Source organism: Pseudoxanthomonas sp. CF385, assembly GCF_900104255.1.
GTDB lineage: Bacteria > Pseudomonadota > Gammaproteobacteria > Xanthomonadales > Xanthomonadaceae > Pseudoxanthomonas_A.
Window position 1 is genome coordinate 451,383 of record NZ_FNKZ01000002.1, and the last position, 56,480, is coordinate 507,862.

Here is a 56,480-nt window from a genome sequence, read left to right on the forward strand (position 1 = left end):
GCATCGCCGTGGTCGTGTTCGGCTTCCTGTCGGGCAACCTGGTGGAATCGCTGGCCCGGCTGGTCGATAGCTGGTTCTGACGTCAGGATCGTATGGTGTGGGAGCGACGTCAGTCGCGATGACGTCCCACCCTCCAGAAAAGCGCGCGACTCACGTCGCTCCCACAAAGAACCTCGGGGTACGTGGGTCAGGCGATCAGCTGCGTGAATTCCGCCGCCGTGACCGGATAGCCCAGCCAGTAGCCTTGCGCCAGGTCGCAACCGCGCTCGCGCAGCAGGTTGAACTGGCCCTCCTTCTCGACCCCTTCCGCCACCACCGTGATCCCGAGCGAATGGGCCATCGCGATGATCGCGGTGGTGAGCGCCAGATCGTCGGGGTCACGCAGCATGTCGGCGATGAAGCTGCGATCGATCTTCACGCCATCCACCGGTACGCGGCGCAGATGGCTCAGGCCCGAAAAGCCGGTACCGAAGTCGTCCAGCCACACTTTCACGCCGGTGCGGTGCAGGGTGGCGAGCAACGCACTGGCGTGCGCCTCGTCGGCGATCACGGCGGTCTCGGTCAACTCCAGGTGCAGGCGCGAGGGCGGCAAGCCGGTGTCGCGCAGGCAGTCGGCGACCACGTCGGGCAGATCGCCGCTGCGCAGCTGCCGTGGCGACACATTGACTGAAACGAACAGCGGATCCAGGGCGTCGCGGTCGGTACCCCAGCGCGCGGCGGCGGCGCAGGCCGCCCGCAACACGCGCGGACCGATGCTTTCGATCAGTCCGCTCTGTTCGGCCACGTCGATGAAGACCGACGGCGCCACCATGCCCAGTTCCGGATGCTGCCAGCGCAGCAGCGCCTCCGCACCGATGATGCGGCTGTCGGACAGGCGGAAGACCGGCTGGTACATCAGGCTCAGTTCGCCGCGCTCCCAGGCGCCGCGCAGTTCCTGCTCCATCCGCACGCGCCGCTCCACCGCCTGGTCCATCGCGCGGCTGTAGAACCGGTAGCAGTTCTTGCCGGCCACTTTCGCCTGGTACATGGCGATGTCGCCGTTCTTCATTAGCGCGGTGGCGCCCGAGGCGTCCTCGGGGAACAGGGTGATGCCGATAGACGTGCCCAGGAACACCTGGCGTTCCTGCACGACGATCGGGCGGCCCAGTTCGGCGACCAGCTTCTCGGCCAGACGGGTGGCGCTGCCGCGCACATCGCCGTCCTGGATCAGGATGACGAACTCATCGCCGCCGAAACGCGCGAGCAATGCATCGTCGCCACCCAGCAGCTCCACCGCGTCGCGGATGCGGTGCGCGAACTGCTGCAGCACTTCGTCGCCCGCCTCGTGGCCCAGGGTGTCGTTGACGCGCTTGAAGTCGTCGATGTCCGCGAACAGCAGCGCCAACTGGCGACCCGCACCGCGCAGCATCATCAGCCGATGGTCAAGGCTCTCGCGGAAGGCCAGCCGGTTGGTCAGGCCGGTCAGCGAATCGGTGTAGGCCATGCGGCGCACATCACGATCGTGCCGGGCGATGCTGTCGCTCATGGTGCCGAAGGCGCGCACCAGTTCGCCCACTTCGTCCTGGCGGGCGCTGGCCATCCGCTCGCCGTTGTAGTTGCCCACCTCGATATCGTGCGCCGCGCGCGCCAGCTGCCGGATCGGCCTCACCAGCGTGCGCTGCACGTACAGCATGATCGCCACGCTGACGCCGGCCAATGCCGCCAGCAGCAGCGCGATCCAGCCGAGATGGCGTGCACCGAGTTCGTTCAGGCGCGCGCGCGCGGCGGCGATCGCCTTCTCTTCGTAGGCGCGCACCGAGGCCACGGAATAGCCGACACGCACCCCGCCGATGCGCTCGCTGCCGATCATGATCGGTTCGGAGACATCGACGATCTGCGTCGACCACTGGGTATGCATGGCCCGGGCGTTGATCGCCTCGTAGGCCAGCGGATCGGTCATGGTCTGGCCGTACACGGCGATGTCGGCCGTGCCGTCGTGGATGATGCGGCCCTGGTTGTCGTAGACGAGCACGTAGCTGACGTCGGGCTCCTTCTGGGCCGAACGCACCAGCGCACCGACCCCGTCCAGATCGAAGTAGTACAGGGGGTTCGCCAGCGCATCCGCGAGCTGGTCGACCGTGGCCTCGCCGTGGCGGCGCAGGCTGTCCTCCACCATGCCGTGCATCGCATCGCGGCCGAGGTCCGCGACTTCCTTCTGCATCACCTTCTGCCGGTGCAGCAGCGTCGCCACCAGCGCGATGACCACCAGCAGCATGACCGCCATGGCGGCCAGGAAACGCGCCTGCAGGCCGAAGCGCAGCGCCTTCATTCCACCTGCTCCCTGACGCGGGCCACGCCGCGGCGCAGGCTGTCGAGCGCCTGCTGCGAAGCGGGGTCGACGGGCATGAAGCGGGTCGTGCGGAAGAACACGTTGAGCGCATCGCGCGCGGCGGGATCGTTGGCGGCCTCGAGCAGCACTTCGCGCAGGCGCGCTTCCACCCTCGGGTCGAGGTCGCCGCGAACCATCTCCAGCGCGCGCGGGAAATCCTGCGTTTCATGGATCACGCGGAAGTCGCGGCGGAACGCCGGCGGCATGCGGCGCACGTCGTCCCAGTCCAGGTTGCTCACCACCCCGGCGTCGACCAGGCGTTTGTGCACCCAGGCCGCGATGTTGAGCTCGGAACGCGCGAACACGTAGCCGACCGAATCGGCCGAGGGCCGGTCCATCGGCGAAAGCAGGATCTCAAGGCGCTGGCCGGCATCGAGCAGGGCCGTCGCCGGTGCGAAGTAGGCGCTGGTGGAAGCCGTGTTCTGGAAAGCGACCGTGCGCCCTTCCAGGTCTTCCAGCCGCTCCAGCCCGCTGTCGCGCCGGACGAAGAACACGCCGTGGTAGCGGCTTACGCCGCCGCGCTCGGTGAGCAGCAGCGGGCGGGCGCCGGCGCGTTCCTGCAGGCGCATGCCCGTGCCGGCGGTTTCGGTGACCCAGTCCACGCGCCCGCGGCGCAGGTAGCTGGTCATCTGCTGGGTGTCGCGGGCCATCAGGATGCGGCCCTCGGTGATGCCCACGTCCCGCATGCGCGGAATCACGTAGTCGAGCAGCGGCTTGAGCTGCTCGTAATGCGCCTTGGGATCGTCGCTGATGCGCCCCAGGACCAGGACGCGGTCGTCGCCGGCCGCACTGGCGGGCGCGATGATGGCGGGAATCAGCGCTGCGCCGATCGCGGCCAGCGCCAGGCTGAACCAGGTTGTACGCAACGATAGGAGCCCGCCGAAACGATGGCGGCAGCCTATCGGAAATCGTGTGAGTTAGACAGCCGTCAACCGCCCGCGCCGCCCGCCAGGCGGGCCATCCGCTGGGCGTCGGCCAGGATGCCCCGCAGCAACCGGACCTCCTGCTCGTTGAGCGCCGCCTTGTGGAACAGCCGCCGCAGTTTGCGCATGGCCGAATCGGGGGTCCGGCCCTTGTGGAAGTCGATCGCGTCCAGGGTGTCGCCCAACTGGGCGTAAAAGCCCTCCAGATGGGCGTGGCTGGCCGGTGCCTCATCGGGCGCCGCGTCGGCGGCCGGTACGGCGAGCGCCCGTTCCAGCAGGGCCATCCGCAGTTCGTAGGTCAGCACCTGGACGGCGGCCGCCAGGTTCAGCGAGCTGTAGTCGGGATTGGCCGGGATGTGGACCGCGGCCTGGCAGAGCTGCAACTCCTCGTTGGTCAGGCCGGTGCGTTCCCGACCGAACACCAGGGCGACCTCGCCGCCCCCTTCCGCGCGCCCGACCGCCTGCGCCGCCGCCTGCCGGGGCGCATGTTCTTCCAACTGGACGCGGCGGCTCCGGGCCGTGCAGCCCATCACCAGATGGCAGTCCGCGACCGCTTCGGCCAGCGTGGCCACGACGGGCGCGGCCGCGAGCACATCGTCCGCGCCCGCTGCACGCCGGAACGCCTCGTCCGCCGGGTACTCCTCCGGCGCCACCAGCACCAAGCGCCCGAGTCCCATGGTCTTGAGCGCGCGGGCCGCTGCGCCGATGTTGCCGGGATGCTGCGTGCCCACGAGCACGACGCGGAGACGGGCGGCAAGCGCCGCGGGAACGGGATCGGTGACGGCGGTGCCGATGGCAGGAGGGGGCGTGTTCATGGGGTCAGATGGTAAACTGCGCGGGCCGGCCGCTGCGCCGTGCTGCTCTTTTCCACTTGTTCGCCCGCCCCACGCCTGTCCGAGGTCCGTTCGCATGCAGAAGCCCGTCGTCACCGTCATGGTCAAGGCCGCCCGCCTTGCAGGCAACGTGCTGTTGCGGAGCATCAACAAACTGGACGCCCTGAACGTGGTGCAGAAGGAGCGGATGGACTACGCGAGCGAAGTGGATTCGGACGCCGAGAAGGTCATCATCAAGGAGCTGCGCCGGGCTTACCCGGACTATGGCTTCGTGGGCGAGGAAAGCGGCGCGCAGATCAATGGCCGCTACACCTTCGTGATCGACCCGCTGGACGGCACCAGCAACTACCTGCGTGGCTTCCCGCACTACTGCGTGTCGATCGCGCTGGTGGACAACGGCGAACCCACCGACGCGGTGATCTTCGACCCGCTGCGCAACGACCTGTTCACCGCCAGCCGCGGCGCCGGCGCGCAGCTCAACGAGCGGCGCATCCGCGTGGCCGACCGCAAGGAACTGGCCGGCGCCATGATCACCACCGGGTTCCCCCCGCGCGAGCGCGCCCGTGCCGGCGCGCAGCTGGAATGCGTGCGCGAGCTGCTGGTGCATGCCGAGGACATCCGCCGCACCGGTTCGGCCGCGCTGGACCTGGCCTACGTCGCCTGCGGACGCTCGGATGCCTATTTCGAAGCCGGCGTGAAGGACTGGGACATCGCTGCCGGCGTGCTGCTGGTGCGCGAGGCGGGCGGCAAGGTCTGCGACTTCCGCGGCGCCGCACTGGGCAAGATCGACGGCCGCACCGCCCTGCCCCGCCAGATCGTCGCCGGCAACCTCAAGGTGGCCGAAGCGCTGCAGAAGACCATCGTCTCGTCGGGATACGCGGCGGCGTTCAACGCCTGAGAGCCGACACCGCTCGGCTTGATGTAGGAGCGACGTGAGTCGCGACCGGAAACCGGGCCACTCCTCAGACATTAGGTAATGCAGTCGCTTGGTCATGTCGACTGTCGTCGAACCGGTTGAACGTGCCGATCTGGCCGTGCGGTCGCGACTCACGTCGCTCCTGCAGAAACGACAGCAACAAAAAAAGGCCACGCATTGCGTGGCCTTTTTCGTACCTGATGGACGGCGCTTACGGACGACGCGCCAGCGCCACTTCGTCCTTCGCCTTCGGCATCAGGTCCTGCTTGGTGACCTTCAGGAAGCCGATGGTCAGCAGCGGGCAGGCCACGAAGATCGAGGAGATCGTACCGATCACGATGCCGATCATCTGCGAGATCGCCATGCCTTCCAGCGAACCGCCGCCGTACAGGTACAGCGCCAGCACGGTCAGGAAGGCCACGAACGAGGTGATGATCGTGCGCGACAGGGTCTGGTTGACCGAACGGTTCAGCACTTCCACCGGATCCACGCGCAGGCTGCGGAAATTCTCGCGCACGCGGTCGAACACCACGATGGTGTCGTTGATCGAGAAGCCCATCACCGACAGCAGACCGGCCAGGATGGTCAGGTCGAACTCGCGGCCGGTCAGCGCGAAGAACCCCGCGCAGATCAGCACGTCGTGCAGGGTGGTGACGATCGCCGCCACGGCGAACTTCCACTCGAAACGGAAGCCGATGTAGATCAGGAAGCCGGCAACCACGAACAACAGGGTGTACAGGCCGTTGAGGGCCAGTTCCTTGCCGATCTGCGGGCCGACGAACTCGCTGCGCATGATGGTGGCGGCGTTGCCGTCGTGGGAGGCCAGGCGGACCACGTCCTGCGCGGTGCGGTTGGTCGCATCGGCCGCGTCGGCCGCGGCGGCGCTTTCCTCGCGCGGCTGCAGGCGGACCAGCAGGTCGCTGCCGGTGCCGAAGGTCTGCACCTGCGCGCTGCCGTAGCCGGCGGACTCCAGGCGCGAGCGCACCTGGTCCACGTCCGGCGGGTTCTGGAAGCGGAGTTCCACGACCGTGCCGCCGGTGAAGTCCAGCGCGAAGTTGAAGCCCTTGAAGGCGATGGCGCCGATCGCGACGGCCGCCAGGATCACGGCGACGGTGATGGACACCCACCGCATGCGCATGAAATCGATGCGGGTGTCGTTCGGGACGAGATGCAGGGGAAAGAGTTTCATGGTTCGTGTGCTCTCGTCAGATGGCCAGCGACTTCAGCTTGCGGCGGCGACCGTAGATCAGCGTGGCCAGGCCGCGCGACACGGTGACCGCGGTGAACACCGAGGTCAGGATGCCGATCACCATGGTGATGGCGAAGCCCTTCAGCGGGCCGGTGCCGAACGCGTACAGCGCCACGCCGGCCAGCAGTGCGGTCATGTTGGAGTCGAAGATGGTGCCGGAGGCCTTCTCGTAACCGGTGGCGATCGACGCCAGCGGCGGGACGCCCGCCCTGAGCTCTTCGCGTATGCGCTCGTTGATCAGCACGTTCGCGTCCACCGACATGCCGATGGTCAGCGCCAGGCCGGCGAAGCCGGGCAACGTCATGGTGGCGCCGAACAGCGACATTACGGCGACCACCATCACCAGGTTCAGCAGCAGCGCCACGCAGGTGATCAGGCCGAACATCCGGTAATAGACCAGGAAGAACGCCAACGCGAAGATGAAGGAATAGACCACCGCCTTGGTACCGCGGGCGACGTTCTCGGCGCCCAGGCTCGGGCCGACGACGCGCTCTTCGATGAAGTCCATCGGCGCGGCCAGCGAACCGGCGCGCAACAGCTTGGCCAGATTCTCCGCTTCGGTCTTCTCCAGGCCGGTGGTCTGGAAGTTCTTGCCGAACACACCGGCGATGCGGGTCGGCGCGAGCGCTTCCTCGCGCACGCGCACGCTGCGTACTTCCTTGCCATCGACGATGGCCACCGTCGGCACGCGCTCGATGTAGACGACCGACATCAGCTTGCCGACGTTGGCGCTGGTGTAGTCGAACATGCGCTGGCCGGCGATGTTGTTGAGGGTCACGTCGACCGCGGGCAGGCCGTTGTTGTCCACGCCGACGCGGGCGTTGACCATCTCGTCGCCCGAAGCCAGCACGCGCTTGTTCAACAGCACCGGCCCGGCGTTGTCGCGGAGCTGGAAGACCTTGGCTTCCGGCGGGATGCGACCGCTGGCGACCGCGTCGGCGGCGTTGCCCTCGACCACGGCGCGGAACTCGAGCGTCGCGGTCGCGCCGATCAGGCGCTTGGCCTCGGCGGTGTCCTGCACGCCCGGCAGCTGCACGACCACGCGGTCGTTGCCCTGGCGCTGGATGATGGGCTCGGACACGCCGATCTCGTTGACGCGGTTGCGCAGCGTGGTCAGGTTCTGCTCGATCGCCTCACCGGCGATCTGGTCCAGTTCCGCCTGCGGCAGGCCGATGATGATCTGGTTGCCGCTGGTCTGGTACGACAAACCGGTGCCGGGCAGCGCGTTGGCGCTGCCGCGCGCGCTCAGCGTTGCCGCCAGCACCTTCTGCGCCGCCGCAGTGTCCTGGCCGTCGGCCAGTGTCACCACGATGCTGTTGTCGGCGCGGCGCTCGACCGCGGTGTAGCGCACGCTCTTGTCGCGCAGGGTGACGCGGGTGTCTTCCAGATAGCCGTCGATGCGCTTGTCCAGCGCGGCCTTCTGGTCCACCTGCAGCACGAAATGCACGCCGCCCTGCAGGTCTAGGCCCTGCACCATCGGACGCGCACCGAAGTTGGCCATCCAGTCCGGCACGGTCGACGCCAGGTTCAGCGCGACCAGGTAGTCCTCGCCCAGCGCCTTGCGCAGGGCGTCGTTGGCCTTGGTCTGCGCATCCAGGCCCGGCAGGCGCACCAGCATGCCGGCGGTCTCGGACTCGATCGCCTTGGGCTGGACGCCCGCAGCCTTCAGCGCGGTATCCACGCGGCCGCGCAGTGCGGCGTCGATGGCGAAGCCGCGGTTGGCGGTGATCTGCACGGAGGGATCCTGCGGGTACAGGTTGGGCAGCGCATACAGCGCGCTCGCCAACACGACGATCAGGATCAGGACGTATTTCCAGCGTGGGAATTCAAGCATCGGGGCGACCCGCACAGGCCCTTCCCGGGCATGCGCTCAGCAGTGGTTCGGAATGGAACGGGGAACCGTCCCGCCGCGCGGGCGACGGAACGGGATGGATCAGGCGGACTTCAGCGTGCCCTTCGGCAGCACGTTGCCCACGGCGGCCTTCTGCACGCGCACGCGCACGTTGTCGGCCACTTCGATGGTCACGAAGTTGTCGCCGATGTCGGTGACGGTGCCCGCGATGCCGCCGGAGGTGATGACTTCGTCGCCCTTGGACAGCTTGTCCAGCATGGAGCGGTGCTCCTTGGCGCGCTTCATCTGCGGGCGGATCATCAGGAAGTACATGACGGCGATCAGCGCGATCGGCATCAGCAGGCCGAAGCCGCCCATGCCCTGCTGGGCCGGAGCGGCCTGGGCGAACGCGGGGGCAACGAAGAAATCAAGCAGATTCATGGACTTGTCCAGTCGGTATCGTAAGCAGCCGGGGATTATGCCACGCGCCGGTGGGGCCCGTCCGGGCATCCCCCTGGCCCGGACTGGAAAAGACCGCCCCGGCGCCGGATGGTTCCCCGGCGGGCGGCAGGTCCCGGGTCAGAGGGCCGGTGCCGCGACCCCGCGGGCGGCATAGAACCCCTCCCGGAACGCCCGGAACCGGCCTTCCGCGATCGCCGCCCGCATCTGCGCCATCACCTGCTGGTAGTACCAGAGGTTGTGCAGGGTGCCGAGCATCGGGGCCAGCATCTCGTTGCAGCGGTCCAGGTGGCGCAGGTAGCTGCGGGTGAAGCCGTTGCGGCAGGCATAGCAGCCGCAACCCGGCTCGATCGGCTGCAGGTCGTGCTCGTACTTCGCGTTGCGGATGCGCACCGTGCCGAACGAGGTGAAGTAGTGCCCGTTGCGCGCATTGCGGGTCGGCATGACGCAGTCGAACATGTCCACGCCCCGCGCCACCGCTTCCACCAGATCCTCCGGCCGGCCGACGCCCATCAGGTAGCGCGGCTGGTCCGACGGCAGCTGCGGGCAGGTGTGTTCGAGCATCGCGTTGCGCTCGTCCTCGGTCTCGCCGACAGCCAGGCCGCCGATCGCGTAACCGTCGAAACCGATCGCCTTCAACCCATCCGCCGAACGCGAACGCAGGTCGTGGTGCACGCCGCCCTGGACGATGCCGAACAGCGCGGCGTCGTTGCCTTCGTGGGCGCGCTTCGAACGCTCGGCCCAGCGCAGCGACAGCTCCATCGACCGCTCGATCACGCGCTTGTCCACCGGCTTGCCGTTGACGTTCACCGGCGGGCATTCGTCGAAGATCATCACGATGTCGCTGTCCAGCACCTTCTGGATGCGCATGCTTTCTTCGGGGCCGAGGAAAACTTTCGCCCCGTCCACCGGCGACGCGAACGTCACGCCCTGCTCGGTGATCTTGCGGCGATGGGCCAGCGAGAACACCTGGAAGCCGCCGGAGTCGGTCAGGATCGGCTTGTTCCAGCGCGCGAAGCCGTGCAGGCCGCCGTGATCGCCGATGACCTCCAGCCCCGGCCGCAAGTACAGGTGGAAGGTGTTGCCCAGGATGATCTCGGCGCCCAGGTCCTCGACGTGTTCGGGCAGGATCCCCTTCACCGACCCGTAGGTACCCACCGGCATGAAGGCCGGCGTCTCCACGGTGCCGCGCGGGAAGGTCAGCCGGCCGCGGCGGGCCGCGCCGTCGGTCGTCAGCAGGTCGAAGGAAAGCCGGCTCACGCGGCCACGTCCGGGAACAGGAGCATCGCGTCTCCGTAGGAGAAGAACCGGTACTGCTCGCGTACGGCATGGGCGTAGGCGGCCATGATCCTGTCCTTGCCGGCGAACGCGCTGACCAGCATCAGCAGCGTGCTTTCCGGCAGGTGGAAGTTGGTGACCATCGCATCGACGCTGCGGATGCGGTAGCCGGGGAAGATGAAGATCTGCGTCTCGCCGGCGAACGGCTGCAGTTCGCCGGCGCCGGCTTCCGTGCGGCGTGTCGCGGACTCCAGGGCACGCACGACCGTGGTGCCCACCGCGATGACGCGGCCGCCGCGGGCACGCGTCGCACGCACCTGTTCGACCAGCGCGGCGCCGACGTTGAGCCACTCGCTGTGCATGTGGTGCTCGTGGATGTTGTCCACGCGCATCGGCTGGAAGGTGCCGGCGCCGACGTGCAGCGTCACGTGGCCGAACTCCACGCCGCGCTCGCGCAACGTGGCCAGCAGCGCATCGTCGAAGTGCAGGCCGGCGGTGGGTGCGGCCACCGCGCCCAGCTCGCGTGCGAACACGGTCTGGTAGCGTTCGTCGTCGTCCTGCCCCGGCGCACGCTGGATGTAGGGCGGCAACGGCAGGCGTCCGGCCTTCTGCAGCCAGCTCTCCAGCGCGCCCGGCACATGGAAGCGCAGCTGGTAGAACTCGCCGTCGCGGCCGACCACTTCCGCCTCGCCGCCGGCATCCAGTTGGATGCGGCTGCCGGGCTTGGGCGACTTGCTGGCACCGACCTGCGCGCGCGCGGCGTTGTCCGGCAGCAGGCGCTCGATCAGGATCTCCACGCGCCCGCCGCTTTCCTTCTGGCCGAACAGGCGGGCCGGGATCACCCGCGTGTCGTTGAAGATCAACAGGTCGCCGGACTGCAGCCATTCGGGCAGGTCGCGCACGTGGCGGTCCACGAACGGCGCGTCGCCCGGCGGCACGACCAGCAGCCGGCTGGCGGAACGCTCCGGCAGCGGCGCCTGGGCGATCAGCGCCTCGGGCAGCTCGAAATGGAAATCGGACTTCTTCACGGTCGGGGCCTTGCGGGGGGCGTCATTGTACGTGACCCGCCCGCAGGCCTTGCCCGGGCTCAGCGCTCGAACTTGGTCGACAGCACGATGGACGAGGTCGTGCGCTCCACGCCGTCGAGGGCGCCGATGCGGTCGGTCAGCACGTCCATGTCCCCCACGCTGGGCACTGCGCCGACCGCGATCAGGTCGTGGCTGCCGCTGATCGAGTGCAGCACCCGCAGCTCCGGCATGGCGCGCAGGGCGGCGACGACCGAGGTCATCTGCTTCGGGTGCACGGCGATCATGATGTGGGCGCGCAGGTGGCTGCGGTCGTACTCGTCGTGGACGCGCACCGTGTAGCCGCTGATGACGCCCTCGCGCTCCAGGCGCTCGATCCGGCTCTGCACCGTGGTCCGCGACAGGTTCAGGCGACGGGCGATCTGGGCCGTGGAAGCGCGCGCGTTCTCACGGAGCACTGAGAGCAGTTGCTGGTCGGCATCGGTGAGCTTCATGCAGGCGGCTGGTTTCGTCGAATCGACGAAATATCCATGAATTTCGCGCAGATCACAACTGTCAAGCGACGAGTTTATCCAGATAATAGGGGTTTGCCCTTTCTGCCGGAGCTGTCCCATGGCCCTGACCGACGCCCTCGCCCCCCTGCGTGCCCACACCGGCCAGCGCCTGACCCACGGTCTGGACGATGCCGCCGTTGAACGCTTGGCCAAGGGCCACCCGGACCTGGTGGCTGTCATCGAGGCGGCCGCCGCCGAACACGCCCGCCTGAAGGACGAGTTCGCCGAACTGTTCGACCTGGACGAAGCCGAGCAGCTGCGGGCCGTGCAGGCGGGCTACGTCAACTTCTACGCCGACGACGCGATCAACCCCTACATCGCGCTGGCCGCGCGGGGCCCGTGGGTGGTCAGCCTCAACGGCGCGGTGCTGTACGACGCCGGCGGCTACGGGATGCTGGGCTTCGGCCACACGCCGGCCGCCGTGCTGGACGCGATGGCGCGCCCACAGGCGATGGCGAACATCATGACCCCCAGCCTGTCGCAGCTGCGCTTCGACCGCGCCCTGCGCAAGGAAATCGGCCACACCCGCGGCGGCTGTCCGTTCGCGAAGTTCCTGTGCCTGAACTCCGGCTCCGAATCCGTCGGCCTGGCCGCGCGCATCGCCGACATCAACAGCAAGCTGATGACCGACCCGGACGGCCGCCACGCCGGCCGCACCATCAAGCGCATCGTGGTGAAGGGCAGCTTCCACGGCCGCACCGAGCGCCCGGCGCTGTATTCGGATTCCTCGCGCAAGTCCTACCAGCAGCACCTGGCCAGCTACCGCGGCGAGGATTCGGTCATCGCCATCCCGCCCTACGACGTGGACGCGCTGAAGCAGGCGTTCGCCGATGCCGAAGCCAAGGGTTGGTTCGTCGAAGCGGTGTTCCTGGAGCCGGTGATGGGCGAAGGCGACCCGGGCCGTTCGGTGCCGCCGGCGTTCTACGCCGCCGCGCGCGAACTGACCCGCAGCCACGGCAGCCTGTTCCTGGTCGACTCGATCCAGGCCGGCCTGCGCGCGCACGGCGTGCTGTCCATCGTCGACTACCCCGGTTTCGAAGGCCTGGACGCGCCGGACATGGAGACCTACTCCAAGGCGTTGAACGCCGCGCAGTACCCGCTGTCGGTGCTCGCCGTGAACGAGCGCGCCGCGGGCCTGTACCGCAAGGGCGTTTACGGCAACACGATGACCACCAATCCGCGTGCGCTGGACGTGGCCTGCGCCACCCTGGCCCAGCTGACCCCGCAGGTGCGCGAGAACATCCGCAAGCGCGGCGTCGAAGCCGTGCAGAAGCTGCAGCAGCTGCAGGCGGAACTCGGCGGCCTGATCACCAACGTGCAGGGCACCGGCCTGCTGTTCTCCTGCGAACTGTCGCCGGCCTTCAAGTGCTACGGCGCCGGCTCGACCGAGGAATGGCTGCGCCAGCAGGGCCTGAACGTCATCCATGGCGGCGCCAACTCGCTGCGCTTCACCCCGCATTTCGCCATCGACGGCGAAGAACTCGACCTGCTGGTCGGCATGGTGGGCAAGGCGCTGCGCGAAGGCCCGCGCATCAGCCAGGCCGCGGCGGCCTGACGATCGCCAGCGTTTCATGAAAAAGGCGAGCTTCGGCTCGCCTTTTTCTTTTCTGCAACCGACCTTCTTGGATCACGGCTTCTGGGTGGCGAAGCGATCCAGCGAGACCTGGATCAACTCCTTCGCTTCCTTCGCATCGCCGTAGCCGTTGAGCTGCACCGGATTACGGCCCTTCGGCAGGTCCTTGTAGACGCGGAAGAAGGCCTCGATGCGCTGGCGTTCGATCTCCGGCAGGTCGGCCAGGTCGCGGATGCCCGCGTAGGTCGGGTCGATCTTGTCGGTCGGCACGCCGATGATCTTCTCGTCATGCTTGCCATCGTCGAGCATGCGCAGCACGCCGATCGGCCGGAACTTCACCAGCACGCCCGGATGCAGCGGCTCGCGCGTCAGCACCAGCGCGTCCAGCGGATCGCCGTCGCCGGCGAGCGTGCGCGGCATCGAACCGTAGTTGGCGGGATACGCCACCGGCATCGACTGGAACCGATCAACGAAGACCAGCCCTTCGTCGTTGATCTCGTACTTGGTGAAGCTGCCGGCGGGGATCTCCACCGCCAGCAGCACCTCTTCCGGCGCCGCCTTCGGCTGCTGGGCGAGGAACGGGTGGCGGATGTGCGCTTCACGGGCGGAGGCGCTCGCGCAGAGAAGAAGCAAGGCGACAGCGGCAACGTGCTTCATGGTCGACTCCTGGTAGAGGGAAACCGTAGAGCGGAGCTTGCTCCGCTGCTTTTTGCGATTGGTCGGTGACACGTGAGAACAGCAGCCGAGCGAGCTCGGCTCTACAGCGTCGGGTTTACTCCCAGCACCGGTCGGCGCGGCCCTTCGGGGTCTCGGCGCGGGTGCAGGTACGCTCTTCGATACGGCCTTCTGCGTGCTCGACAAGCTGCTTGCCCGCCGCGCCACCATCGACAAGATCGAAGGCGTCGTAGAGGCGGCCCGTCGCCGTGCGTGCTTCGTAACGCAGACGCGGCCCGTCGAAGCGCAGCACCTGGAAGAGCTGGGTGTCCTCGGCGACCGGCCGCATCGTCTTGCGCGCCTGGTCGGAGAGCCGGTACTGCTTGGCGCCGGCGACGGACACGACGAACACCGGTGTCGGCGCTTCGTTCTTGAGACGGCCGTAGACGTGGTCATGACCCTGCAGTACGAGGTCGACCTTGCGCTTGCGGATCACCGGCAACAAATTCTGGCGCAGCAGCACGTTGTCGCGCCCTTCGCGCGGGGAGAAGAACGGCTGGTGCGTCATCACGATGCTCCAGCGGTGCGGATTCGAGGCCAGCGCCTGGTCCAGCCACGCCGCCTGTGCCTTCGCCGTGCCCAGGTCGAGCGCGGACGTGCCGTCGATCACCACCACGCGCACATCCTGGTAGTCGAACCAGTACGTGGTGCGCTTCGCTTGCGCCACGCCGTTGCCCGGCAATGCGAACGTCACCGGCCAATGCGCACCGAGCACGCGGCGTTCCTGCGGCGTGTCCTCGAACTCCTCGAAGTATTCGTGGTTGCCTATTGCCGGCGCGACGACCAGCGAGGTCGGCAGCACTTCGTTCGCTTCGAACCACTCGCCCCACTCGGTGTCGTCCTCGCCGTCGCCGCCGCTGACCAGGTCGCCGGCGAACAGCGCCAGGCGCGCATCGGGCGCGGCCCGCATCGCCTCGCGCACGACCCGCGTGGTCAGGCTGACGTTCTTGTTCTGGGTGTCGCCGAAGTACAGCAGCGTCAGCGGCGCGTTGGCGGCGGCGGCCGTGCGGGTGTGGTGCCACGCGCTCCAGGTACGGTCGCCCTGCACGCGCCAGGCGTACAGCGTGTCCGGCTGCAAGCCATCGACGTCCACGCGATGGTGGTGGGCTTCACCGTTCTCGGTCTTCAGCGGCGTGCTGGTCGCGTGGATGCGGCGCGGCTCGCCCATGTCGGGCGAGTCCCCGGCGACGACGATCTCGAGCAGGGGTGCGTCGACTTTGGCATCCGTGCGCCACGCGACGGAGAGACCCTTGGCGGCTTCCTGCGCGGGCGAAGCCACGATCCGGTCCGGAAAGCCGCTCGGCGCGTAACGCATGACGCCCTTCGGCACGCGCGTGTTCGGCTCGGGCTGGCGCACCGTCGCTTCCTGCGCGAACGTCGTCGCGCAGGTCCCCAGCAACAGCACGGCCAGCGCCCACTTCAAGCCCACATCCCCTGCACGCTTCATTCGACGCGGCACTCCGGCAGCGACAAGGCCTTGGCGATGTCGCGCCAGTCGAACGCCGCCACCGCCTGGTCGTCGTCGACGGCGTAGAACGCACCCTGCGGGAAGCGCGCATCGGCGCTCTGGTCCAGCCACACGCCATCGGTGTTCGCGGTCTTGTTGCCGGCGAACGCGCCCTTGTAGGCCAGCGTCGCGCGATCGAACACATGGAACACGCTGCGGTCCTTGAACTGGTCGGTCGCGATCCAGTAACCGGTGCCGCCCGCGCATTGGGCCAGCGCCATGCCCTCGGCCTGCGCCTTGAACAGGTCCGCGCCGATGTCGCGACCGCGATACGTGCCGTCCAGGCCGTATTCGCGCAGGCGCGTGCCGACGGCGACGTCCTCCTCGGCCAGCAGCAGGCGATCGTTCGCCGCATCGCCGAACACGGATTCCGCGATGCGGATCGCACCCGCTTCGCCGGTGTCGCCGAACGTGCCGGCCAGCGTGGCCCTCCAGCCGCCTTCGGCGCGCTGCAGGTGGTAACGCTTGAAGCGCTGGCCCAGCTCGGCCAGCGGCGGCGGTGCGTCCTCGTTCTGCGGCGACATGTAGTTGTCGCTGACGATGACCTCGTACGCGTCCTTCTGCGGGCGCACCCACAGGCCGTACGGCTGCTTCAGCTCGTCCGCGCCGAACACGAGCAGCGGTTTGAAGTCGGGCAACTGGAACACCTGCACCCGCCGGTTGTCGCGCTCGACCACCAGCACCAGGTCGTCGATCACCGCGATGCCGTTCGGCCGCTGCATCTGGCCGAGTTCGGTGCCTGGGCCGGATACCGTGCGCAGCGGCTTGCCGGTGCTGCCGTCGAACACGACCAGGCGGTGCGTGTCCTTGGCGGTGGCGATCAGCCAGCGCGTGCCGTCGGCCGCGCGCCAGCTGGCCGGCGAATCGACATTCTCGGCCGGGGTCGCCGGCGTGATGAAGGCTTCGGGCACGACGACATGCGCGATCTTCGCCTCGCTCAGCAGCGGATCCTTCTCGACGTTCTCGTCCGGCTCTTTCTCGCGTGCCGGCGTCTCGGTCGCCGCGGCGGTCGCGGCGGGCGCTTCGGGTTTTCCGCCGCATGCGGCGAGCAGGAAGGGAATCGCAAGCAAGGCAAGGCGTGGTTTCACCGGTGTTCCCATGACATGAAGGCGTCAACAAACTGCCATGTTCTACGCAGGCGCCATGACATTTTCGTGTCAGCGCACTGCACGCGGATACCTGTCACCGCACGGGAACCTGCCTGTCATGTTTCCGCCACGTGACGTGCTTACAAAGTGCCGTTTACTTTCGTCACGGGGACGACACACGATGAAACGCAATGCCTTGGCCGCCTCGCTCGCGCAGGCGCTGTTCTGCGCTGCCCTGCTTCCGGCCAGCTTCGCCGCCACCGCCCAGAACCAGGCGCCGGACGCCGGCACCGCCGGCGATCCCAAGCAGCTGGACACAGTGGTGGTGCAGCCGGAGATCACCTACCGCGACCGCACCGACGACATCGCGCCCACCCTGGTCTACGACCTGGAGTACTTCCAGCGCTTCGAGCCGAACACCGTGGGCGACATGCTGAAGCGCGTGCCCGGTGCCGGCTTCGTCGGTTCGGACATCATGGAGTACGACGGCGTGCAGCTGCGCGGCCTGGGCGGCGGTTACACGCAGGTGCTGATCAACGGCAAGAAGGTACCGGGCGCCGGCGACGACCGTTCGTTCTACGTGGACCGCATCCCGGCGGAGATGGTCGACCACATCGAGATCAAGCGCAGCGCCAGCGCCAACCGCAGCGGCGACGCGATGGCCGGCGCGATCAACATCGTGTTGCGCGATGCCTATGAATTCACCGGCAGCTACATCCGCGTCGGCGTGAACCGCTGGGACGATGGCGAGGTCAACCCGACCTTCGGCGCCGTCACCTCGTTCGAGGCCCTTGGCGGGCGCCTGCTGGCCGGCGTCAACGTGCAGGACCGCTACCGCGCCAAGACCAAGCGTTCGGACCGCTTCACCGACAACACGCGCGAAGAGAAGGTCAGCTGGGAAGACCAGACCGAGGTGAAGGACGGCCGCGATTACTCGGCCAACCTGTCCTACACCGCCGACGTCGGCGAGAACGGCCGCTTCAGCATCGACGGCTTCTACGTCAAGACCGATCGCGACGTCACCGAGGTGTCGTTCGAAGAGGAACTGGACGACGACGAGACCATCAACATCCGCGTGCCGGGCCTGGATCCGTACGACCAGAAGAACTACGGCGTGGGCGCCGAGTACAAGTTCGACATGGCCGGCGGCACCACCGCCGTGAGCCTCGACTACGCGCGCTTCGAGAATTCGCAGGCCACCACCGAAGGCGAGCACGTCTACGTCAGCGGCGCCGAGAACTGGGACGACACCTGGAGCATCCCGGCCGACGCCGAGTGGGACGAGACCGCCTACGGCGCCGAGTCGGTCTTCGCCAAGGACGCCGAAACCGGCTTCACCGTCAGCCACGTCCGCCCGGTGGGCGGCGCCGAGCTGGAGTTCGGCGTGGACTACCGCAGGAAGAAGCGCGAAGGCCTGGTCGTCAGCTACGAGTGGGAAGCCGACGACGAAGACCAGACCCCGGCCTCCCTGGCGGACTACGACCTGGACGGCAGCGTCGCCTCGGTGATCGAAGAGAAGCGCCTCGACCCGTACATCATGCTCAGCGGCAAGGGCGAGGCGTTCTCGTGGGAAGCCGGCCTGCGCTACGAGACCACCAAGTCCGATGTCGAGTACCTGGAAGACGAAGAGAGCGAAGGCCGCGTCAGCAAGGATTACAACGAACTGCTGCCGTCCGTGAACCTGCGCTGGAGCCTGGGCGATGCGGACCGCGTCAGCCTGTCGCTGGCGAAGACCGTCAAGCGCCCGAATTTCAACGAGCTGCTGCCCGCCCTGCTGGACGGCGAATTCGGCGACAACGACTACATCGGCAACCCGGACCTGGAACCGGAAACCGCCAACGGCCTCGACCTCGGTTTCGAACACCGCCTCGGCCGCAAGGGCGTGGTCGGCCTGAATTTCTTCTACCGCGACGTCAAGGACCTCATCGAGATCGTCAACACCGGCGAGCCCAGCGAGGAGATGCAGGACACGTGGGAAGAGATGATCGAGGACGGTGACGCCGTCGACCTGGCCGATGCGATGGCGCAGGAACCGGCTTCGAGCTGGCTCTACACCTCCTCCAACGTCGGCGACGGCAAGGTCTACGGTTTCGAGTTCGACGTGTCCACCCCGCTGTCGGCGATCGGCCTCGAGAACACCGGCATCTTCGCCAACTACTCGTGGGTGAAGTCCAAGGTGGACGACTTCCTGGGCGAGCGTCGCTTCAACGACCAGGCCAAGTCCGTCTACAACATCGGCTTCATCCACGACCTGCCGGCGCTGGGCGCCAGCTTCGGCGCGACCTACCGCAAGCAGGGCGATGCGTACACGCGCGTGCTCGGCGAGGAAGTCGTCATCCGTTACGGCGGCGAGCTGGACGTGTTCGTCGAGAAGCGTTTCGGCAAGAGCGTGTCGGTGCGCCTGAGCGCCAACAACCTGCTGGATGCGAGCAAGGACGAGTTCTTCGACAAGTTCAACACGCTGCAGGACCAGATCGACCGCGACTACGACGAGTACGAGCTGGAATCGGAAGAAGCCGGCCCGAGCTACCAGGTGGTCATGCGCTGGGCGTTCTGATCGTCCAGGCCACATGCAGCAGACAGGAAGCCGGCGCATGCCGGCTTCCTGCTTTGTGGGGCCACGGCATTTGATGCAGACTTCCTGCATCTCCCGCCGCCGCACCCCGCCCCGCCATGAAAACCGTCGAAGTCCGCCATCCCCTCGTGCAGCACAAGATCGGCCTGCTGCGTAACGCCAGCCTCAACACCAAGGATTTCCGCGAGCTGGTGACCGAGTTGGGCACGCTGCTGGCCTACGAGGCCACCGCCGACCTGGAACTGGGCGACGAAACGATGGCCGGCTGGGCCGGTGCGGTGACGGTGAAGAAGATCGCCGGCGCCAAGATCACCCTGGTGCCGATCCTGCGCGCCGGCCTGGGCATGCTGCCGGGCGTGCTGGCGCTGATCCCCACCGCACGCGTCAGCGTGGTGGGCCTGCAGCGCGACGAGGAAACCCTGCAGCCGGTGCCCTACTTCGAAAAACTGACCGGTCGGCTGGAGGAGCGCGACGCGCTGATCCTGGATCCGATGCTGGCCACCGGCGGCACCCTGATCGCCACCATCGACATGCTCAAGCGCGCCGGCGCGAAGCGGATCAAGGGCATCTTCCTGGTCGCCGCGCCCGAGGGCCTGAAGGCGCTGGAAGCGGCGCATCCGGATGTCGAGGTCTATACCGCCGCCATCGACGAGCGCCTCAACGACAAGGGCTACATCCTGCCCGGCCTGGGCGACGCCGGCGACCGCATCTTCGGCACGCGAATCGGCTGAGCAGGAGCAGCGGAGCAAGCTCCGCTCTACGCCGCCAGCGGGCGGGCGTGCAGTTCGGCGACCTCGTGGGCGACGCCGAACTTGCCCTTCTCGTCGCGGGTCACCTGCGCCAGCGCACAGCCCGGGTCGTGGGTGAAGAACAGATGGACATTGCGCGCCAGCTTGTCTTCCAGGAAGGCGCGCTTCTCGTCGATCAGCAGTTCGGCGTTGCGGTCGTAGCCCATGGTGATGGGCACGTGCACCCAGGAACGGCCGGGGATCAGGTCGGCGCAGAACACCACGCCACCATGCGGTTGCCCGTCGGGGCCTTCCGCGCCCAGCACCTCGGCCAGCATCAGGCCCGGCGTGTGGCCATCGCTGAAGCTGAAACGCACGGTGTCGGCCAGCGCCTCTGAATACTCGCCGGACACCCGTTCCAGCCGTCCGCTGGCTTCCAGCAACGGCTGCAGTTCCGGAATGAAGCTGGCGCGATCGCGCGGATGCGGCTTCAGCGCGCGCTGCCAGTGGTCGGCGCCGACGACGAAGGTGGCGTTGGGGAACAGCAGCTCCGGCGCGCGTCCTTCCTGCCACGGCGCGAGCAGGCCGCCGGCATGGTCGAAGTGGAGGTGGCTGAGCACCACCACGTCGATGTCCTCGTGGGAGAAGCCGGCCTCGCGCAGCGAATCGAGCAGGACGTGGCGGTCTTCCTGCACGCCGAAGCGTGCGCGCATCTTCGGTTCGAAGAAGGCGCCGATGCCGGTTTCGAACAGCACGGTCTTGCCGTTGAGCGACTGCACCAGCAGCGCGCGGCACGCCAGCTCGATGCGGTTCTCCGCATCGGGCGGCGACCACTTCTCCCACATGGCGCGCGGCGCGTTGCCGAACATCGCGCCGCCATCGAGTTTCTGGGAGTTGCCCAGCAGCGACCAGAGTTTCATGGCCCCGATTCTACGCCTCTCAGCGCGACGGGGCCGACTCGACGACCTTGGCCGCGCCGACCGGATTGCGCGGATCGCTGCCGCCCAGCAGCGTGTTGGTGGTCTTGTCCCACTCCACCGTCTGCAGGTTGCCCCAGACGTGGCTGGAACCGCGGCCGCCCTGCGCGCTGTTGCCGGGCACCTTGAAGCGGTGGCCCATGGCCTCCAGCGTCTGCTGCGTGGCCGGGGTCAACGCGTCGGTCTCCATCTCGATCAGGTCCGGCATCCACTGGTGGTGGAAGCGCGGCAGCGCCGCGACCTGCTGCGGTAGCAGGCCGGCGTCGTACCCCAGGATGCCCAGCAGCACCATGGTGATGATGCGGCTGCCGCCCGGCGTGCCCAGCACGGCGACCTTGTCGGGCGACTCCATGAAGGTCGGCGTCATCGAGCTCAGCATGCGCTTGCCGGGCTTCGGTGCGTTGGCGTCGTAGCCCATCACGCCGAAGGCGTTCGGCGTGCCCGGCTTGAGCGCGAAATCGTCCATCTCGTTGTTCAGCAGCACGCCCGTACCCGGCGGCACCAGGCCCGAACCGAACAGCAGGTTGACGGTCTGCGTGCCGGCGACGCGGTTGCCTTCCGCGTCGATGATGGAGAAGTGCGTGGTTTCCTCGTCCTCCAGCGGCGTCTGCTGCCCGGACAGCTGGTCGCTGGGCGTCGCCTTCTGCGGATTGATCGTCGCGCGCAGGCCGGCCGCGTAGTACGGGCTGGTCAGCGTCTTCATCGGGATGTCGACGAAGTCCGGATCGCCCAGGTAGAAGGTGCGGTCGCGGAACGCGCGACGCATCGCTTCCACGATCAGGTGCGTGCGCTGCGCTTCGTCCAGTTTCGACAGGTCGTACGCGTCGAGGATCTGCAGCATCTGCGTCAGCGCCACGCCACCGGACGACGGCGGCGGCGCGGTGGTCACTTTCCAGTCGTTGTATTCGAACGTCAGCGGTTCGCGCTCGCGCACGGTGTAGCCGGCCAGTTCCTTCGCGGTCCACTGCCCCCCCTCGGCCTTCACGCCGGCCAGCAGCAGCTTCGCGGTTTCCCCGCGATAGAACCCGTCGAAACCCTGGGTCGCCAGGCGCTCCAGCGTGCGCGCCAGGTCGGGCTGCCTGAAGAGGTCGCCTTCCTTGATCGGCTGGCCGTTCGCCAGGAATACCGCACGCGTGCCCGCGTAGCGCTCCATCACCTCGCGGCGCGCCTGGTAACCGCGCGCCATCCGCGCATAGACCGGAAAGCCTTCGCGCGCGGTACGGATCGCCGGTGCCAGCGAGATCTTCAACGGCAGCTTGCCGTACTTCTCCGCCAGGTGGACGAACGCCGCAGGCAGCCCGGGAATGCCGGCTGCCCAGGGACCGTTCTCGGCACGATCACGATTGAAGTCGCCGTTCGGCAACAGGTATTTGTCGGGCGTGGACGCCGCCGGCGCGGTCTCGCGCGCATCGATGAAGACGTCCTTGCCGGTCTTGCCGTCGTGCAGCAGGAAGAACCCGCCGCCGCCCAGGCCGGAGCTGATCGGCTCCACCACCGACAGCGTCGACGACACGGCGACCGCCGCATCGAAGGCGTTGCCGCCCTGCGCGATGACGTCCAGGCCCGCCTGCGTGGCGAGCGCATGCGCGCTGGCGATGGCGACACCCGGCGGGTGCGCGGAAGGAGCACGGGGGGCATCGGCCGCCCACGCGGCGGGTACGAAGGCGAAGACGAACAGCAAGGCGACAAGACGGCGCTGGATCACGATCACTCCTGGTGCGAAAACCGGCACGAAGCGATGGCGCGCAGCCGATGCTCAGCCGGCCTGTAGCCGGAGCATCTTCGCCAGCAAGTCTTCGTGGGTCTCAGGATACGCCGGATCGGGATCGATGCACTCGACGGGGCACACGACGACACATTGCGGTTCGTCATGATGGCCGACGCATTCGGTGCAGCGCGCCGGATCGATCACGTAGATCGTCTCGCCCATCGAGATGGCCTGGTTGGGACAGGCCGGCTCGCAGACATCGCAGTTGACGCAGAGTTCGTTGATCTTGAGGGACATGGAACCCCGTGCCCTCCTCCGGCTTGACCGGAGGAGGGACTTGGGAAATTACTTGGCTTCGACGAATACGTATTCGGCACCGCTCGGGGCCACCGCGGCCTTCACGCGCTCGCTGTCCTCGGCCTTGCCGATGAACAGGATGCGCACGCCCTTGAAGGTATCGGCCTGCACGCCTTCGAACGCGGCCACGGCCAGGTCGGCGATCTTGACGCTGGACGGCGAACCGAACGCGATCAGGTTGCCGCTGGTCACGCCGCGTGCCACGGCGCCCTTGGCCTGCTCCAGCTGGCGGCCGTACTTGGCCTCGAACTCCGGATCGGTGTCGGCCGGCAGGTAGTACACGTACGGCGTGTTGGTGATCGTGCCCATGTTGGCGTCGACGACCTTGCTCAGGTATTCCTTCCACGGGCCGTCTTCGCTCGTGGTCGGCGCGACCAGGGCGACTTCGGCCGGCTCGGCCGGGGCTTCATCCTGCTTCTTGCACGCCGCGAACGGCAGCAAGAGGCAGGCGGTCAGCAGCACGCGGGTTGCGATGTTCTTCATGGGTCTTCCCCCTCCTGTTGGATCTGTTGTCGGAATGCGGGCGCTCAGGCGCCCTTCTCGGTCTGCCATTGTGCCTTGAGCGCGGCGACCACGGCCGGCGGCACGAAACCGGACACGTCCCCGCCCAGGCGCGCGATCTCGCGCACCAGCGACGATGAGATGAAGCCGTATTGCTCGGCCGGCGTCAGGAACAGCGTTTCCACCTCGGGAATCAGGTGGCGGTTCATGCTGGCCAGCTGGAATTCGTACTCGAAGTCGGACACGGCGCGCAGGCCGCGCAACAGCACGCCGCCGCCCACCTCTTTCACGAAGTGGGCCAGCAGGCCGTCGAAGCCGCGCACTTCCACGTGCGGGTGCTTGGCCACCGCGTCGCGCGCCAGTTCCACGCGCTGCGCCAGCGGCAGCGCCGGACCCTTGCCGGGGCTCTCGGCCACGCCGATGATCACGCGCTCGAACAGCGGCGCGGCCCGATCGATCAGGTCGATATGGCCGTTGGTGATCGGGTCGAACGTGCCGGGATACACGGCCGTCCGGGTGCGTGCCACAGTCATGCAGTCGTCGCCGGCGAATCGTCGGGGCGCAGTGTACCAGCGGCCTGCGCCCCGGGGGTGCGATAGAGGGCGTAGCGCACGTCGCGGGTCTGGCCCTCGCGGTGCAGGGCCCACTCCGGCGGCACCGCCGGCACCGTGCCCGCCGGCGCTTCGACATAGACCCAGGCGTCCGCGGCCAGACGGGGCACCAGCGCCGCCAGCGCGCGTTCCCACAGCCCCTCGGCGAACGGCGGATCGAGGAACACCAGATCGAAGCGGGCGTCCTGGCCCGCGAGCCACGTCAGCGCGTCCTGCGCGATCACCGTGGCCGCGGCGTCCAGGCGGCCGGACACGTCGCGCAGCGCGACTGCCAGGCCGGGATCGCGCTCCACCAGCGTGGCGTGCGCGGCGCCCCGCGACAGGGCTTCCAGCCCCAGCGCGCCGGTACCCGCGAACAGGTCCAGCACGCGCGCGCCGGGCAGCGCCGGCATCAGCCAGTTGAAGACCGTCTCGCGCACGCGGTCGCTGCTGGGTCGCAGGCCCGGGCGATCCGGCACGGCCAGTTTCGTACCCCGCCAGCGTCCACCGATGATCCGCACCTGGCCGGCGCCGCGCGGCGCGCTGGCGGTAGACATCTGGCGCGGCGGCGGCGGTTTCCGGGGCATCGGCGGCATCGTGCGAATGGCTGCAGATGATAGCCGCCGCACGCCGTCCACCGGCCGGCGCGGGTTGAAAACCCCCTCGGAACCCATACACCGGACCCATCGGCCGCATCGGCGGCCCAGACCCATGCCATGGAGCACGACCGCGATGACCGTTGAGACGCGCAAGGAAACCCTGGGTTTCCAGACCGAGGTGAAGCAGCTGCTCCAGCTGATGATCCATTCGCTCTATTCGAACAAGGAGATCTTCCTGCGCGAGCTGGTCTCCAACGCCGCCGATGCCGCCGACAAGCTGCGCTTCGAAGCGTTGAAGGAGCCCGGGCTGCTCGAGGACGACCCCACGCCGCGGATCCGCATCGGCTTCGATGCCGACGCACGCACCCTCACCATCGACGACAATGGCATCGGCATGAGCCGCGAGGACGCGATCGCCCACCTCGGCACGATCGCGAAATCCGGCACCGGCGAGTTCCTGCGCGCCCTGAGCGGCGACCAGAAGAAGGACGCGAACCTGATCGGCCAGTTCGGCGTGGGTTTCTACAGCGCCTTCATCGTCGCCGACCGCGTGGACGTGTTCAGCCGTCGCGCCGGCCTGCCCGCCAGCGAGGGCGTGCACTGGTCCAGCGCCGGCGAAGGCGATTTCGAGGTGGCCACGATCGACAAGCCGGAGCGCGGCACCCGCATCGTGCTGCACCTGAAGGACGGCGAGGAAGGTTTCGCCGACGGCTGGAAGCTGCGCGGCATCATCAAGAAGTACTCCGACCACGTCGGCCTGCCGATCGAGATGCCGAAGGAGCATCACGGCGAAGACGCGCCGGCGACCGCGGAGTGGGAAGCCGTGAACAAGGCCAGCGCGTTGTGGACGCGCGCCAGGGCCGAGATCGCCGACGAGGAGTACACCGAGTTCTACAAGCACATCGCCCACGACTTCACCGACCCGGTGGCGTGGAGCCACAACAAGGTCGAAGGCAAGCTGGAGTACACCTCGCTGCTGTACGTGCCGGCCCGCGCGCCGTTCGACCTGTACCACCGCGACGGCGCCAAGGGCCTGAAGCTGTACGTGCAGCGCGTCTTCATCATGGACCAGGCCGAGCAGTTCCTGCCGCTGTACCTGCGCTTCCTGCGCGGCGTGGTGGATTCGTCGGATCTCTCGCTCAATGTCTCGCGCGAGATCCTGCAGTCGGGGCCCGTGGTGGATTCGATGCGCGCGGCGCTGACCAAGCGCGCGCTCGACATGCTGGAGAAACTGGCGAAGGACAAGCCGGAGGACTACAAGGCGTTCTGGACGAACTTCGGCCAGGTGCTGAAGGAAGGCCCGGCCGAGGATTACGGCAATCGCGAGAAGGTGGCCGGCCTGCTGCGCTTCGCGTCCACCCACGATGCGTCGGGCGAACCCTCCGTGTCGCTGGCCGACTACGTGGGCCGCCTGCAGGAGGGCCAGGACAAGCTCTACTACCTCACCGGCGACTCGCACGCGCAGATCAAGGACAGTCCGCACCTGGAGATCTTCCGCAAGAAGGGCATCGAAGTGCTGCTGCTCACCGACCGCATGGACGAATGGATGATGGGCTACCTGACCGAGTTCGACGGCCGCTCCTTCGTGGACGTGGCCCGCGGCGACCTGGACCTCGGCGCGCTGGACAGCGAGGACGAGAAGAAGGCGCAGGAGGAAACCGCGAAGGCGAAGGAGGCCCTCGCCGGCCGCCTGAAGACCGTGCTCGGCCTGGACGTGGCCGACGTGCGCGTTTCCCACCGCCTGACAGATTCGCCCGCGATCCTCGCCATGGGCCAGGGCGACCTGGGCGTGCAGATGCGCCAGCTGCTGGAAGCCAGCGGTCAGCAGGTGCCGGAGAGCAAGCCGGTGTTCGAGTTCAACCCCGGGCATCCGCTGATCGTGCGACTGGACGCCGAGACCGATGCGAACCGCTTCGCCAGCCTCACCCGCGTGCTGTTCGACCAGGCCGCGCTGGCCGCGGGCGAGAGCCTCAAGGACCCGGCCGGTTACGTGAAGCGCCTCAATGCGCTGCTGCTGGAGCTGTCGGCGTAAGCGACGCCTGCTGCTGCCCTCTCCCTGTGCAACGGGGAGAGGGGTCACGCGATCGCGTCGCGCAGAGATTCCCCGCAGACAGCCCCGGGTTTCGCTGCGCTCTACCCGGGCTACGTGGGTTACCGCATGCGCTACGCCCTGACGTCGAGCAGGCTGCCCAGCGTCTGGTCGGCCACTTTCAGCACGAACAGGTTCGCGCCGGCCATCGCCTTGTACGTCAGCATCGCGGCCACGTCTTCGAGCGGGGCGGCGGGATCGGCAGGCGCCTCGACCACGCGCGCGGACACGCCGCCGGCCTCGGCCGAAAGCGCCACGCCCTGTCGCGCCGCATCCGGCGTGGCGAGATTGGCGATGTTGTGCGCCGCGGCCTGCATGCCGAGCGAGGCGGCGCGCAGGCCCGAGGTGGCGATGCCGGCGATGGGGGTCATGCGAGCGCTCCGCAGGGTTTCCAGCCTCGATATCGGCCGGGTCCGGCCCCACTTTAGCCCCGCGTCCACGGCCCGCCGACGGCCGGGTGGTAGCATGTCGCCCTCTTCGAGATTCCCCCTGAAATGATCGGTTTTTTCCGCCGCAAGAAGCCCCAGGACGGCCCGGACGCCGCCCCGTCCCGTCCCAGCACCGAAGACCTCGCCGCCGCGTTCCCGCGCGCGCCCGGCGAAGCGCCGGCAGACACCGATGGTCTGGCGCAGGCGGCCGTCGCACCACCCGCGGCGGCCGTGCCCGAGGCCGCTGTCGCCGAACCCGACGCCCTGCCCGCCGCGCCGGCCGGCAAGTCCGGCTGGCGCGACCGCCTGCGCCGCACCAGCGCCGCGCTGGGCCTGGCCGGCCTGTTCACGCGCAACCCGCGCCTGGACGACGACCTGCTCGACGAGATCGAGACCGCACTGCTGACCGCCGACGTCGGCGTGCCGGCGACCACCGCCATCATCGAAGACCTGCGCAAGCGGATGAAGGAGCGCGAGTTCGCCGATGCGCAGGCGCTGCTGAAGGCGCTGCGCGCGGACCTGATCGCGCTGATCACGCCGGTGGCGAAGCCGCTGGTGATCGATGCCTCGCGCAAGCCTTTCGTCGTGCTGACGGTCGGGGTCAACGGCGTCGGCAAGACGACCACGATCGGCAAGCTCGCGCGCCGCTTCAAGCAGGACGGCCACAGCCTGATGCTGGCCGCCGGCGACACCTTCCGCGCCGCCGCCGTGGCGCAGCTGCAGACCTGGGGCGAGCGCAACGGCGTGCCCGTGGTCGCGCAGGGCCAGGATGCGGATGCGGCGTCGGTCGCGTTCGACGCGCTGCAGTCGGCCAAGTCGCGCGGCTTCGACGTGCTGATCGCCGACACCGCCGGCCGCCTGCACACGCAGACCGGCCTGATGAACGAGCTAGGCAAGATCCGCCGCGTGCTCGGCAAGATCGACGAGACCGCACCCCACGAGGTGCTGATGGTCATCGACGGCACCACCGGGCAGAACGCGCTTTCGCAGCTGCGCCAGTTCCACGCGGCCGTCGGCGTCACCGGCCTGGTGGTCACCAAGCTCGACGGCACCGCCAAGGGCGGCGTGGTGTTCGCGCTGGCGCGCGAGTTCGGCATCCCGATCCGCTACGCCGGCATCGGCGAGCGCGTGGAGGACCTGCGCGTGTTCGATGCGGAATCGTTCGTGGATGCGCTACTGCCGGAAGCGCTGGGTGGCGACTGACCTCGAGCTGCTTCGTGCGGGAGCGACGTCCGTCGCGATGACGACATCGCGGTACCCGATCGCGACTGACATCGTTCCCACAGGTTGCCGCGCGTGAGCGCTGCCTCCTTCGCCCAACGCCTGCTGGCATGGTTCGACCGGCACGGCCGCCACGACCTGCCCTGGCAGCATCCGCGCACGCCGTACCGCGTGTGGCTGTCGGAGATCATGCTGCAGCAGACGCAGGTGGCGACGGTCGTCCCGTACTTCCTGCGCTTCATCGACCGCTTCCCCACCCTGCCCGCTCTCGCCGCGGCCTCGACCGACGACGTGATGGCGCATTGGGCCGGGCTGGGCTACTACGCCCGTGCGCGCAACCTGCATGCGGCGGCGAAGGCCTGCGTGCGCGACCACGGCGGCGACCTGCCGCGCGACATCGAGGCCCTGCACGCGCTGCCCGGCATCGGCCGCAGCACCGCCGGCGCGATCCTGGCGCAGGCGTGGAACGATCGCTTTGCGATCCTCGACGGCAACGTCAAGCGCGTGCTCGCCCGTTTCCACGGCATCGCCGGCTGGCCTGGCTTGCCGGCGGTGGAGAAGTCGCTCTGGGCGCTGGCCGAAGAACACCTGCGCCATGTGCCGGACGGCCGCCTGGCCGACTACACCCAGGCGCAGATGGATTTCGGCGCCACCCTGTGCACGCGGGCGAAGCCGGCCTGCGCCGTGTGCCCGCTGCAGGACCACTGCGTGGCGCGCCGCGAAGGCCTGACCGGCGCGCTGCCGACACCGAAGCCGTCGAAACAGCTGCCCGAGCGCGAAGCCACCGCGTTGTGGCTGGAGAATCCCGCCGGCGACATCCTGCTGCAGCGGCGTCCCGAAACCGGCATCTGGGCCTCGCTGTGGACGCTGCCGCAGGCGGATACGGACGCGGGCATGCGCGACTGGTTCGCGCGCGAGATGAAGGGCGACTACGAGGCGGCGGAAGCACTGCCGCTGGTCGTGCACACCTTCAGCCACTACCGGCTGCACCTGCAACCGCTGCGCCTGCGCAAGGTCGCCCTGCGCGACGCGGTGCGCGACAATGACGGCCCCGGATCAGGTACGGGGCAAGCGCTGCGCTGGGTGGCGCGCGGCGAACTCGCCTCGCTCGGCCTGCCGGCGCCGATCCGCAAACTGCTAGGGAATTGACCGATGGCCCGCACCGTCTTCTGCCAGTACGAACACCGCGAAACGGAAGGCCTCGATTTCGTGCCTTACCCGGGCGAGCTGGGCAAGCGCATCTTCGCGAACGTGGGCAAACCCGCGTGGGCGGCATGGCTGGCGCACCAGACCATGTTGATCAACGAGAACCGCCTGTCGCCGCGCGACCCGAAGCATCGCGCCTTCCTCGAGGCGGAACTGGAGAAATTCCTGTTCGGCGGCGGCGCGGACAAGCCGGTCGGCTACGTTCCCACGCCGTAACCGCTGCGCGCCGTCAGTCCTTCTGGCGCTCGACGGCGGACGCTTCGCGCAGTTCCTTCTCGCTGGCGCGCAGGGCCTTCACGTCCAGCGGGCGGATGGTCTGGATGCGGCACGGGATCTTGATGCTGGAGGTGCCCGGCCCCACCGGCAGGACGTCATCGAAGCGGGCGTTCACGCGGTTGGCGAACTGGGTGATGCTGATCGCCGCCGCGGACTCCAGGTCCTGGCAGCGGCCGCCGAACTCCAGCAGGTAGGCCTCGTTCGGTTTCGTCCACACGGCCAGCGCCGAATCGCCGATCGGCGTCCAGCCGTTGAGATGGCCGAGGTAGCGGAAATCCTTGACCGGTTCGCCCGCGTGGTCGCGGTACAGGGCCAGTCTTTCGGCGGTGCTCAGCCTGCCGGTGGCGCAACCCGCCAGCACGGTGGCGGCCAGCAGGGCCAGGGGGATCAGGCGTTTCATGGTCGGACTCCTGTCGTTCCGGGGGCGGGCCCTCGATAACGCCGATGATGCGCCCGAGGTGGACTGGCGGCGCACGGCCGCCCGCGACGCGTTCAGCCCGGGTCCGGCTTGCCTTCCCCCGCGCCGATCCGTATCATCTGCGGCCTTCGCACCGGCTCCGCCGCCTGCGACAGATCCTGGCCTGGTAGCTCAGTTGGTAGAGCAGCGGATTGAAAATCCGCGTGTCGGTGGTTCGAATCCGCCCCGGGCCACCATATCGATTCCGGAAGGCCTGCAGCGATGCAGGCCTTTTTCGTATCCGTCGCCGGCGTCGCTGCGCCTGCACGCCGCGGCGCGACCGCCTCCCCTTCCGAGCCTTCCGGTCCCATGCCCGAGCCCATCCGCCTTGCCAAGCGCGTCGCCGAACTGACCGGCTGCTCGCGCGCCGAAGCCGAGCAGTACATCGAGGGCGGCTGGGTCACCGTGGATGGCGAAACGGTCGAAGCGCCACAGCACCCCGTCACCGACGAGCGGGTGGAGATCGATCCGGCCGCCGAACTCGGCGCGGCCGAGCCCGCCACGCTGCTGCTGCACAAGCCCGAAGGCATCGCCTGGCAGGAGGCCGCGGCACTGGCGGTGCCGGCCACGCACATGGCGGATGACGACAGCGGCGTGCGCCCGTTGAAACGCCACCTGCATCGCCTCACGGCGCTGGTGCCGCTGGATACCGAGGCCAGCGGACTGATGGTGCTCAGCCAGGATGGCCGCGTGTGGCGCCGCCTGACCGAGGACTATGCGCAGATCGAGCAGGAGTTCGTGGTGGAAGTCCGCGGCGAAAGCGGGCCGTACACGCTCAGCCGCATCGGCCACGCGGCCACCTACCAGGGGCGCGGGCTGGCGCCGTGCAAGGTCAGCTGGCAGAACGAGGTGCGGCTGCGGTTTGCGATCAAGAACGTGCAACCCGGCGAGCTGCGCCACCGTTGCCGCGAAGGCGGGCTCGAAGTGGTATCGATCCGCCGTCTCCGCATCGGCCGCGTCGCACTGGCGAAGGTGCCGGTCGGCCAGTGGCGTTATCTGCCGGTGGGCGTGCGCTTCTAAGACCGCGCCTGCCGCCCCGCGCGGCGACCTGCGCCTGTCGCGGCGATGCGCCATCGGATGAAAATGAGTGTCGCGACACCGAAAAACATCCGACGTTGCATCAAGAAGGGGCAACGTTGACCGTTAGTGTTAGAAGAAACACTGAAAAAGGGTCAGCGTTGGACCTTAGTGAGAGAAGAAACACCGAAAAACATCCAACGCCGGACCTTAGTGAGAGACGAGACACCGAAAAACATCCGGCGCCGCATCAAAAAGGGGCAACTTTGGCCCTTAGTGTGAGAAGAGACACCGGAAAAGAGGCAACGGTGGATCTCGAAGGTCCAGTGTTGGACCGCAACATGCGCGCGATGGCGTTAGTGTGAGAAGAACCCGCAGGCGCAACCCGTGTGGAGCGTTGCGCGAGAAGAGATGGTGCGCGTTGATCGTCCGGTGACTGCGGATCGGCAGGAGTGCACGAACCACAGTTCGGGTGGCATTGGAGCTGCTCGCCGAACGATTCTGCACGAGAAGCCCAAAAGGGAGCCGCCGAATGCGGCTCCCCCCATTTCACGAACTTAGTTGGGCTCAATTCTTACGAGAATTCCTTCGGCGCGTCTGGACTGGCCTCGAGTCCCACAGAACTGCCCATTCGAGAAAAGCCTGGTATCGCCTGTTCCCTCGAGATGCGCCATGTAGTGCACGCTGAAGTTCGCGGCGCGTGGCCCAGTGAGCCGCACGGCAAATCCTTCCAAACGCCGGCTCTGCCCTCGGGTGCCGACGAATTGACCTTCCGGAAGCCAAGCGGTATCTCCAGTTCCCTGCAGGTGCGCCATGTACTCGCACGAAACTCCATCGACCGGTGTGGCCAACCCGATCTGAAAGCCTTCCAGTCGCCGCGACTGGGAACGCGTTCCTGCAAACTCGTTCTCCCGTCTCTTGATGTCGCCATGCCCCTGAAGATGAGCCGTCAAGCGCAACGACGGGCCAGGCTTTCCATACACGGCCTGTATTCGCGCCAGATCGTCAGCCGCAAGTACTCGGCGCTCTCCTGAGTAGGTTGGGAACATCACTGACCCGGGCACATTGGAGTGCTCAAGACCAAGGAGGTGTCCAATCTCATGCAGGGCCACGGTCTCCAGGTCTCGACCGAGCCCGGAATGGCTTAGACCCCACAGCTCGTCTTCATCGAAGTGGCACTTCCCGGCATGGACTCCGCCGCACGGGGGAGGATAGAACGCATGAGCGAGAACGTTGCCCACGTTGTCGAAGGACGCGCCATCGCCATGATTTCCGCGGAACCACCCGATTGTGAGATCTGCGCGGCTGTCGCTCCCGATCTCGACGAAGTCGATCGGAATCCATGATTGCCAGGTCGCAAATGCCCTGCGCAAAGCCTCACGCTCTACATCTCCAGGGAGGTCAGGCGTCGCGTTGACGATCGAATAGGTAATGACTCTCCGCTTGGCGAAGTAGTCGCACCGTGTGCCCGCCAACAGACCAAGGGCATTGCCCGGATCGGGTACGCCACATCGTGGCTGTTCCATGAAAGCAGCTGTTGCTGCATCCAATCTCCCTGTCACCGGAAGCGCATTCCACTCTTGATAGCGTCGTAGCGCCAGCTCCGTCGGCGCATCCAATTCCTCACCCGAAGATGACTCGGGGAAATATCCGAACCTCCTTAGAAATCCCCGTACCCTCGGCAAATCAGGACCCTTGCCTCCTAAACCAATATCTACTCCGGATAGCTTGAAACTGTGTGACATAACGCCTCCAGTTCAATCACTGCATCCACCCCCTGCACGATCGGAGCAGCCGGAACTACACCCAGGCCGAATGCCCCGTGCATGGACAGACGAAGAGAGCATTGGGCACAGGTCAGCTACGTCGGCTCTCCAATTGCCAGTGCGGGCGCGCGGCCGCCGCCAAACGCGGCGCTGTTGCGTGGCGCTAACAATGACGATGCTGCTTAGGCGTGTTTACGGGGGCGGGACATGGAGTGGCGCTAAAGCTCATGTACAGATGGACGGTGGCCGATTCACCAACTCGCCGCGCGTTGACTCGAAACCAGGGCCGAGTAAGCGGCTCTGTGCCGACCAGTCGGCAGGGGAAGATGCGACAACTTCAATGTAGAGGCCGCTTAGTTGGGCTAGAGCGGCCGTCAAACCTGCGACTGGGATTCTCTAGCTTTCATCCAACTGAAACGGGGGTTCTATGTATCGCTTTCTTTTCTTGGCAGCCATCGTAGTTGTTTCAACCGGGTGCGCATCGATGGGAGGTCCGAAAGTCACTTGGCCTTGGAAGGATCCGGCCTGCGCGACTTATCCATGTACGGATGCCGAAGCGCATCGCAATTACCACGCTGCGATCGCATACTGTCGGGACGTCCACAATCACTACGAGCGCTTCGGAAACCGGCGATCTTCAGCCAATCTCGGTATCGCTGCTGTCGGCACTCTCGCTGGTGCCGTGATCTCCCCGATCGCCAAGGGCACGTCGGCCACCGCGTGGTCCGGCTTATCTGGATCCACGAACGCTCTTCAGGCCTCAATTGACCAGAGTTTTGCGCCCGCGATTGTCGCCAACAGATTGGCTGCCGTTAAAACAGCGCTGACTAGCGGCGCAACGGCATTCGATGCTGCCCAGACTACCGACAAGAAGGTCAACACGGCAATCGAGATGGCTGCCGTATGCAGCATGGCGCCCGGCGAGGCGGACAAGAACTCGTTCAAGGCACTCACTCAGTAGTGCGAACTCGTCCAGCCGCCAGCGTTAGCTCGGCGGCTGGACGCTACGACAGCGCCAGTTGTTTCAGGCAGGAACGCTGCCGGTTGGTGGCGATAGACAGAACATGGGGATTGCGGCGCCTGTGTCGGAGGTCCCCTATACCGCCACTATGTGTTCGAAGAATCTGTAGAAATGCAGGCGTTTTTTCCTGCGAAGTCGCCTCAATCATCCACCCGCGGACGCATTCATTTCGTCGCACGCGGCTCCGGAATATCCGCCTTCGGCGCACGCCCCGATCCGATCATCGCCACGGCGCGCATCTCCACCACCGCACCCGGCGCCAAGAGCGCGCTCGTGCCCACCGCGCTCCATGCGGGGTAATGCGTGGGGAAGAATTGATGGTGGATCGGGGCGAAGCGGGCGAACTCGTCCTGGAAACTTTTCGGATCGGTGGGCCCGGTGTGGAAGGTGGTCAGCTCGACCACGTCGGCATACGTTGCGCCGGCCTGTTCCAGTTCCTTGCCCAGGGCGACGAACATGCGCCGCACTTTCTCTTCATAGGTGCCCGGGCCCGCCGCGGGGATACCGGACACGATGACCATGTCGCCCACCTTCACCACGGGCGTGTAGTGCCAGTCGTGGTAGGCCGCCTCGTGGCCCGGACTGGCGAAATGCTCGCGGGTGGGCGCTTCCTGCGCGAGGGCGGGAACCGCGGCGAGGGACAGCAGCAGGCAGGTCAGGCGCAGCGACATGGCAGGGCTCCGGGGCGGGGAAGCGCGAGTCTTGCCGCGCGCCGCGTGCCCGCCATGTCCCATCCGTCACGCTGCACGGACGGGATTCCCCTGCCGCGCAGGCGGATCCCGGGCGCCAGAAGGCTTGACGCCGCCTGCACGCCCCCTGCCGCAAGGTCCGTACAGCCTTCCGCCGGAGCCGCCCCTTGGACATCGTGATGAAGAACGCCCAGCACGCCCTGCCCGAACGCTTCGCCTGGCATCGCGGCCCCACGGGTTACGAGCTGCGCCTGGACGATGTCCCGATCGCCGAAGTCAGGGCGCTCGATGCCGGGCTCGTGCTGCGCATGCGGGTGCAGGCCGGCGACATCGCGCCGTTCGAAATGGCGGTGCGCTGCGAGGAACGCGCGATCGGCTGGGCGACGCAGTGGGCGCGGCAACGCGCGGGCATGCTGTGCCGGCATGTCGATCGTCAGCGCGCGGATGCCATGACCGTGCCGCGGGCCGTCGAGACCCTCCCGCTGGCCGTCGCCCTCTGAAAAAAGAAAGCCACCGGGCGGAGAGTGGCCCGGTGGCTTGGGGGATGCGCGCCGGCCTCTCTCCGGCGCGCACCGCACTCAGTGGCCGCTGCCGGCGGCCAGTTTGTCCAGGTCGATGCCCTGCTTGCGCAGCGTGCGCGTGGCGGCGACGGCATAGAACGCCAGGTAGGCGAAGCACGCCACGCCGACGATGAAGCTGTAGTGGATGCCGACCTTGTCGGCCAGCGCGCCCTGCGCCCAGCTGACGATGCCGCCACCCATGATCATCATGATCAGCAGGCTGCTGCCCTGGTTGGTCTTGTTGCCCAGGCCGGTGATGGCCAGCGCGAAGATGCACGGCCACATGGTGCTGCAGAACAGGCCCACGCTGATGAAGGCGATGACGCTGGTCATGCCGGTGGTGAACATGCCGATCAGCTGCGCGACGATGCCGCAGATGGCGAAGTACAGCAGCATCCGCGCGGGGTTGCCCTTGCTCGCCAGCGTGGCCAGGATCATCAGCACGATGACGAGCGCGTAGCCGAAGAACTGCGACGGATCGTGGCCGGTGATCGCGTTGACCGCCAGGAACACGCCGAAAGCGACGTACGGCAGGATGAGGGCGAGCATCTTCTTGGTGCTGGTGCCGACATCGAAGGCGCCCGCCGCGCCGCTCCAGCGACCGATCATCAGGCTGGCCCAGTACAACGACACGAACGGCGCGATCATCGCCGTCTCGATGCCCAGGCCGCCCTTCTCGACCGGAAGCTCCAGGTAGGCCGGCAGGTTGTCGATGGTCGAGACTTCGACACCGACGTACAGGAAGATGGCGATCATGCCCAGCACCAGCTGCGGGTACGAAAGCGCCGACTTCTTGTGGATCAGCTTGCTGCTGTCCTGCGCTTCGCTCGCGGACAGCTCCTCCAGGTCGATGTGGTTGGGCACCGAGGAGAACTTGAGGAAGATCGCCACCAGGATGAAGGCCGCGCCCAGCACCAGGTACGGCGTCTTGACGCTTTCGATGCTGGCTTCGGTATTGCCGGTGGTGACGCTGCCGAAGATCGCCACGCTGACCAGCAGCGGGCCGATGGTGGTGCCGAAGTTGTTGATGCCGCCGGCGAGCGTCAGCCGCTGCGCGCCGGTCTGGGGGTTGCCCATGACGATGGCCAGCGGATTGGCCGCGATCTGCTGCAGCGAGAAGCCCAGGCCGACGATGAACAGGCCCGACAGCATCAGGTTGAACGAGCCGGTGTTGGCGGCGGGATAGAAGAGCAGCGCACCCAGGGCGGAAATCACCAGACCCAGGCAGATGCCGTTCTTGTAGCCGATCTTGTTGAGCACGTCCTGCCCCATCGTCTTCGAGATGGCGACGTAGATCAGCGAGCCCACGGTGTACGCCACGTAGAACGCCAGCGCCACGTACATGCTCTGCGCCTGCGTCAGGTCGAACGCCTTCTTGAACACCGGGATCAGGATGCCGTTACTGGCGGCAACGAAACCCCAGAAGAAGAACACGGTGATCAGCACGCTGAATTGCGACCATCGGGTGGGTTGGGTGGTCATGGATTGGTATGCCTGCTGGTATGGGATCCGGACGGAACGGCCAGCCTACGGAGCCGGCGCACGATTGCAACTTGCACTGCGTCAGCGACGCCCCGTGGCGCAGGCCACGGGGCGTGCCGGATTCACTGGGCGCACCTCACCAAGTCCGCCCCGTCGGCCGCACCGGCCACCACCTCGATGTTGGTGAAGGCAGCGGCGAACGGTGCGTCGGCGGTGATGCTGAAAGGCGTGTCCACGCCGGTCAGGTCGGCGCCCCGCTTGCCGAAGCAGGCCAGCGGGACCTTGACGGTCTGCTTCTTGCCGACGGCATCGCCGGAGAACGTCGCCGTCAGGTCGAGGCTCGCACCGCAGTGGGCGCCGCAGCCGACGGTGAACTGCACCGGCTTGGTCGGCGCCTGCTTGACCACCACGTCGAACTGCACCACGCCGCGCGCGGTCGCCATCGCCGCTAGATTGTTCTTCGACGGATTGCGGGCGAAGAAGCGCGCCGGCGCCAGCCAGGTCACTTCCTTGGCATCCTGCTGCGTATTGACCTGTACCGTCGCCACCTGCAACGCCGGTTTCGCCTGCGGCCAGCGCTGGACGGCATTCATGTCCGAACCCACGGCCTTCTCTTCATTGCCTGCCGCCATCTGCAGGGTGAAAGGCGCAATGTCGGACTGCTTGAAGATGCCCAGCACCGTCGCCTCGCCGCAGCTCGCCGTCGCATCTTCGGGCAGCGTGCCGACCGGCTTCGCGTCGCCGTAGCGCAGGCCGCTGTCCAGCGCGAACTGCGGGGCGCCGTCCGCCTTCGGGCACGCCACGGCCGGCCACGGGAACGTCAGTTTGCCGCGGAAGTCGTGCACCGGCTTGCCATCCGCGCCTGCCACCAGCACGTCGGTGACGCCCTTGCCTTCCGTGCCCGGCAGCCATGCGGCCACGAAGCTGTCGGACAGGTTGATCAGGTCGTTGGCGTACAGCGCGCGACCCGACAGGAACACGGTGATCACCGGCTTGCCGGTGGCCGCAGCGGCCTTGAGCGTGGCCAGGTCTTCGGGGTGGCGACGGCTGTGGGCCATCGTGTCGGAAGGCACGATGTCGCCGTTCGTCTCGGCGTAAGGCGTTTCGCCGATCGCCGCGACGATCACGTCGTAACTCGCCGGATCGGCACCCTCGGCGCTGTCCCGCAGGATCACGTTCGCATCGCCCAGCTGCTCGCGCAGGCCGGCGGCGAGGCTGTCCGCATTCGGGAAGTCGGCATTGGTGTTGTCGGTGCCCTGCCAGGTCAGCGACCAGCCGCCGGTCTGGTTGGAGATGCTGTCGGCGCTCTTGCCGACCAGCAGCACGCGCTGGCCCTTCTTCAGCGGCAACGCGCCGCCGTCGTTCTTCAGCAGCACCAGCGACTCGCGCGCGGCGCGGCGGGCCAGGTCGCGATGCACCAGCGATTCCGGCTTGCCGGCGAACTGGCTGGCCGAAGGCTTGTGCTCCCACAGGCGGGCGCGCAGCTTCACTCGAAGGATGCGGGTGACGGCATCGTCGATGCGGGCCTGCGGGATCTCGCCCGACTTCACCTGGACGATCGTGTTGGCGATGAAGGACTTCCACTTGTCCGGCACCATCACCATGTCGATGCCGGCGTTGATGGCCTGCGCGCAGCTGTCGTCGGTGCAACCGGTGACCTGGCCGATGCCGTTCCAGTCGGACACGACGAAGCCGTCGAAGCCCATCTTGTCCTTCAGCGCAACGGTCAGCAGGTCGCGCGTGCCGTGCATCTTGCCGTAGTCCTTGCCGGCGGCGACGTCGTTCCAGCTGTTGAACGAGGCCATCACCGTCTGCACGCCGGCCTCGATGGCGCCGTAGTAGCCCTGCCCGTGGACGTTGATCATCTGCGCCTGGGTCACGGTGGCGTTGCCCTGGTCCTTGCCGCCGTCGGTGGCGCCATCGCCGATGAAGTGCTTGGCGGTGGCGACGACGTTGCCGTCCTTGTCCAGCATGCCCTGCATGCCCTTGACGTACGCGGCGGCGTACTCGCGAATCAACGCGGGCTGCGAGGAGTAGCTTTCGTAAGTGCGGCCCCAGCGCGCGTTCTGGGCGACGGCGACGGTCGGGGCGAACGTCCAGGTCACGCCGGTGGCGCGGGTGGACTGGCCGGTGGCCTCGGCGATGCGCTCGATCAGTTCGACGTCGTGCGCGGCGCCCAGGCCGATGTTGTGCGGGAAGATGGTGGCGCCATGGACGTTGCTGTGTCCGTGCACGGCGTCCGTGCCCCAGATCACCGGCACGGGGATCTTGGCGTCGGTGCCCATCGAGGCATCGTAGTATGCGTCGGCGAGCCTGACCCAGTCTTCGACCTTCGCGTGCTTGTTCATCGCCGGCCACGAACCGCCGCCGTTGAGCACGGAGCCGATGTAGTACTGGCGCACCTCATCGGGCGTGATCGCCTTGATCTCCGGCTGCACCATCTGGCCGACCTTCTGCTCCAGCGTCATGCTGGCGAGGATCTCGGCCACGCGCGCCTCGATGGCGGGGTTCTGGGCGAACCGGCTCTTCAGCGCCGGCCAGTCCTTCAGCTCCGCCGATGCTTCGGCGGCGGCGACGGGTGGGGTCTCGGCGTCCTTCTTGCCGGTACACGACAGGCAGGCCAACAGGCTGGCCCCCAGCAGGGTCATTCGGATCGGCTTCACTCGGATCTCCCTCTGTATGGCGGCACGCACGCGATCCCCGACAGGATCCGCGCCGCATCAAAAAATCCGACGGGACGCGGGGGCAGGCCCCGCATCCCGTCAGGTATTGCGGCGTTCAATCGCGACGCGCGGTCACAGCTTGTAGCGGAAGCCGAGCAGGTACTGCCGGCCGTACTCGGTGTACTCCTCGGGGAAGAACAGGTCCGGATGCGTACCGGAGCTGACTTCCGTGCGGAAGGGTTCGTTGTTGACGTTGTTGACCTGGAACAGGATGGACAAGTCCGACAGGAAGCTGGATTCCGGGAAGTCGTAGCCCAGCTGGAGGTCGATGGTGCGCTCGTTCAACGTGTAGCGATACGTGCGCTGGTTGAAGATCGAGCCGTACTCGCCGCGGTAGGGATCGCGGAAGCGCTGGCTGACGCGCGCGGAGAAACCATGCTTCTCGTAGTACACCGTCGCGTTGGCGACGATCTTGGACAGGCCCGGGAACGTGTCGGTACCCGAACCGATGCCGGGACCGTCGGGATCGATGGACGACTCGGTGTACGACGCGTTGAGCAGCAGGCCGAAACCGTCGAGCGCATCGTGGACCAGCTCGCCGCCCAGTGCGGTGGAGAACTCGTAGCCGCGCATGTAGCCGCCGGTGCCGTTGGCCGGCGTCGAGAACACGCCGATGTTGGACGCGGGCGGCTCGAGCCCCTCGTAGTCGTAACCGGAGAAGTCCCAGGGGATCTCGCGCGTGTAGATGTAGGAGTCCATGTCCTTGTAGAACGCCGCTACCGCGACATAGCTCGCTTCGCCGAAATATTTCTCGATCGAAAGATCGTAGGCATTGGCCCGGTACGGCTCCAGCGCCGGGTTGCCGCCGCTGCCACGCCATTCGGACGGGCCGCCCTGCGAGGTCTGCACGTAGACACTGGCGCGCGCGCCCATGTCGTTGATCCGCGCGCGCATCATCTCGCGGGCCGCGCCGAAGCGCAGGTTCCACCCGTTGCCGAAGTCCGCCACCAGGTTGAGGCTGGGCAGGATGTCGCCGTACGACGCGCCCGCGGTGCCGGCCACGAGCTCCTGGCCGTTCTCGTTCTGCTGGATGACGACGCCCTCGGACGTCTGGTCGGTGCGGATGTACTGCACGCCGGCATTGCCGCGCAGGCGGACCGTGTCGGTCAGGTCCATGTCGAGGTTGGCCTTGAAGTAGAACGTCTTCACGTCCTCATCGGTGATCGCGTCCTTCTGCAGGTCGTCGTTGGACTCGCTGATGTACACGTCGTAGTAGCGGGACAGCAGCGCGCGGGGATCGTAGGTGATGACGCGGCCCATGCCGGCGAATCCGAGATCCGTGGGCGTGGACAGCAGCGACGGATCGATCAGCGTCGGCGTGCGTCCGGGCAGGTCGGCGAAGTAGACCTCCGCGCTCTTCTCCTTGGTGCGCTTGCTGACGTGGACGCCGGCATCCCAGCTGCGCAGGAAGTCGGAGGACTCGATGACGTGGTTCACCGCCAGGCGGAACGCCTTCATCTCGTCCTTCTGGTGGCTGTCCTCCAGGCGACCGTCATGGCCCCAGCTCTGCGGATCGCGCAGGTACACGGCGGAAGGGTCCGCCATGTCCGGCAGCGCGTAGTAGCCGTAACCGGGGGACAGGCGCGCGCGGAAGTCGGCGGAGATGCCGCCCAACCGGCCCGCATAGGTTTCGAGCTTCGAATCCTCGACCTTGGCGCGCGAGTAGCTGAGGTCGCTGGTCAGCGTCCAGGTCTCGTTGAGCTTGAACTCGTTGTTCCAGCCGGCCGAGAACAGGCGCGACTCACGGGTGTTGTTGTCGTTGCGGATCGCCGGCTGGATGCCGTTCAACGTGCCGCCGGTGACCACCGGGGTGCCGTGGTAATCCGTCGTGCTCACGTTGCTGTAGCTGACCGCCCCGCCGTTGAACCAGGGGTCGTTGCTCCACATCGCGCCGCGCATCCACTCTTCCTGGTCGAAGCGCGACGCGTACACGTCCAGCACGCTGTGCCAGCGGTCGTTCGGCTTGAACTCCAGGACCGCCATGACGCCGTCGCGCGTGGTGTCGCGCGACTTCACCCAGGCCTCGGCCCCCTGCAGCGCGATCGCGTCCGCCGGCTTGCCCGGCTGCGGCGCGCCCCACATGTCGGTGTTGGCCCACCACCACGACTTGTAGTGCTTCTCCTGGAAGGGCGCATCCATCCGCGCCACGCCGATCGCGAAGCCCACCGTGTCGTTGGCGAACTGGTCGACGTACGAAGCCGACACGCGGTAGCCCTTGTTGTTGCCGCCTTCGGTCAGCTCGTCGAACGAGTTCACCTGGCCCTGGCCGGTGAACACGATGCGCTGCTCGCCGAACGACAGCGGGCGGATCGACTGCAGGTCGACCGTGCCCGAGATGCCCTGCCCGATCAGCGAGGCGTCCGGCGTCTTGTACACGGTGACGCCATTGATCAGCTCAGCCGGGTACTGGTCGAGTTCGACGCCGCGGTTGTCGCCCGTGGTGACCTGCTCGCGGCCGTTGAGCAGCGTGCCGGCGAACTGCTCGGACATGCCGCGGATGTGGATCACCTGGCCGCGACCGTCGAGGCGCTGCATGGTCAGGCCCGGCAGGCGCGAAATGGAGTCCGCGATGCTGATGTCGGGGAGCTTGCCGATGTCTTCGGCGGAGATCGCTTCGACGATCGAAGTCGATTCGCTCTTGGTTTCGACGGCGCTCGCGATGGCGGCGCGGATGCCGGTGACCTTCACCGTGTCCAGCGTTTCGACGGTCTGGTCGGAGGACGATGCCTGAGCGGCCTGTTGCGCCTGCGCGGCCATCGGCAGTGCGAGGGCCAGGCAGCAGGCCAGGGCCAGCTGCTGCTTGCGCAGTGCGCGGCGCGGCGCGCGCGGGGCCACGCCCGCGGTGTGGTTCGAGTGCTGCATAGGGTCCCTCTCCGACCGTTGTTGACAGCGCTGTCATATACAAGCTCAAATGCAGTGTCAACAAATTCCTAACAAGTCTCGAAGTGCCGCGCGCACAGGATTGAATTTGCTCGACACGCGCCAATTCACATTCAAAGTTTCGCTGCAATGCAGCACCCGCCAGCGCGGATTCCGTGAGGAATTCGCCGCATCGCATCCGCACCACGGGAGGCCTTTACCATGACGCGACCTTTTTCTCGGCAACGCACGTTGCTGGCCACCGTCATCGCCGCGCTCGCGGCGACGGTTGGCGTGCCCGCCCATGCGCAGGACGTATCCGTCTGGATCACCACCGCCGACCACGCCACCGCACTGAAGCCGTCGACCACCGCGCGTTTCGGCAACGAGAAGGCGGCGAAGCTGTCGATCGCGGTCGACGATGCGCAGCGCTTCCAGGAGATGGTCGGTTTCGGCGCATCGCTGACCGATTCGTCGGCGTGGCTGATCCAGAACAAGCTGGACGCCGATCAGCGCGATGCCTTGCTGAAGGAGCTGTTCGGTCGTGAAGGCGATGGGCTGGGCCTTAGCTTTTCGCGCCTGACCATCGGCGCATCCGACTTCTCCCGCCATCACTACAGCCTCGACGACCCGCCGGACGGCAAGCCGGACCCCGAACTGAAGCACTTCAGCATCGACGAGAACCGCGGCGACGTGATCCCGGTGGCGCGCGCGATGCTGGCCGTCAATCCACAGTTGAAGATCATGGCGTCTCCGTGGAGCGCCCCCGGCTGGATGAAGGACAGCAACAGCCTGATCCAGGGTCGGTTGCTGCCGCAGTACTACGATGCGTTCTCGCGGTATTTGCTGAAGTACGTGGACGCCTACGCGGCCGAAGGCGTGCCGATCTTCGCCCTGACCGTGCAGAACGAGCCCGACTACGAGCCGAAGGACTATCCGGGCATGCGCCTCAATGCGCCGGCGCGCGCGCGCCTGATCGGCGACCACCTGGGCCCGATGATCGCCCGGCGCGGCAACGGCCCGCTGCTGTTCGACTGGGACCACAACTGGGACAAGCCGGAAGAACCCCTCGGCGTACTGTCCGATCCCGCTGCGGGCAAATACGTCGACGCGGTGGCCTGGCATTGCTACGGCGGCGATGTGGCGGCGCAGTCGCCGGTGCACGACGCCTTTCCCGAGAAGGACGCCTACATGACCGAGTGCTCGGGTGGCGACTGGGAACCGGTGCGCAGCGGCGGGCTCCCGTTGCAGGCGAAGAACATCATCATCCGCAGCGCGCGCAACTGGGCGCGTGGCGCACTGTTCTGGAACCTGGCGCTGGACGAGAAGAACGGCCCGTATGCCGGCGGCTGCCACACCTGCCGCGGGGTCGTCACGATCGATTCGCGCACGGGTGCGATCACCCGCACCGACGAGTACTACGCGCTCGCCCACGCCAGCCGGTTCGTACGACCCGGCGCGCACCGGATCGCCTCCACCGAATCCGGTGGCGACCTGGACAACGTCGCCTTCCGCAACGCCGATGACGGCTCGCTGGTGCTGCTGGTGACCAATGCGGCCAAGCAGGCCCGGCGCTTCTCGGTCGGACAGGGGGATCGCCGCTTCACGTACACGCTGCCGCCGCGCAGCCTGGCGACCTTCGTCTGGAAGCCTGACGCAGTGCAGCACGACTGAGCCGTGCCGCGGGTGCGCCCGGACTGTCATCCGGGCCGCCATACGCCGTAGTATCCTGCCGCTTTCCCTGATGGAGCCGCGGCATGATGCGTCGTATTTCCCTGCTGGGCCTGGTACTGGCCTCGGTTGTGTTGGCCGGGTGCGGCAGCGGCAAGATCCGGCGCGTGTCCGACCCCGCCGTCAGCGTGCAGCAGCTCACGGTGAAGGCGGACGGCCAATGGGTCGTCGAATTGCGCCTGCAGAACTACAGCAGCATCCCGATGCGCTTCGACACCGTGAAGGTCGAGGTGCAGGTCGGCGACCAGGCGGCCGGCACGCTGCAGGCCACCCCGGCGCTGTCGGTCGGCCCCGAGTCGGCGGACGTGGTGAGCGTGCCCTTCAATCCTCCCAGCGCCGCGCGCATCGTCGTCGCCGATGCGCTCGCGGGTCGGCGTGCCCTGCCCTACACGCTGAAGGGCACGGCCGACGCGACGCCCGAAGAGGCGAAAGTCCGCACCTTCGACGTCGATACCCGCAACACCCTCAATCCCGTACCCGGCCTGGACGGCGTGCTGCGCTGAGCCGCACGACCATTCCCTTCCCGCATCCCGAGATCCTGCATGAGCGCGTCCTACAAAGCCCCCCTCACCGATATCCGCTTCGCCCTGTACGACGTGCTGGGCGTCGAGCCGCTCTTCCAGCGCCTCGGTTACCCCGAGGCCACGCGCGACATCCTCGATGCGGTGCTCGATGAAGCCGCGCGCTTCTCCGAGACCGTGCTCGCCCCGCTCAACAGCGTCGGCGACGAGATCGGCAGCACGCTCGACAAGGCGACCGGCGCGGTGACCACGCCGCCGGGCTTCAAGGCCGCTTACGCGCAGTTCGTCGAAGGCGGCTGGACCGGCCTGACCGCCTCGCCGGACTTCGGCGGCCAGGGCCTGCCGCACACCATGGGCGTGCCGCTCAACGAACTGGTCAACGCCAGCAACCTCGCCTGGGGCAACTTCCCGCTGCTGTCGCACGGCGCGGTGGAAGCGCTGAAGCACCACGGCGAGGCCTGGCAGCAGGAGGTGTTCCTGAAGCCGCTGGTCGAAGGCCGCTGGACCGGCACGATGTGCCTGACCGAACCGCACTGCGGCACCGATCTGGGCCTGCTGAAGACCAAGGCCGAGCCGAACGCCGATGGAAGCTATGCGATCACCGGCACCAAGATCTTCATCACCGCCGGCGAGCACGACCTGACCGACAACATCGTGCACCTGGTGCTGGCGAAACTGCCGGATGCTCCCCCGGGCCCGAAAGGCATCTCGCTGTTCGTCACGCCGAAGTTCAAGGTCGCGAAGGACGGCACCCTCGGGGAGCGCAATGCGCTGTCCTGCGGCTCGATCGAACACAAGATGGGCATCAAGGCGTCGGTGACGTGCGTGATGAACTTCGATGGCGCGCAGGGTTATCTGGTGGGCCAGCCGCACAAGGGCCTGCAGGCGATGTTCACCATGATGAACACCGCGCGCTTGGGCGTGGGCCTGCAGGGCATCGGCCTGAGCGAGCGTGCGTACCAGAACGCACTGCGTTATGCGCGCGAGCGCCTGCAGACGCGCTCGCTGAGCGGCCCGAAATTCCCCGACAAGCCGGCGGACCCGATCATCGTCCACCCGGACGTGCGGCGCATGCTGCTGACGATCAAGTCGCTGATCGAGGGCAGCCGCCTGCTCGCCCTGCACGCGGGCAGCCTGATCGACGTGGCGAACCATGCGGAAGACCCGGCCGAGCGCGCGCGCGCGGACACGCTGGTGAGCTTCCTCACCCCGATCTCGAAGGCGTGCCAGACCGAATGGGGCATCGAGAACACGTACCACGCGCTGCAGTGCTTCGGCGGCCACGGCTACATCCACGAACACGGGATGGAGCAGCTGGCGCGCGACGCGCGCATCACGACCCTCTACGAAGGCACCACCGGCATCCAGGCGCTCGACCTGATGGGTCGCAAGACCGCCGCGACGCAGGCGGCCGGCCTGAAGCTGTTCCTCGCCGACGTCCACGCGTTCGCCCAGCAGCACAAGGATGACGCCACGCTGCGCGAGTTCATCGATCCGCTGCAGCAGAAGGCGGCCGAGTGGGCCGGATTGACGAAGAAAGTGCTGGAGCGCGCGGCGGCGAATCCGGAGGAAATCGGCGCGGCCAGCACCGACTACCTGTTCTACGCCGGCTACGTGGTGCTCGCGTACTGGTGGGGGCGCAGCGTGGCCGCGGCCGATGCCTCGGCGCACGGCGAGGCGTTCAAGCAGGCCAAGCGCGAGACGGCGCGGTTCTATTTCGCGCGCATCCTGCCGCGCACGCTGGCGCATGCGGCCGCCATCGAATCCGGCGCGGACACGCTAATGGCGATGGACGACGCGCGTTTCGGCGACTGATGTGGCCATACCGGCGGAGCGCACACCGCGCGCTCCGCCGACGAAAAGCGGCGCGCTATACACATTTCGTCAACATTTGGGTATAACCTGCTTCTCCATGGAAGCAGACAGAGCTCAGCTTCACCTGGTCCAGGCCGGTTTCCCGCAAACACCGGCCCCGCCCCCGTCGTCTCCGCGTCCCCACCCCGCCGCCCTCCGCCTGCTGTCGCTCGACGCGCATGGCCGCGTGCTCGACTGGATCAACTGGCAGGATGCCACCTGCCTGTATGCGCGTGGTGCGGTGGCCTGGACGCTCGGCGAACCCTGCCTGCACGTGCATGGCGGCGTGAGCCGGTTGACGGGCGAGCAAAGCCTGATCGAGCTGCATCCCATCGTGGCCTCCCGCGGCCACGCGCGGGCGCACGCGCTCTCGCCCACCCCCACGCTGACCAATACGGCGCTGTTCGCGCGTGACGCGCATCTGTGCCTGTATTGCGGCCACGAGTTCTCGCGCCCCCACCTCACCCGCGACCACGTGCTGCCCTTGTCCAAGGGCGGCAGGGACGTGTGGGAGAACGTGGTGACGGCCTGCTTCCACTGCAACTCGCGCAAGAGCAACCGCACGCCGCAACAGGCCCACATGCCCCTGCTGGCCGTGCCCTACCGGCCGAGCTGGATCGAGCACCTGATCCTGTCCAACCGGAACATCCTGGCCGACCAGATGGCGTTCCTGAAGGCCCAGTTGCCGAAGAAGTCCAAGCTTTCCGCGTGATTCCGGCCTTGAGGGCCGTCGAGCGCGGCCGAGGGTCCTGCGCGGTTTCCTGAACCTGCGCGCCCGGCTCCCTGCCGGCTTCACGCCTTTGCTTGCCCCGCTTCACACAAGAGGGGGAAAATAGCGGGCCAGACCAATCCAAGCCCGATGATCGACGCCGCCCGCTACCCCCGCCTGTCCCGGATCCAGATACCGGCCGACCTGCGCCAGTTCGACGAATCCGAACTGCCCGCCATCGCCGAGGAACTGCGCGGCTATCTGATCGAATCGGTCGGCCGCAGCGGCGGCCACTTCGGCGCCGGCCTCGGCGTCATCGAGCTCACCGTGGCGCTGCACTACCTGTTCGAGACCCCGCACGACCGGCTCGTGTGGGACGTCGGCCACCAGTGCTATCCGCACAAGATCCTCACCGGCCGCCGCGAGACCATTCACACGGTCAAGCAGAAGGACGGCGTCGCGCCGTTCCCGAAGCGAGAGGAAAGCGAGTACGACACGTTCGGCGTTGGGCACTCGTCCACCTCGATCTCCGCCGCGCTGGGCATGGCCATCGCGTTGGCCCAGCAGGGCGACGACCGCAAGGTGGTCGCGGTGATCGGCGATGGCGCGATGACGGCCGGCATGGCCTTCGAGGCGCTCAACCATGCCGGCGGCATGGAGCCCGAGCCGAACCTGCTGGTGATCCTCAACGACAACCAGATGTCGATCTCCGAGAACGTCGGCGGTCTGACCAAGATGCTGGGCCGGCTGAGCAGCAGCCGCACGCTCAACGCGTTGCGCGAGGGCGGCAAGAAACTGCTGGGCGACAAGAAGAAACCACCGGCCCGCTTCATGCGCCGCTGGGAAGAGCACTGGAAGGGCATGTTCGTGCCGTCCACGCTGTTCGAACAGATGGGCTTCCACTACACCGGGCCGATCGACGGGCACGATGTCGAGGCGCTGGTCGGCGCACTGAAGACGTTGAAGACACTGAAGGGCCCGCAGCTGCTCCATATCCTGACCACAAAGGGCAAGGGCTACGAACTCGCCGAAGGCGACCAGATCGGCTATCACGCGGTCGGTCCGTTCGATCCCGAGAAGGGTCTGGTCAGCAAGGGCGGCGCGAAGAAGCCCACCTACACCGACATCTTCAGCGACTGGCTGTGCGACATGGCCGCCGCCGAACCGAAGCTGCTGGGCATCACCCCGGCGATGCGCGAGGGCTCGGGCCTCGTGCGCTTCAGCAAGGAATATGCGGACCGCTACTTCGATGTCGCCATCGCCGAACAGCATGCGGTGACGCTGGCTGCGGGCATGGCCTGCGAGGGCAGCAAGCCAGTGGTGGCCATCTACTCGACCTTCCTGCAGCGCGGTTACGACCAGCTGGTGCACGACGTCGCGATCCAGCAACTGGACGTGCTGTTCGCCATCGATCGCGGCGGCGTGGTCGGCCCCGACGGCGCCACGCATGCCGGCAACCTGGACCTGAGCTACCTGCGCTGCGTGCCGCACATGGTGGTGATGGCGCCGGCCGACGAGAACGAATGCCGGCAGATGCTGAGCACGGGCTATCACTTCAACGGTCCGGCCGCCGTGCGCTACCCGCGCGGCACCGGCCCCGGCGTGCCGCTCGAACAGAACCTCGACACGCTGCCGATCGGCAAGGCCGACGTGCGTGCGCAGGGCAGCCGCGTCGCACTCCTGGCCTTCGGTTCGACCGTCGCCGCTGCCGAGCAGGTCGGCCGCGAGCTGGGCCTGACCGTGGTGAACATGCGCTTCGTGAAGCCGCTGGATCGAGGTCTGGTGCTGGACCTCGCGAAGACCCACCAGGGCTTCGTCACCGTCGAGGACAACGTGGTGATGGGCGGTGCGGGCTCAGGCGTCGCCGAGCTGCTCAACGCCGAAAGCCTTTCGCTGCCCGTGTTGCACCTGGGCTTGCCGGACGAGTTCCAGCACCACGCCAGCCGCGAGGACCTGCTGGCCGAAGCCGGTATCGACGCCGCCGGGATCCGCGCCAGCGTGCTCAAGCGCTGGCCGCAGCTCGCGCCGGCGCAGCCGCCGAAGACCGCCGCAGGCTGACCTGCGCGCCGGATCACTCCGGCGCTTCCACCTCGTACCCCTTGGCCTGCAGTGCCGCCAGGTAGCCGTCGGGCCTGACGAGGTCCCAGACGGATATCGTGGCGAAGGTGATGCGGTTCTTGCGCAGGGAAGCCTCCGCGATATCCAGCCACTGCGCGCGTACGCGGGCCTCGATGTCGCGCACGCCGTGCTTGCGCGCCGTGTCGGTATCGAACCATGCCGAGCTGCAGGCGGCGCGCTCGTCGGCGCGCGCGGTGTTGCGGATCGCCGCCCAGTCGCCTACCGCCCACGCACGCGCGCTGGCGGTGGATTGCGGCAGCTCGTTCTCGATCAGGTCCAGTGTCTTGCGGAAGCACTCCAGATCCTGCGGCTTCAATCCTTCCTTGCGGAAATCGGCCAGGGCGCCACGCGGATCGTCGAGCATGATCTTGAGCTGTGTGGGCGTGCGCTTCATCCCGCGCGCCTTCAGCACATCGTCGACCACAGGGTTGATCACGCTCCCGGCACCCTGCAATCCGCTCTTGGAGAGCGCCTTGCCGTAGAGCTCGTACACCGCGATCAACGGCCGCTTCTTCTCGATGCCACCGTCGCGCCCGAGGTAGCGCTGCTTGAGCACCGACCAACGCGCATAAAGATCGGCAGGCAGTACGTCTTCGAGCTTCTCCCCATCCGGGTTCTTCGCGGCTTTCAGGGCCGACGGCAGCATGGTCAGCCCGCGGAAGAAGCCGACGTCCGCATTGACGGTAATGCCGGGCGAGCCCAGCACTTCATCCGCCAGTTGCAGCGCCTGGGTGACTTCGTCGGATCGCCACGTCATGTTCTTTGGCAGCGGCGACTGCGTGCCCAGGACGTACATCAGGTGGTCGCCATGGCGCACCTTCCACAGGCCGGGGCCGGGCTGCACGCCGGCGACGACCACGGCGTCCATTTCGATCACACCTTCTTCGTCCGCTACGACCGCCGTCTCCGGCAGCGGTGCGGCTTCCTGGGCGCCGGCGTGATGCACGATCAGCAGCGACAGGCACAACATTCCGTAAAGCGGCACACGCATCCAGGCGACTCCCTGCGGAAGAAGCCGAGAGTGTGCCCGTGGATATTGCATGTGAGGTGCGTCGGTACAACGCGCCTGGGGGATTCGTTCAGGCGACCCGGCCGCCCGCATCGAGCAGGTGGCGGGCGACTTCGCTGCCGGCCTGCATCAGCTCGAACCCCTTCCAGGAAAAACCCGGCGAAACCGAGCAGTCGACCAGCGTGTAGTCGCCCAGCGAACGGGCGCTCTGCCAGATGCCCGCGGGCACGACCTGGTTGGACTGCCCGCCGCGGGCCGACGTGTCGAGCTGGACCCGGGTCAGCGTGCGTTGCTCGGGATCGAACAGCGACAGTTCCATCGCCGCGCCTTCGCTCCAGTCCCAGACCTCGGTGGCGTCGACGCGGTGCCAACGGCTGGTCACCCCCGCCGGCAGCAGGAACTTGATCGCCGTGAGCGTGGGCCGCTCGATGCCGTTCACCTCGGTGCGCTTGGCCGATTCGTAGATGCGGCGGAAATAGCCCCCTTCCGGGTGCGGCATCAGCTGCATCGTCTGGATAAGGTCGTCGGCGCGTGTCGGCATGGCGCGATCCTAACCAGCGCCTTTGCATTTGTCGCGTGAAAGAAACAAAAAAGCCCGCGAGGCGGGCTTTCGTGCGACAGATGCCGCGAATTGGTCGGGGTAGCCGGATTTGAACCGACGACCACTTGTCCCCCAGACAAGTGCGCTACCAGGCTGCGCTATACCCCGGATGGGTCCGCCGTGAGGCGGCGGTCGATTATACCGGCATTGGCGCGCCCATTCCTAGGCGCGGGCGACGCGCTCAGCGGCGCAACAGTTGCAGGATTTCTTCCAGCTCCATGCGCACCTGGCGCACGATCTGGTGGCTCAGCGCGGCTTCCTGCTTCGCACCATCGCCTTCCAGGCGCAGTCGGGCGCCGCCGATGGTGTACCCCTGTTCGTATAGCAGGCTGCGGATCTGGCGCACCATCAGCACGTCGTGGCGCTGGTAGTAGCGGCGGTTGCCACGGCGCTTGGCCGGTTCCAGGCTGGGGAACTCGGTCTCCCAGTAACGCAGCACGTGCGGCTTCACGTCGCAGAGTTCGCTGACCTCACCGATGGTGAAGTAGCGCTTCGCCGGGATCGGCGGAAGCTCGCGGTTACTGCCCGGATCCAGCATACGTTTCCACCCGCTCCTTGAGTTTCTGGCCCGGCCGGAACGTCACGACGGTCCGGGCCGAGATCGGGATTTCCTCGCCGGTCTTCGGGTTGCGGCCGGGGCGCTGGTTCTTGCGGCGCAGGTCGAAGTTGCCGAAACCCGACAGCTTCACCTGGCGGCCCTGCTCCAGGGCCTCGCGCAGGACGTCGAAGTAGGCGTCGACGAATTCCTTCGCCTCGCGCTTGTTCAGACCGACCTCGTCAAAGAGACGCTCGGCCATCTCCGCCTTCGTCAACGCCATGGATTACTGCTTCCCCGTTGCGGCCGTCGCCGGCCTTGCCACTGCCTTCCAACCGTTCATCCGCGGATCCGGGCGCCATGCGCCTCGCCGATCGCGGCCACCACCGCGGCCACTACCTGCTCCACGTCGCGGTCGGTCAGAGTGCGTGAGTTGTCCTGCAAAATCAAGCCCATAGCGAGACTCTTTTGACCCGATTCGACCCCCTGCCCGACGTACCGGTCGAACAGGAGGATGTCCCGCAGCAGCGGGCCCGCGGCGGTGCGCACGGTGGACGCGATGGCCGCCCACGGCACCGCGTCGGCGACGACGAACGCGAGGTCCCGGCGGACGGACGGATACCGGGACAGCTCGCCGGCGCGCGACAGCGCGCGGGCGCTGAGCGGCGCCAGGTCCAGTTCGAACGCCACCACCTCGGTGTCGAGGTCGAGGGCGCGCTGCAGGCGCGGATGCAGTTGGCCGATCCAGCCGATCTGCTCTCCATCGCGGTATACGTCGGCCGAACGGCCCGGGTGCCCGTGAGGCGCGCGGGAAGGCCGGTATTCCAGGACGGCGCCGGACAAGGCGGCGACGCTTTCCAGGTCGCCCTTCAGATCATGGAAATCCACCTTGCGGGCCGGCTGGCCCCACTGTTCGGCGCTGGCATCGCCGACGACCGCAGCCGCAAGGCGGACGGTCTCGCGCGGGGCGTCGCCGGCCACGGCCGCGAACACGTTGCCGATCTCAAACAGACGGACGCGACCGGCCTGGCGGGCAGCATTGCGTTGCAGGGTGGCCACGACGCCGGGCAGCAGTGCCGTCCGCATCACGGCCAGTTCGGCGCTGAGCGGGTTCGCCAGCGGCACGGCGCCCTCCGCCATCTGCCAGTGCGCCAGCCACTGCGCATCGACGAAGGCGAAGTTCACGGTTTCCAAGTAATCGCGTGCGGCCAGTTGGCGACGCACGACGCCTGCCTCCACGCGCGTCTCGCTGGGCGAGGCGATGCGGGTCGCGCCACCGGGCAGCGTAGTGGGCACGCGGTCGTAGCCGTGGATGCGGGCGAGCTCTTCGATCAGGTCTTCTTCGATCGCGATGTCGAAGCGGCGCGTCGGCGCCACCACGCTCCAGCCCTCGGCCACCGCTGCCGCCTGCAGGCCCAACGCACGCAGGATGCGTTCGATCTCGGCATCCGCGATCTCCACGCCCAGCACGCGGGCGATGCGCGCGCGACGCAGGCGGATCGCGGTCGGTGCCGGGAGGTGCTCGGCATGCTCGACCACCGTCGTCGGGCCGGGCGTACCGCCGGCGACATCAAGGATCAGGCGGGTCGCGTATTCGACGGCCAGGCGCGGCAGTTCGGGATCGACGCCGCGCTCGAAACGATGGCCGGCATCGGTGTGCAGGCCCAGCTTGCGGCTGCGGCCGATGATGGCCGACGGGATCCAGTGCGCGGCTTCGAGGAAGACGTTCGTCGTCGCGTCGGTCACACGGGTGTCGAGGCCGCCCATGATGCCGCCCAGCGCGACGGCGCGCGAGGCGCGCCCCTCGCGGCTGTCGGATACCACGAGGAAGTCCTCGTCCAGCGCGACGGTGCGGCCGTCCAGCAGCGCGGCCTGCTCGCCCGCGCGCGCCGGACGCACGACGACCGGCGCGGTCAGCGTGTCGCGATCGAACGCGTGCATCGGCTGTCCGAGTTCGAGCATCACGTACTGGGTGACGTCCACGAGGAAGCTGATCGGGCGCACGCCGCTGCGACGCAAGCGTTCGGCCATCCAGACGGGCGTCGCCGCCTGCGCGTTGACGCCCTCGATGACACGGCCGGCGAAGCGCGGCACCTTCGCGCCGGCCTCCAGCGCGATCTCCAGGGTCTTCGGGCTCTGCGCCGGCACGGGCGCGGCGTCCAGCGCCTTCACTTCGCTGCCGAGCGACGCCGCGACGTCATAGGCGATGCCGCGCACGCTGAAGCAGTCGGCGCGGTTCGGCGTCAGCTTGATCTCGATGCTGGCATCGGGCAGGCCGAGGTACTCGGCGACCGCCAGGCCCACCGGCGCATCGGCAGGCAGTTCGAGCAGGCCGGACGCATCGGCGTCGATGCCGAGCTCCTTGGCCGAGCACAGCATGCCGTTCGACTCCACGCCGCGCAGTTTGGCTGCCTTGATCGCGATGCCGCCCACGTTCGCGCCCACCATCGCCAGCGGCGCCAGCAGGCCCGGGCGTGCATTCGGCGCACCGCAGACGATCTGCAGCAGCCCGCCCTGCCCGGCATCCACCTGGCAGACCTGCAGACGATCGGCTTCGGGGTGCTTGGCGCATTCGACGATGCGGGCGACCACCACGTTCGCCAGGCCATCGCCCAACGCGGTGACGTCTTCGACTTCCAGGCCGATCGCGGTCAGCGTAGCCGCCAACTCATCGCGGGTGGCCTGGGTGGGGACGTGGCTGCGCAACCAGTTTTCAGAGAACTTCATCGTTCGTGATCCGTAGGGCGGGCCATGGCCCGCCGTCATCGTGTGTCAGGTGTCGAGGTTGCCGGAACCGCAGCGGCGCGAACGGTTACGCGAACTGGCGCAGGAACCGCACATCGTTCTCGAAGAACGCGCGCAGGTCGTTGACGCCGTAGCGCAGCATCGCGAAGCGCTCCACGCCCAGGCCGAAGGCAAAGCCGGTGTAGCGTTCCGGATCGATGCCGCAGTTGCGCAACACGTTCGGGTGCACCATGCCGCAGCCCAGCACTTCCAGCCAGCGCGTACTGCCGTCCGGCTGCTGCCAGGCGATGTCGACTTCCGCGCCTGGCTCGACGAACGGGAAGTAGCTCGGGCGGAAGCGCATCTCGAAGTCGCGCTCGAAGAAGGCGCGCACGAACTCGGCCAGCGTGCCCTTGAGATCGGCGAACGTGGAATGCTCGTCCACCAGCAGGCCTTCGACCTGGTGGAACATCGGCGAATGCGTCTGGTCGCTGTCGCTACGGTAGACCTTGCCCGCCGCGATCATGCGCAGCGGCGGCTGATGGGCATCCATGTAGCGCACCTGCACGCCCGAGGTATGCGTGCGCAGCAGGCGGCCGTCGCCGAAGTAGAACGTGTCGTGCATGGCGCGCGCCGGATGGTGCGGCGGGAAGTTCAGCGCCTCGAAGTTGTGCCAGTCGTCTTCGATCTCGGGGCCGTCTGCCAGTTCGTAACCCAGGCGGCCGAAGATGTCGGCGATGCGTTCCAGGGTGCGGCTGATCGGATGCAGGCCGCCGCGTGCGCCATGGCGACCCGGCAGCGTGACGTCGATGGTTTCATGCGCCAGGCGCGCGTCGAGCGCGGCATCTTCCAGGACCGACTTGCGGGCAGACAGCGCGTCGCCGATGGCATCGCGTGCGCGATTGATCGCCTCGCCGGCCGCCTTGCGCTGGTCGGCGGGCAGCGCACCCAACTGCTTCAGCTGCGTGGTGACGCTGCCGCTCTTGCCGAGGAGGGCGACACGCAGCTGTTCAACGGCATCCGGCGACTGCGCCGCTGCGATGTCGGACAGGGCTTGCGTGGACAGGGCCTCGATTTCGCTCATGGAAGATCCTGATTGCCGCGGCCCGCGCCGGCGCCGCAAAAAACAATGGGGAAGGACTCGCGCCCTTCCCCACGTGTTCCCGGCGATGGACTGCCGGGGTGCTTTACGGTGGAGACGCGGCTTACGCCGCGAGTGCGCCCTTCGCCTTTTCAGCCAGGGCCGCAAAACCGGCCGCGTCGTGCACGGCGATGTCCGCCAGCACCTTGCGGTCCAGGGTGATGCCAGCCTTCAGCAGGCCGTTCATGAAGCGGCTGTAGCTCAGGCCATTGATGCGGGCCGCCGCATTGATGCGGGTGATCCACAGCGAACGGAAGTTGCGCTTCTTCTGCTTGCGGCCGATGTAGGCGTACTGCTGCGCCTTGATGACCGCCTGCTTGGCGACGCGGAACACCTTGCGGCGGGCGTTGTAGTAGCCCTTCGCCAGGTTGAGGACTTTCTTGTGACGGCGACGCGCCATCACGCCACGCTTAACTCGTGCCATGTCTCAGTCCTCAGAGGTAGGGAAGCATGCGGTTCAAACGGCCGCTGTCCTCGGCGCGAATGATATTCGTCGCACGCAGGCCGCGCTTACGCTTGGTCGCTTTCTTGGTGAGGATGTGGCTACGGTTGGCGTGGCCAGCCTTGAACTTGCCGGATGCGGTCTTGCGAAAACGCTTCGCCGCCGCCCGGTGGGTCTTGATCTTGGGCATTGCTATGTCCTTGACGGGTTTATGTCACTGATCCGGGCGGCGTCCTTTCAATGCTTTGCGGCTTTGCCGCGAAGATTGAAAGGCCACTCTTTCCATCCATGCCCATATCGGCTTGTAAGTCGTTGATTCCGAAGAGGAACCCCCAACGGGTCCATCGGCTGCGAGCAGCCTCCCGGCGTACCGGGCCGCGTATTATGCCCGTTGCCGTTTTTTCTTGCAAATCCGGCCACTTAGCCCGCTGATGGCGGTTGCCGGAAACAGCAAGGGCGCCTCTCGGCGCCCTCCCGCGGATCCTGCGCCAAAGGCGGCCGGGATCACTTCTTCTTCGGCGCGATCATCATGACCATCTGGCGGCCTTCCAGGCGCGGACGCGACTCGATGACGATCTCGTCGCCCAGCTCGGCCTCGATGCGCGCAGCCATCTCGCGACCCAGCTCCTGGTGGCTCATTTCGCGGCCACGGAAGCGGATGTTGACCTTGACCTTGTCGCCCTCTTCCAGGAAGCGGCGGATGTTGCGCATCTTGATCTGGTAGTCGCCCTCGTCGGTGACGGGGCGGAACTTCAGTTCCTTGATCTCGACCTGCTTCTGCTTCTTCTTGGCCTCGTTGGCCTTCTTCTGCGCTTCGAACTTGAACTTGCCGAAGTCCATGATCTTGCAGACGGGCGGTTCGGCGTTGGGCTGGATCTCGACCAGATCCAAGCCTTCGTCCTCCGCCTTGGCCAGGGCTTCGTCGCGCGTGAGCACGCCGATCATCTC

49 protein-coding genes, 2 tRNA genes and 2 pseudogenes (2 of these 53 cut by a window edge) are annotated in these 56,480 nt (G+C 67.3%); 18 read left to right on the plus strand and 35 right to left on the minus strand.

The features are described from left to right. Positions 1-80, plus strand: partial view of an exopolysaccharide biosynthesis protein gene (locus BLT45_RS12295; RefSeq protein WP_093300349.1) — the final stretch only. Its footprint begins 544 nt before the window's first position; 80 of the gene's 624 nt are visible here — the last part of the coding sequence; its start codon lies beyond the left edge, outside the window; the stop codon is at positions 78-80. A 107-nt stretch (positions 81-187) separates the two neighbouring features. On the opposite strand, the gene BLT45_RS12300 is transcribed toward BLT45_RS12295, so the two are convergent. The 3 genes from BLT45_RS12300 to BLT45_RS12310 all read right to left on the minus strand — a co-directional run bounded on the left by BLT45_RS12300 (position 188) and on the right by BLT45_RS12310 (position 4,106). Continuing rightward, positions 188-2,308 (minus strand): putative bifunctional diguanylate cyclase/phosphodiesterase, encoded by a 2,121-nt coding sequence (locus tag BLT45_RS12300; protein ID WP_093300351.1) that lies wholly within the window; start codon positions 2,306-2,308, stop codon positions 188-190. Further along, complete coding sequence (locus tag BLT45_RS12305; protein ID WP_093301998.1) at positions 2,305-3,186, minus strand: phosphate/phosphite/phosphonate ABC transporter substrate-binding protein; 882 nt, start codon at positions 3,184-3,186, stop codon at positions 2,305-2,307. The genes BLT45_RS12300 and BLT45_RS12305 overlap by 4 nt, the downstream gene beginning before the upstream one ends. Before the next feature lie 110 nt (positions 3,187-3,296). Further along, on the minus strand, positions 3,297-4,106 hold the full coding sequence (locus tag BLT45_RS12310) for an RNA methyltransferase (protein ID WP_093300353.1): 810 nt from the start codon (positions 4,104-4,106) through the stop codon (positions 3,297-3,299). Between the two features lie 94 nt (positions 4,107-4,200). Between BLT45_RS12310 and BLT45_RS12315 the strand changes: the two genes are divergently transcribed. Beyond that, complete coding sequence (locus BLT45_RS12315; protein ID WP_093300355.1) at positions 4,201-5,022, plus strand: inositol monophosphatase family protein; 822 nt, start codon at positions 4,201-4,203, stop codon at positions 5,020-5,022. 229 nt (positions 5,023-5,251) lie between these two features. On the opposite strand, the gene secF is transcribed toward BLT45_RS12315, so the two are convergent. From secF to BLT45_RS12345, 6 genes are all read right to left on the minus strand, one after another. Then, positions 5,252-6,229, minus strand: coding sequence for a protein translocase subunit SecF (secF, locus tag BLT45_RS12320; RefSeq protein WP_093300358.1), 978 nt, complete (start codon positions 6,227-6,229; stop codon positions 5,252-5,254). A gap of 16 nt (positions 6,230-6,245) precedes the next feature. Further along, on the minus strand, positions 6,246-8,123 hold the full coding sequence (gene secD, locus BLT45_RS12325) for a protein translocase subunit SecD (protein ID WP_093300360.1): 1,878 nt from the start codon (positions 8,121-8,123) through the stop codon (positions 6,246-6,248). A gap of 99 nt (positions 8,124-8,222) precedes the next feature. After that, positions 8,223-8,561 (minus strand): preprotein translocase subunit YajC, encoded by a 339-nt coding sequence (gene yajC / locus BLT45_RS12330; RefSeq protein WP_093300363.1) that lies wholly within the window; start codon positions 8,559-8,561, stop codon positions 8,223-8,225. A 138-nt stretch (positions 8,562-8,699) separates the two neighbouring features. Next, on the minus strand, positions 8,700-9,839 hold the full coding sequence (gene tgt / locus BLT45_RS12335; protein ID WP_093300365.1) for a tRNA guanosine(34) transglycosylase Tgt: 1,140 nt from the start codon (positions 9,837-9,839) through the stop codon (positions 8,700-8,702). After that, positions 9,836-10,885, minus strand: coding sequence for a tRNA preQ1(34) S-adenosylmethionine ribosyltransferase-isomerase QueA (queA, locus tag BLT45_RS12340; protein ID WP_093300367.1), 1,050 nt, complete (start codon positions 10,883-10,885; stop codon positions 9,836-9,838). The genes tgt and queA overlap by 4 nt, the downstream gene beginning before the upstream one ends. A 59-nt stretch (positions 10,886-10,944) precedes the next feature. Then, positions 10,945-11,376, minus strand: coding sequence for an Lrp/AsnC family transcriptional regulator (locus BLT45_RS12345; protein WP_093300369.1), 432 nt, complete (start codon positions 11,374-11,376; stop codon positions 10,945-10,947). A 118-nt stretch (positions 11,377-11,494) separates the two neighbouring features. On the opposite strand from BLT45_RS12345, the gene BLT45_RS12350 reads away from it, so the two are divergent. Next, on the plus strand, positions 11,495-12,991 hold the full coding sequence (locus tag BLT45_RS12350; protein WP_093300371.1) for an aminotransferase class III-fold pyridoxal phosphate-dependent enzyme: 1,497 nt from the start codon (positions 11,495-11,497) through the stop codon (positions 12,989-12,991). 72 nt (positions 12,992-13,063) lie between these two features. Here BLT45_RS12350 and BLT45_RS12355 read toward each other — a convergent pair whose 3' ends face one another. The 3 genes from BLT45_RS12355 to BLT45_RS12365 form a co-directional block, all read right to left on the minus strand. Beyond that, positions 13,064-13,666, minus strand: a complete 603-nt coding sequence (locus BLT45_RS12355; protein WP_093300373.1) for an inorganic diphosphatase — start codon at positions 13,664-13,666, stop codon at positions 13,064-13,066. A 115-nt stretch (positions 13,667-13,781) separates the two neighbouring features. Beyond that, a complete protein-coding gene (locus BLT45_RS12360; protein ID WP_093300375.1) occupies positions 13,782-15,170 on the minus strand; it encodes a purple acid phosphatase family protein in 1,389 nt (462 codons plus the stop codon). After that, the gene (locus tag BLT45_RS12365) at positions 15,167-16,318 is read right to left on the minus strand and encodes a phytase (RefSeq protein WP_254771878.1); all 1,152 of its coding nucleotides are present in this window, start codon (positions 16,316-16,318) and stop codon (positions 15,167-15,169) included. The genes BLT45_RS12360 and BLT45_RS12365 overlap by 4 nt, the downstream gene beginning before the upstream one ends. Positions 16,319-16,499: 181 nt before the next feature. Here BLT45_RS12365 and BLT45_RS12370 point away from each other — a divergent pair, with 181 nt between their 5' ends. Next, the gene (locus BLT45_RS12370) at positions 16,500-18,875 is read left to right on the plus strand and encodes a TonB-dependent receptor plug domain-containing protein (protein WP_093300380.1); all 2,376 of its coding nucleotides are present in this window, start codon (positions 16,500-16,502) and stop codon (positions 18,873-18,875) included. Positions 18,876-18,991: 116 nt separating this feature from the next. After that, positions 18,992-19,624 (plus strand): uracil phosphoribosyltransferase, encoded by a 633-nt coding sequence (gene upp, locus BLT45_RS12375; RefSeq protein WP_093300383.1) that lies wholly within the window; start codon positions 18,992-18,994, stop codon positions 19,622-19,624. A 26-nt stretch (positions 19,625-19,650) separates the two neighbouring features. Here the strand turns inward: upp and BLT45_RS12380 are convergent, their stop codons facing one another. The 6 genes and pseudogenes from BLT45_RS12380 to rsmD all read right to left on the minus strand — a co-directional run bounded on the left by BLT45_RS12380 (position 19,651) and on the right by rsmD (position 24,311). Next, positions 19,651-20,541 (minus strand): MBL fold metallo-hydrolase, encoded by an 891-nt coding sequence (locus tag BLT45_RS12380; RefSeq protein ID WP_093300386.1) that lies wholly within the window; start codon positions 20,539-20,541, stop codon positions 19,651-19,653. Positions 20,542-20,560: 19 nt separating this feature from the next. Further along, a pseudogene (gene ggt / locus BLT45_RS12385) lies at positions 20,561-22,219 on the minus strand (gamma-glutamyltransferase); the annotation flags it as partial. A 135-nt stretch (positions 22,220-22,354) separates the two neighbouring features. Further along, positions 22,355-22,603 carry a YfhL family 4Fe-4S dicluster ferredoxin gene (locus BLT45_RS12390; protein WP_093300390.1) on the minus strand — a complete coding sequence of 83 codons (249 nt, stop codon included), beginning with the start codon at positions 22,601-22,603 and terminating at the stop codon, positions 22,355-22,357. A 48-nt stretch (positions 22,604-22,651) separates the two neighbouring features. Then, on the minus strand, positions 22,652-23,146 hold the full coding sequence (locus tag BLT45_RS12395) for a hypothetical protein (RefSeq protein WP_093300392.1): 495 nt from the start codon (positions 23,144-23,146) through the stop codon (positions 22,652-22,654). 44 nt (positions 23,147-23,190) lie between these two features. Then, positions 23,191-23,697 (minus strand): pantetheine-phosphate adenylyltransferase, encoded by a 507-nt coding sequence (gene coaD / locus BLT45_RS12400; RefSeq protein WP_093300395.1) that lies wholly within the window; start codon positions 23,695-23,697, stop codon positions 23,191-23,193. Next, positions 23,694-24,311 carry a 16S rRNA (guanine(966)-N(2))-methyltransferase RsmD gene (rsmD, locus tag BLT45_RS12405; RefSeq protein WP_093302006.1) on the minus strand — a complete coding sequence of 206 codons (618 nt, stop codon included), beginning with the start codon at positions 24,309-24,311 and terminating at the stop codon, positions 23,694-23,696. The genes coaD and rsmD overlap by 4 nt, the downstream gene beginning before the upstream one ends. 175 nt (positions 24,312-24,486) lie before the next feature. Here rsmD and htpG point away from each other — a divergent pair, with 175 nt between their 5' ends. Beyond that, complete coding sequence (htpG, locus tag BLT45_RS12410) at positions 24,487-26,385, plus strand: molecular chaperone HtpG (protein WP_093300397.1); 1,899 nt, start codon at positions 24,487-24,489, stop codon at positions 26,383-26,385. 131 nt (positions 26,386-26,516) lie between these two features. Here htpG and BLT45_RS12415 read toward each other — a convergent pair whose 3' ends face one another. Next, complete coding sequence (locus tag BLT45_RS12415) at positions 26,517-26,813, minus strand: hypothetical protein (RefSeq protein WP_093300399.1); 297 nt, start codon at positions 26,811-26,813, stop codon at positions 26,517-26,519. 255 nt (positions 26,814-27,068) lie between these two features. Between BLT45_RS12415 and ftsY the strand changes: the two are divergent. From ftsY to BLT45_RS12430, 3 genes and pseudogenes are all read left to right on the plus strand, one after another. Then, a pseudogene (gene ftsY, locus BLT45_RS12420) lies at positions 27,069-28,073 on the plus strand (signal recognition particle-docking protein FtsY); the annotation flags it as partial. A gap of 93 nt (positions 28,074-28,166) precedes the next feature. Beyond that, entirely contained in the window at positions 28,167-29,240 is a 1,074-nt protein-coding gene (gene mutY, locus BLT45_RS12425; RefSeq protein WP_254771879.1) for an A/G-specific adenine glycosylase, read from the plus strand. Between the two features lie 3 nt (positions 29,241-29,243). Next, positions 29,244-29,513 carry an oxidative damage protection protein gene (locus BLT45_RS12430; RefSeq protein WP_093300405.1) on the plus strand — a complete coding sequence of 90 codons (270 nt, stop codon included), beginning with the start codon at positions 29,244-29,246 and terminating at the stop codon, positions 29,511-29,513. Between the two features lie 13 nt (positions 29,514-29,526). Here BLT45_RS12430 and BLT45_RS12435 read toward each other — a convergent pair whose 3' ends face one another. Continuing rightward, on the minus strand, positions 29,527-29,973 hold the full coding sequence (locus BLT45_RS12435) for a DUF6491 family protein (RefSeq protein WP_093300407.1): 447 nt from the start codon (positions 29,971-29,973) through the stop codon (positions 29,527-29,529). Between the two features lie 178 nt (positions 29,974-30,151). Between BLT45_RS12435 and BLT45_RS12440 the strand changes: the two genes are divergently transcribed. Further along, positions 30,152-30,227: transfer RNA gene (locus BLT45_RS12440), tRNA-Phe, on the plus strand. Between the two features lie 112 nt (positions 30,228-30,339). Next, entirely contained in the window at positions 30,340-31,050 is a 711-nt protein-coding gene (locus BLT45_RS12445; RefSeq protein WP_093302009.1) for an rRNA pseudouridine synthase, read from the plus strand. 554 nt (positions 31,051-31,604) lie between these two features. Here BLT45_RS12445 and BLT45_RS12450 read toward each other — a convergent pair. Then, a complete protein-coding gene (locus BLT45_RS12450; RefSeq protein WP_093300409.1) occupies positions 31,605-32,792 on the minus strand; it encodes a matrixin family metalloprotease in 1,188 nt (395 codons plus the stop codon). A 448-nt stretch (positions 32,793-33,240) separates the two neighbouring features. Here BLT45_RS12450 and BLT45_RS18170 point away from each other — a divergent pair, with 448 nt between their 5' ends. Continuing rightward, entirely contained in the window at positions 33,241-33,774 is a 534-nt protein-coding gene (locus tag BLT45_RS18170) for a hypothetical protein (RefSeq protein WP_139188012.1), read from the plus strand. Between the two features lie 224 nt (positions 33,775-33,998). Here BLT45_RS18170 and BLT45_RS12460 read toward each other — a convergent pair whose 3' ends face one another. Further along, complete coding sequence (locus BLT45_RS12460) at positions 33,999-34,505, minus strand: Rid family hydrolase (RefSeq protein WP_175455842.1); 507 nt, start codon at positions 34,503-34,505, stop codon at positions 33,999-34,001. A 197-nt stretch (positions 34,506-34,702) separates the two neighbouring features. On the opposite strand from BLT45_RS12460, the gene BLT45_RS12465 reads away from it, so the two are divergent. Then, positions 34,703-35,023 carry a hypothetical protein gene (locus BLT45_RS12465; protein WP_139188013.1) on the plus strand — a complete coding sequence of 107 codons (321 nt, stop codon included), beginning with the start codon at positions 34,703-34,705 and terminating at the stop codon, positions 35,021-35,023. Between the two features lie 78 nt (positions 35,024-35,101). Here the strand turns inward: BLT45_RS12465 and BLT45_RS12470 are convergent, their stop codons facing one another. The 3 genes from BLT45_RS12470 to BLT45_RS12480 form a co-directional block, all read right to left on the minus strand. Further along, entirely contained in the window at positions 35,102-36,565 is a 1,464-nt protein-coding gene (locus tag BLT45_RS12470; RefSeq protein ID WP_093300418.1) for an MFS transporter, read from the minus strand. 122 nt (positions 36,566-36,687) lie between these two features. Then, complete coding sequence (locus BLT45_RS12475) at positions 36,688-39,228, minus strand: glycoside hydrolase family 3 protein (protein ID WP_254771880.1); 2,541 nt, start codon at positions 39,226-39,228, stop codon at positions 36,688-36,690. A gap of 132 nt (positions 39,229-39,360) precedes the next feature. Then, on the minus strand, positions 39,361-42,150 hold the full coding sequence (locus BLT45_RS12480; RefSeq protein WP_093300424.1) for a TonB-dependent receptor: 2,790 nt from the start codon (positions 42,148-42,150) through the stop codon (positions 39,361-39,363). A gap of 219 nt (positions 42,151-42,369) precedes the next feature. On the opposite strand from BLT45_RS12480, the gene BLT45_RS12485 reads away from it, so the two are divergent. The 5 genes from BLT45_RS12485 to dxs all read left to right on the plus strand — a co-directional run bounded on the left by BLT45_RS12485 (position 42,370) and on the right by dxs (position 49,020). After that, positions 42,370-43,821, plus strand: a complete 1,452-nt coding sequence (locus BLT45_RS12485; protein ID WP_093300427.1) for a glycoside hydrolase family 30 protein — start codon at positions 42,370-42,372, stop codon at positions 43,819-43,821. Between the two features lie 86 nt (positions 43,822-43,907). After that, positions 43,908-44,381, plus strand: coding sequence for an LEA/WHy family protein (locus tag BLT45_RS12490; RefSeq protein ID WP_175455878.1), 474 nt, complete (start codon positions 43,908-43,910; stop codon positions 44,379-44,381). 39 nt (positions 44,382-44,420) lie between these two features. Continuing rightward, positions 44,421-46,214 (plus strand): acyl-CoA dehydrogenase C-terminal domain-containing protein, encoded by a 1,794-nt coding sequence (locus BLT45_RS12495; RefSeq protein WP_093300433.1) that lies wholly within the window; start codon positions 44,421-44,423, stop codon positions 46,212-46,214. 97 nt (positions 46,215-46,311) lie between these two features. Continuing rightward, positions 46,312-46,965 carry an HNH endonuclease gene (locus BLT45_RS12500; RefSeq protein ID WP_093300436.1) on the plus strand — a complete coding sequence of 218 codons (654 nt, stop codon included), beginning with the start codon at positions 46,312-46,314 and terminating at the stop codon, positions 46,963-46,965. A gap of 147 nt (positions 46,966-47,112) precedes the next feature. Beyond that, positions 47,113-49,020, plus strand: a complete 1,908-nt coding sequence (gene dxs / locus BLT45_RS12505) for a 1-deoxy-D-xylulose-5-phosphate synthase (RefSeq protein WP_093300439.1) — start codon at positions 47,113-47,115, stop codon at positions 49,018-49,020. A 13-nt stretch (positions 49,021-49,033) separates the two neighbouring features. On the opposite strand, the gene BLT45_RS12510 is transcribed toward dxs, so the two are convergent. The 10 genes from BLT45_RS12510 to infC form a co-directional block, all read right to left on the minus strand. Next, on the minus strand, positions 49,034-50,071 hold the full coding sequence (locus BLT45_RS12510; protein ID WP_093300442.1) for a TraB/GumN family protein: 1,038 nt from the start codon (positions 50,069-50,071) through the stop codon (positions 49,034-49,036). A gap of 88 nt (positions 50,072-50,159) precedes the next feature. Beyond that, positions 50,160-50,630: a cupin domain-containing protein gene (locus BLT45_RS12515; RefSeq protein WP_093300445.1), complete on the minus strand. Its 471-nt coding sequence runs from the start codon at positions 50,628-50,630 to the stop codon at positions 50,160-50,162. Positions 50,631-50,721: 91 nt separating this feature from the next. Further along, a tRNA-Pro gene (locus BLT45_RS12520) sits at positions 50,722-50,798 on the minus strand. A 73-nt stretch (positions 50,799-50,871) separates the two neighbouring features. Next, entirely contained in the window at positions 50,872-51,228 is a 357-nt protein-coding gene (locus BLT45_RS12525) for a MerR family transcriptional regulator (RefSeq protein WP_093300448.1), read from the minus strand. Next, complete coding sequence (locus BLT45_RS12530; protein ID WP_055936063.1) at positions 51,209-51,508, minus strand: integration host factor subunit alpha; 300 nt, start codon at positions 51,506-51,508, stop codon at positions 51,209-51,211. Before BLT45_RS12530 ends, BLT45_RS12525 begins: the two co-directional genes overlap by 20 nt. A 56-nt stretch (positions 51,509-51,564) precedes the next feature. Further along, positions 51,565-53,952: a phenylalanine--tRNA ligase subunit beta gene (pheT, locus tag BLT45_RS12535; protein ID WP_093300451.1), complete on the minus strand. Its 2,388-nt coding sequence runs from the start codon at positions 53,950-53,952 to the stop codon at positions 51,565-51,567. A gap of 85 nt (positions 53,953-54,037) precedes the next feature. After that, positions 54,038-55,033 (minus strand): phenylalanine--tRNA ligase subunit alpha, encoded by a 996-nt coding sequence (gene pheS, locus BLT45_RS12540; RefSeq protein ID WP_093300454.1) that lies wholly within the window; start codon positions 55,031-55,033, stop codon positions 54,038-54,040. A 121-nt stretch (positions 55,034-55,154) separates the two neighbouring features. After that, positions 55,155-55,514: a 50S ribosomal protein L20 gene (gene rplT / locus BLT45_RS12545; RefSeq protein WP_093300456.1), complete on the minus strand. Its 360-nt coding sequence runs from the start codon at positions 55,512-55,514 to the stop codon at positions 55,155-55,157. A gap of 10 nt (positions 55,515-55,524) precedes the next feature. Next, positions 55,525-55,722, minus strand: coding sequence for a 50S ribosomal protein L35 (rpmI, locus tag BLT45_RS12550; protein ID WP_014160066.1), 198 nt, complete (start codon positions 55,720-55,722; stop codon positions 55,525-55,527). A 314-nt stretch (positions 55,723-56,036) separates the two neighbouring features. Continuing rightward, a protein-coding gene (infC, locus tag BLT45_RS12555) for a translation initiation factor IF-3 (RefSeq protein ID WP_233210880.1) crosses the window boundary here: on the minus strand, positions 56,037-56,480 show its 3' portion. 81 nt of this gene lie beyond the right edge of the window; the window shows 444 of its 525 coding nt (coding positions 82-525); its start codon lies off the right edge, out of view; the stop codon is at positions 56,037-56,039.

What these genes read in the sequence shown, in the direction of transcription:
- BLT45_RS12465 (WP_139188013.1), top strand. Translation starts at nt 34,703, where the DNA reads ATGAAGAACGCCCAGCACGCCCTGCCCGAACGCTTCGCCTGGCATCGC.
- BLT45_RS12370 (WP_093300380.1), top strand. Translation starts at nt 16,500, where the DNA reads ATGAAACGCAATGCCTTGGCCGCCTCGCTCGCGCAGGCGCTGTTCTGC.
- BLT45_RS12525 (WP_093300448.1), bottom strand. Translation starts at nt 51,228, where the DNA reads ATGCTGGATCCGGGCAGTAACCGCGAGCTTCCGCCGATCCCGGCGAAG.
- BLT45_RS12360 (WP_093300375.1), bottom strand. Translation starts at nt 15,170, where the DNA reads ATGAAGCGTGCAGGGGATGTGGGCTTGAAGTGGGCGCTGGCCGTGCTG.
- BLT45_RS12415 (WP_093300399.1), bottom strand. Translation starts at nt 26,813, where the DNA reads ATGACCCCCATCGCCGGCATCGCCACCTCGGGCCTGCGCGCCGCCTCG.
- BLT45_RS12470 (WP_093300418.1), bottom strand. Translation starts at nt 36,565, where the DNA reads ATGACCACCCAACCCACCCGATGGTCGCAATTCAGCGTGCTGATCACC.
- BLT45_RS12445 (WP_093302009.1), top strand. Translation starts at nt 30,340, where the DNA reads ATGCCCGAGCCCATCCGCCTTGCCAAGCGCGTCGCCGAACTGACCGGC.
- BLT45_RS12490 (WP_175455878.1), top strand. Translation starts at nt 43,908, where the DNA reads ATGCGTCGTATTTCCCTGCTGGGCCTGGTACTGGCCTCGGTTGTGTTG.
- rsmD (WP_093302006.1), bottom strand. Translation starts at nt 24,311, where the DNA reads ATGTCTACCGCCAGCGCGCCGCGCGGCGCCGGCCAGGTGCGGATCATC.
- BLT45_RS12460 (WP_175455842.1), bottom strand. Translation starts at nt 34,505, where the DNA reads ATGTCGCTGCGCCTGACCTGCCTGCTGCTGTCCCTCGCCGCGGTTCCC.
- BLT45_RS12390 (WP_093300390.1), bottom strand. Translation starts at nt 22,603, where the DNA reads ATGTCCCTCAAGATCAACGAACTCTGCGTCAACTGCGATGTCTGCGAG.
- BLT45_RS18170 (WP_139188012.1), top strand. Translation starts at nt 33,241, where the DNA reads ATGTATCGCTTTCTTTTCTTGGCAGCCATCGTAGTTGTTTCAACCGGG.
- htpG (WP_093300397.1), top strand. Translation starts at nt 24,487, where the DNA reads ATGACCGTTGAGACGCGCAAGGAAACCCTGGGTTTCCAGACCGAGGTG.
- rpmI (WP_014160066.1), bottom strand. Translation starts at nt 55,722, where the DNA reads ATGCCCAAGATCAAGACCCACCGGGCGGCGGCGAAGCGTTTTCGCAAG.
- BLT45_RS12480 (WP_093300424.1), bottom strand. Translation starts at nt 42,150, where the DNA reads ATGCAGCACTCGAACCACACCGCGGGCGTGGCCCCGCGCGCGCCGCGC.
- BLT45_RS12300 (WP_093300351.1), bottom strand. Translation starts at nt 2,308, where the DNA reads ATGAAGGCGCTGCGCTTCGGCCTGCAGGCGCGTTTCCTGGCCGCCATG.
- pheT (WP_093300451.1), bottom strand. Translation starts at nt 53,952, where the DNA reads ATGAAGTTCTCTGAAAACTGGTTGCGCAGCCACGTCCCCACCCAGGCC.
- BLT45_RS12430 (WP_093300405.1), top strand. Translation starts at nt 29,244, where the DNA reads ATGGCCCGCACCGTCTTCTGCCAGTACGAACACCGCGAAACGGAAGGC.
- pheS (WP_093300454.1), bottom strand. Translation starts at nt 55,033, where the DNA reads ATGAGCGAAATCGAGGCCCTGTCCACGCAAGCCCTGTCCGACATCGCA.
- BLT45_RS12355 (WP_093300373.1), bottom strand. Translation starts at nt 13,666, where the DNA reads ATGAAGCACGTTGCCGCTGTCGCCTTGCTTCTTCTCTGCGCGAGCGCC.
- BLT45_RS12315 (WP_093300355.1), top strand. Translation starts at nt 4,201, where the DNA reads ATGCAGAAGCCCGTCGTCACCGTCATGGTCAAGGCCGCCCGCCTTGCA.
- BLT45_RS12450 (WP_093300409.1), bottom strand. Translation starts at nt 32,792, where the DNA reads ATGTCACACAGTTTCAAGCTATCCGGAGTAGATATTGGTTTAGGAGGC.
- BLT45_RS12530 (WP_055936063.1), bottom strand. Translation starts at nt 51,508, where the DNA reads ATGGCGTTGACGAAGGCGGAGATGGCCGAGCGTCTCTTTGACGAGGTC.
- BLT45_RS12380 (WP_093300386.1), bottom strand. Translation starts at nt 20,541, where the DNA reads ATGAAACTCTGGTCGCTGCTGGGCAACTCCCAGAAACTCGATGGCGGC.
- yajC (WP_093300363.1), bottom strand. Translation starts at nt 8,561, where the DNA reads ATGAATCTGCTTGATTTCTTCGTTGCCCCCGCGTTCGCCCAGGCCGCT.
- secF (WP_093300358.1), bottom strand. Translation starts at nt 6,229, where the DNA reads ATGAAACTCTTTCCCCTGCATCTCGTCCCGAACGACACCCGCATCGAT.
- secD (WP_093300360.1), bottom strand. Translation starts at nt 8,123, where the DNA reads ATGCTTGAATTCCCACGCTGGAAATACGTCCTGATCCTGATCGTCGTG.
- BLT45_RS12395 (WP_093300392.1), bottom strand. Translation starts at nt 23,146, where the DNA reads ATGAAGAACATCGCAACCCGCGTGCTGCTGACCGCCTGCCTCTTGCTG.
- BLT45_RS12310 (WP_093300353.1), bottom strand. Translation starts at nt 4,106, where the DNA reads ATGAACACGCCCCCTCCTGCCATCGGCACCGCCGTCACCGATCCCGTT.
- BLT45_RS12345 (WP_093300369.1), bottom strand. Translation starts at nt 11,376, where the DNA reads ATGAAGCTCACCGATGCCGACCAGCAACTGCTCTCAGTGCTCCGTGAG.
- BLT45_RS12435 (WP_093300407.1), bottom strand. Translation starts at nt 29,973, where the DNA reads ATGAAACGCCTGATCCCCCTGGCCCTGCTGGCCGCCACCGTGCTGGCG.
- BLT45_RS12500 (WP_093300436.1), top strand. Translation starts at nt 46,312, where the DNA reads ATGGAAGCAGACAGAGCTCAGCTTCACCTGGTCCAGGCCGGTTTCCCG.
- BLT45_RS12515 (WP_093300445.1), bottom strand. Translation starts at nt 50,630, where the DNA reads ATGCCGACACGCGCCGACGACCTTATCCAGACGATGCAGCTGATGCCG.
- BLT45_RS12350 (WP_093300371.1), top strand. Translation starts at nt 11,495, where the DNA reads ATGGCCCTGACCGACGCCCTCGCCCCCCTGCGTGCCCACACCGGCCAG.
- BLT45_RS12510 (WP_093300442.1), bottom strand. Translation starts at nt 50,071, where the DNA reads ATGCGTGTGCCGCTTTACGGAATGTTGTGCCTGTCGCTGCTGATCGTG.
- dxs (WP_093300439.1), top strand. Translation starts at nt 47,113, where the DNA reads ATGATCGACGCCGCCCGCTACCCCCGCCTGTCCCGGATCCAGATACCG.
- upp (WP_093300383.1), top strand. Translation starts at nt 18,992, where the DNA reads ATGAAAACCGTCGAAGTCCGCCATCCCCTCGTGCAGCACAAGATCGGC.
- BLT45_RS12485 (WP_093300427.1), top strand. Translation starts at nt 42,370, where the DNA reads ATGACGCGACCTTTTTCTCGGCAACGCACGTTGCTGGCCACCGTCATC.
- BLT45_RS12495 (WP_093300433.1), top strand. Translation starts at nt 44,421, where the DNA reads ATGAGCGCGTCCTACAAAGCCCCCCTCACCGATATCCGCTTCGCCCTG.
- coaD (WP_093300395.1), bottom strand. Translation starts at nt 23,697, where the DNA reads ATGACTGTGGCACGCACCCGGACGGCCGTGTATCCCGGCACGTTCGAC.
- rplT (WP_093300456.1), bottom strand. Translation starts at nt 55,514, where the DNA reads ATGGCACGAGTTAAGCGTGGCGTGATGGCGCGTCGCCGTCACAAGAAA.